The following is a 55,918-nucleotide window of genomic DNA, read 5'->3' on the forward strand; positions in this document are numbered from 1 at the left end:
CGCCCCTGGATCTTCCAGCTGCCGATCGGCAGCGGGTCATGCTTGCTGCCCATGGTCGCCGGGAATTGCGCGACGAGTTTGTCCGCCGCGTCGAAGGCGCGCAGCACGCCGTCCGACTTGTCGACCACGACCTTGGCCACCTCGGGCTGGTCCGAACCGACGTTGAGCGTCCACAGCGTCTTGCGCCAGCCGGGGTTGATGTCTTCCGGGAAGGCCTGCGCCGGAGGAATGACATTGGGCACCCGGATGACCGTGCCCGCGACCAGCTTCGTACCGGGCGAGTTGAGCGCGATCAGCGTCTGCCGGGTCGTGTGGTAGCGCTCGGCCAGCTTCTCCATGGCGTCGGAATAGCCGAGGCTTTTCATCTTCGCCTGCTGCGACACCTTCGGTGGGATTGGGCCGACGAAGGGTCCCTCCAATATCTCGGGGGTCAGCTTGACCTCGATCACGGTCGGCATCTCGCGGAACGGCTCGAAGCTCTTGACCGTGGCTTCGTCGAGTTTGCCGGTGACGGTCAGGCCCTTGGCCTGCTGCCATCCGCTTAGGGCTTTCGCCAAGCTGCTGCCGCCGGCGCCGTCGATCACGCCGGGGCCGAAGCCCAGCCGGTCGAGGAGCACCTGCGCGCCCAATATGCGCTGCTCCGGCTTCGCCGTCTGGGCGGGCAGCGCCACGGGAGCGGTCAGGGCGGCGGAGAGCAGGAGGACGGAATATAGACGCACACGCAGTTCCTTCGATCGTGACGTCGGAAGAACGTACGGTTCGGCTTTTCTTTCCGCCCACGCGGCCGCGATCAGCACGGATGTGATTGTCGCCCGATCAAGTCCGATCCGCTAGACTTGGACAGCGGACCGTCATCCTCTCCCTGCCGGTGTCAAAGGACGGGAAGCGAAGCTCCAGAAAGCCGCATCAAGGGCACCGGTGGAGAGAGATTGCGATGGCCGAGCTTCAGCCTGTGACGGACAATCGCGCATCGGCTCCGTCGGCCTATGACTGGTATGTCGTCGCAATCCTCTTCGCGACCTCGGTGCTCGGCTATGTCGACCGGGTGATCCTCAGCTTCCTCGCCGAACCGATCAAGGCCAGCCTGGCGCTCGCCGACTGGCAGGTGGGGGCGGTGACGGGGGCCGCCTTTGCCCTTCTTTACGTCTTCGGCGGCGTCTTCATCGGCAGGTTGCTCGACCGGGGCCGGCGCATCGCGATCCTGTCGCTCTGCATCCTGACCTGGTCGCTCGCGACCGCAGCGAGCGGGATCGCAACAGGATTCATCACGCTGTTCGTCGCGCGCATGTTCGTGGGCGTCGGCGAGGCCGGCCTCAACCCGGCGGCGATCGGCATCATCTCCGCGCGCTTCGCGCAGGACCGGCTGCAGAAACCGATCGGGCTGTTCACCACCGGCCTCTATGTCGGCGGCGGCCTTGCGATGATGGCGGGGGCGAAACTGCTCGCACGGTTCGCCGCAGGCGGTCCCTATCACCTCCCCATTTTGGGCGAGGCCGAGCCGTGGCGTCTCGTCTTCCTGTTGCTCGCGCTACCCGGCGTGGGGCTGGCGCTGCTGCTGTGGACGTCGGTGAAAGACGGTGCGCCTTCCGCAGCCGCGCACAAGGCGTCCGGCGGCGATGCCCTGACCTTTGCCCGCGCGAACCGGCGGCCGCTGACGCTGCTTGCGCTGAGCATCGTCGCCTGGTCGATGAACAATTACGGGCTGCTCAACTGGTATCCGGCGATGCTGATGCGGTCGCACGACATGACGCCGGCCATGGTCGCGTCGACCTACGGCCCGGCCTTCCTGTTCGCCGGCGTCGGCGGCTGCCTGGTCGCCCACCCCTGCCACCGCTTTTTGAAGCGACGCACGGGCGACAAGGCCGCCTATCATCTTTGCTTTGCGGCAATGAGCGTGCTCAGCCTGACGACGATCGTTGGACCGCTGATGCCGACCGTCAGCGGCGCTGTGGTGATGGCTTTCGTCAACCTCTTCGTCAGCGCGCTCTCCGTGACCGCCGTGTTCATCCTGCTCGTGACGATCGTACCGCCCGCGCTACGCGGCCGATATACCGGTCTCTACATGGCGCTGGTGAACCTGACCGGGGGGGCCTTCGGCTCGGTGCTGGTCGGACTACTGACCGACACGCTGTTCGGCACCGAGCGCCTCGACCTCGCCTTGTCGACGATGGCGCTGGTCTTCGGCTCGCCCGCCGCGCTGCTGATGCTTCTCGCCTCGCGGCCCGGGAACGCGGTGTTGGCGCCTAGGGCTGGGCCACTGCCAGCTTGAGTTCCTGGATCGAGCTGCGTGGCGTCGGCGCGAGCAGCAGGCTGCCTTCGATGCGGCCATGTTCGCAGGTCCATTGGAAGCGCGCTCCCATTGCGGTCTGCGGGCTGGGCGTCGCGCTGGTGTCACAGGCGCCGACCGCAGTCCGCAATCGGGCGAGGTCGGCCTTCCAATGCGCTGCGTCGCGGTCGAGAAGGAAATTCATCGCCAGACGGTCGCGCGCCGTCAGCACGTCGCCCGAAGCCCAGATCCGCCCCACGGCAGCATAGGCTTCGTTCACCCCGGCGCTGACCGGGATCGCCCGATCGACGATCGCCCCGGCAGAGTGGAGCGCGAGCGCTGCCCTGAACGCCGGCACATAGGGTGCGGCATAGGTGCGATTGGCAAAGGCGAAGATCGCGACGCCCTTGTCCGGCATCAGCATGACCACCGACCCATAGCCGGGATAGCCGCCGGTGTGTGTCACCACCCGGCCCAGGTCGCAATCGTCGATCACGCGCCAGCCCATCGCATAGGCGCCCGCCTGCCGGCAGGGCGCGCCGCCGATCGCCGCCGCCCGCATGGTGCCCGTCGCAAAGTTCGACCCTTCGACGATCGACCGCACCGTCGCCCGCGAGACGGGCCCCGCATCGGCATCGTCACGGGCCGGCCAGGCCGACAGGAGAAAGGATATCCAGCGGACATAGTCCTCCGCGCTGGTTTCCATGCCGCCCATCGCGCCGAAGGCACCGTCGGCGAGATCGGGTTCGCGCACCCAGCGATCATCCTCCCAGCGATAGCCGATCGCGCGCCGGTCGAGGGGAGACTTGGCTATGTCATACGTCGTCGATGCCATGCCGAGCGGGCGCAGCAGGGTGTCACCGATATAGTCCTGATAGCGCTTGCCCGAGACGTTGGAGACGATCCGGCCGAGCGTGGCATAGCCGAAGTTCGAATATTCCATGGCGCTACCCGGCACCCGTGAGAAGGGGACGCCCGCACGGAGCATCGCCGTGAAATCGGCCTCGGGCAATGACTGCTGCCGGTCGCCCCACGGATTGTCGTCGACGAAACCGGCGCTGTGGTTGAGCAGGTCGCGGACAGTCAGCCGGCGGGCATCCTTTGTCGGATAGGTCCATCCGCGCAGTTCCGGCACATAGGTCTCGGCGGGGCGATCGAGAGACAGCCGGCCTTCGTCGCGCAGCTTGAGGATGGCAAGCGCGGTGAACGCCTTGCTCATCGAGGCGATCCGGAACAACGTCCGCCGGTCGACCGGCGTGCTGCGGTCGAGGTCCTGGACACCCAGTCCCCCGAAATGGACCAGCCGGCCATCGGCCACCACGCCATAGGCCATGCCGGGCACATGGGCGTCGAGCGCCCAGCGGCTGAAGATGGCGTCGACCTGGGCGAGCGTTGCGGCATCGATCACGGCCGCTCGTGCGGGCATTATCGAGATGAGGAACGACAGGCACAGCGTGGTCAGCAAACGAAGCAAGGCGCGTCTCCCCGGTCGCGCCGCCCCGACAGGTCAGCCGATCAGCGCCGGTCCTTGGTAGCCGAGAAGTGCAGCGCCGGGAACTTGCCCTGGATATAGTTCAGTTCCCACGCATCCTTGGCCATGAACACCGGCGCCTCGTCGCGGTCGCTGGCCATCGCCGAGCGGTGCAGCCCCATGAACTCGTCGAGCGCCTTGGGATCGTCCGAGGTGACCCAGCGCGCGGTGTCATAGGGCGAAGGCTCGAAGCTGGCCTCGACCTTATATTCCGCCTGAAGACGCGAGATGAGCACGTCGAGCTGCAGCTGCCCGACCACGCCGACGACCAGCTGCGAACCGATCTGCGGGTGGAAGACCTGCATGATTCCCTCCTCGGCCATGTCGTTGAGCGCGTTGCGCAGCTGCTTGGTCTTGGTCGGGTCGGCGAGCTTCACGCGGCGGAGGATTTCCGGCGCGAAGTTCGGCAGGCCGGTGAAACGGATCGCCTCGCCTTCGGTCAGCGTGTCGCCGACGCGCAGCGTGCCGTGGTTGGGTATACCGATGATGTCGCCGGGAAAGGCCTCCTCGGCCAGCTCCCGGTTCTGCGCGAAGAACAGGATCGGGCTGTGCACCGCGATGACCTTGCCGGTGCCGACCTGGTTCAGCTTCATGCCGCGCCGGAACTTGCCCGAGCAAAGCCGCATGAAGGCGACGCGGTCGCGGTGCTGCGGATTCATGTTTGCCTGCACCTTGAACACGAAGCCGGCGACATTGGGCTCGCCGGGATCGACGTCGCGCGGCTCGCCCGGCTGCGGGCGCGGGCTGGGCGCGAAGTCGGCGAGCGCGTCGATCAGCTGCTCGACGCCGAAATCCTTGAGCGCGGAGCCGAAATAGACCGGGGTCAGGTCGCCATGGAGATAGGCCTCCTCATCGAACGGTGCATAGCCGGCCTGGGCCAGCTCGGCCTCTTCGCGCAGCAGCGCGACCGCTTCGGCCGACAGCAGATCGTCCAGCTGCGAGTCGCCGAGGCCCGAAACCGAGACCGAATCGCCCTCGAACGCGCCGGTGGCGTCGTCCGCAGGCCGGTGCAGCCGGTCGCGGGCCAGATCGTAGATTCCTTCGAAGGTGCCGCCCATGCCGGCAGGCCAGCTCATCGGCGCGACGTCGAGCGCCAGTGCGTCGGCCACTTCGTCGAGCAGTTCGAACGGCGGACGGCCCTCGCGGTCGACCTTGTTGATGAAGGTGATGATCGGGACCGAGCGCAGCCGGCAGACCTCGAACAGCTTGCGGGTCTGCGGCTCGATGCCCTTGGCCGCGTCGATCACCATCACCGCCGAGTCGACGGCGGTCAGCGTGCGATAAGTGTCCTCCGAGAAGTCCTCGTGGCCCGGCGTGTCGAGCAGGTTGAAGGTGATGCCGTCGCGCTCGAAGGTCATCACCGACGAGGTGACCGAAATGCCGCGCTGCTGCTCGATCTTCATCCAGTCGGACCGGGCGCGGCGGGTCTGGCCGCGCGCCTTCACCTCGCCGGCCAGGTGGATCGCGCCGCCGAAATAGAGGAGCTTTTCGGTCAGCGTGGTCTTGCCGGCGTCGGGATGCGAGATGATCGCGAAGGTGCGGCGGTCGGGGCGGTTCGGCTTGCTCATGATGGCGCGGGCCGATAGCAGCCTTCGGCGACCTACATAAGCCCCAGCGCCGCATCACGCCCTCTTGGCGGGTCGGGCCGGATCGAAAGCAGGCGATGCCAGAGCAGGATTACGACGTCATCATCATCGGCGCGGGAGCGGCGGGCATGATGTGCGCGCTGACGGCGGGGCAGCAGGGCAAGCGGGTGCTGCTGCTCGACCATCTCGACCGGGCTGGCGCCAAGATCCTGATTTCGGGCGGTGGTCGCTGCAACTTCACCAATATCGAAGCCGACCGGCACGACCGCTTCCTGTCCGCCAATCCGCATTTCGCCCGCTCGGCGCTGTCGCGCTATCGCCCCTCGGACTTCATCGCGATGGTCGATGCCCATGGCATCGCCTGGCACGAAAAGACGCTCGGCCAGCTCTTCTGCGATGGATCGGCCCGGCAGATCGTGGCGATGCTGGAGGAGGAATGCGCGCGCGGCGGCGTGGAGACACGCCTTTCCACGCTGGTGCGCTCGATCTCCCACGCCGATGGTCGCTTCGCGGTGGACACGTCGGGTGGGCTGCATCAGGCGAGCGCACTTGTGATCGCCACGGGCGGCCCCTCGATCCCGAAGATGGGCGCGACCGGCTTCGCCTATGACGTCGCGCGACAGTTCGGACTCAAGGTCGTCGAGCCGCGCCCCGCGCTGGTCCCGCTGACCCTCGGCGCGGGAGATCGCCTGTTCGAGAGCCTGTCCGGAGTCGCGGTCGACAGTGTCGCGCGATTGGGCAAGACCGCCTTCCGTGAAGCCTCGCTGTTCACCCATCGCGGCCTGTCGGGCCCCGCCATCCTCCAGATCAGCAGCTATTGGCGCCACGGCGACACGATCCGGCTCGACCTGCTGCCCGACTGCGATGCCGCGCAGTTGCTGACCGAGGGCAAGCGCGTCCGCCCCAAGGCCGAGCCGCGTACGCTGCTGCGGGAGAAGCTGCCCGACCGGCTCGCCGATGCGCTCGCCGACCGGCTCAATCTCTCAGGGCCGCTGCATGGCCAGCGTGATCAGCAGCTGGCCGAGGCCGGCCGCACGCTCAACGGCTGGCCGTTTACCCCCAATGGCTCGGAAGGTTTCGCCAAGGCCGAGGTGACGATCGGCGGTGTCTCGACCAATGGTCTCGATCAACGCACGCTGGCGGCGAAGAAAGCGCCGGGCCTTCACTTCATCGGCGAGGCAGTCGACGTGACCGGCTGGCTGGGCGGCTATAATTTTCAGTGGGCGTGGGCGAGCGGCCGCGCGGCGGGCCTGGCGGTTTGACCGCGGCCCAGCCGTCCGCCGCTCAGCAGGTCGGCGGCGGCAGGCGACAGCGTCTCGACCGCCTTGGCGAGCCCGATCGCAAAGACCAGCGCGAGCAGCGGCATGATCAGGAACAGGCCCAGCCAGCCGGGCTCGCCCATCGGTCCGGTCAGCGCACCCAGCTGCGGCACGATCAGCCACATGAACAGCAGGTGCGAACAGAACAGGAAGAAGGCATAGCGCTCGAGGCTGAGCAATTGCGCGCCGATCGGCCGCCGGGCGAGGCCGATGGCAAGCCGCCAGACGAGCAGCGCCACCGCCGCGCGCATGACCAGATCGACGGCAGCGAGCAGATGAAGGTCGAGTCCGCCGCGCCCGTCCATCGCGACCGACAGGCCGATCTTGACCGGCGCGATCAGAAGAAAGGGCAGAGCCGCCTGCCAGGGCGCGAGACGTGCCGCCGCTTCGGCCAGGCCATGGCGGCGCGTCAGCAAGCCGGCGATGAAGAAGATCAGGATCGACGGACGGAGCAACAGATAAAGCTGCCAGCCGCCGATCACCCAGATCGCCGTCGCCGCCATAAGAAGGAGCAGCGAGCGGCTGGAGAGCCTCACCAACAGAGGCGCCGCAGCCATGCACAGGAACAGATCGCGCAGGAAGGTCATCTGCACATTGATGTCGGCCGCGCCAGTCAGGCTCATCAGATTATTCGCGAAGAACAGGATATCGCCCGACATCGGCCCGATGATCCACCCGGCCCTCGACGCGCTCATCACGACGACGAGCGCGATCGCGTTCCACAGCAGCATCGGCGCCAGCACGCCCCTCGCCTTGCCCGAGAGAAACGACCCCGGCCCGCGCTTCGCAATCGACGCCGTCACCAGCCAGCCCGACACCATCGTCAGCAGCGGCACCGAGGCACGGCCAAACAATTCGACCACCGACCAGCGCACCACGCCCTGCGTCGTCTCGGCCAGCCGCGACATCTGCTCGCCGCCGATGCCGGTCCAGGCGTGGACATAAACGATGCCCAGGATGCAGATGAGGCGCGCGACGCCGATTGCCTGCGACAGCGGCGGCCCCGCCTCTCTCTGCATGACCGTGACCGGCCGCGTCATGGATGTTCGCCCTTCATGCCCCCAGCCAACGCACGTCTCCCTGAACCCTCGCTGCACGCGTCGATGAATCGACGCGTCGACGGGACGGCTCGTTTCACGAGACGTTTGCACGCAGCTTTCGGCGCTCATTCCGGCCGTCGGATGCCCTACGAAGGGCACGCGTCATGTCTTCCGTTGCGGCCCGGAGGTCACAGCCGATCGGAGCTGCGCTTTGCCGTGTTTATCCCTGCTGGCCTTGAACGGGCTGTCGGACTATAGGAGCGGCGAAGTCCCGCCGCGTACAGCAGGCGCGACCAAGACATATCGGATATACTATGCCTTTTTCGACCCTGCCGCGGCCCGTTGCCGAGGCCATTGAAGAGCGTGGCTACACCGCGCCGACTCCCGTTCAGGCCCAGGTGATCGCCGCCGAAGCCAATGACCGCGACCTTCTCGTCTCCGCCCAGACCGGCTCCGGCAAGACGGTGGCCTACGGCCTCGCCATCGCCGAAACTCTGCTGCGGGGCGAAGCCGCCCTGCCCCGGCCCGGCGAGCCCCTCGCCCTGATCATCGCGCCCACCCGCGAACTGGCGCTCCAGGTACAGCGCGAGCTCCAGTGGCTCTATGCCAAGCTCGGCGCCCGCGTCGTCAGCTGCGTCGGCGGCATGAACGTGCGCGTGGAGCAGCGCCAGCTCAGCTATGGCTGCCACATCGTCGTCGGCACGCCCGGCCGCCTGCGCGACCATCTCGAGCGCGGCGCGCTGCAGCCCGGCTCGCTCCGCGCGGTAATCCTCGACGAAGCCGACGAGATGCTCGACCTGGGCTTCCGCGAGGATCTCGAGGAAATCCTCGACATGACCCCGCCCGAGCGGCGCACGCTGCTCTTCTCCGCGACGATGCCCAAGCCGATCGCCATGATGGCAAAGCGCTACCAGCGCGACGCGCTGCGGATCGAGACGACCGGCGAGCGCGAGCGTCATGCCGACATCGATTATCGCGCCGTCGCGGTCGCCCCCGGCGACATCGAGCATGCCGTGGTCAACATCCTGCGCTTCCACGAAGCCAAGGGCGCGATGATCTTCTGCGCCACGCGCGAAAATGTCCGCCGCCTGTCGGCCGCACTGACCGAGCGCGGTTTCGCTGCCGTGACCTTGTCGGGCGAACTCAGCCAGAACGAGCGCAACCATGCGCTGCAGGCGCTGCGCGATCGGCGGGCCCGCGTCTGCGTGGCAACCGACGTGGCCGCGCGCGGCATCGACTTGCCCGGCCTCGAACTGGTGATCCACGCCGAACTGCCGATCGACGCAGAGACGCTCCAGCACCGCTCGGGCCGCACCGGCCGCGCTGGCCGCAAAGGCACCTGCGTTCTCGTCGTCCCCTATACCCGCCGGCGCCATGCCGAGCGGCTGCTGCGCGGTGCCAATGTCCAGGTGAACTGGGACAAGGTGCCGAGCGCCGAGGACATCCACGCGCGCGACGACGAACGGCTGATCGAAAGCCTGTCTGCGATCGAGATCGCCGACGAGGATCGTGAGGTCGCCCGCAAGCTGCTCGAATCGCGGTCCGCCGAGGATATCGCAGCCGCCTTCGTTCGCGCCCAGCGGCAAAGTCTGCCGGCGCCCGAGGAACTGGCCGATGCCAGCCCCGCGCCGCAAGCCGCTCGCGAGCAGGGGCCCCGCCCCGGCTTCGAGGATGTCAGCTGGTTCCGCATCAACGCCGGTCGCGACAGCAGTGCCGACCCGCGCTGGCTGCTGCCGCTGATCTGCCGCCGTGGCCACATCACCAAGCGCGACGTCGGCGCGATCCGCATCTTCCCGAACGAAACCCGCTTCGAGATTCCCCGGGCGCTCGTCTCCAAATTCATGTCGGCGGTGAAGCGCACGGCCGGCGAGGACGAGAGCGTGGTGATCGAGCCGGCGGGCGATGCTCCGCCGCCCGAACGCCGTGGGCCACCGCGCGACAATCGGCGCCCGGGCGGTCCGCCGCGTCCGCCACAGGGCCGGGGCGGTCCCCGCCGCGGACCGCCGCGCCGCTGACGCTCGAAAAATCGAACAAAAAAGGGGCGCTCCTCGGCGCCCCTTTTCATGTCTGCTGTTCCGGAGTGTCGATCAGAAAGCTTCTTCGGGAAGCTCCATCGTCGACCGCTTGCCCGCCTTGATCGCGGTGAGCAGCCCCGCGACCTGCGGCAGGATGCGTTCGTAGAAGAAGCGTACCGTCGTGATCTTGTTGGCGTAGAAGCCATCCGGGTCCTGCCCCATCATCTTCTTCATGCCCGCGATCTTGGCCGAGCGCGCGAAGAGATAGGCGATGGCGACCAGACCGAGCAGCCGCAGATAATCGGTCGCGGCGGCACCGGCTTCCTCGGGATCGGCCATCCCCTTCTGGGCGATCGTCGCCGTCGCAAGCTGGAGCGCCCCGAAGGACTTTTCCAGCGCGTCGACCATCTTCTCCATCCCCGGCACCGCCTTGTTCTTCTCGATGAACTCGGACACCGGGTGGAAGAAGGAACGCAGATAGCGGCCGGCATGGGTCGGCATCTTGCGACCGACGAGGTCGAGCGCCTGGATGCCGTTGGTGCCCTCGTAAATCATCGTGATGCGGGCATCGCGCGCATATTGCTCGACGCCATGCTCGCGGATGTAACCATGGCCGCCATAGACCTGGATCGCGATCTGCGAGGCCTCATGGCCGAGATCGGTGAGCAGAGCCTTGACCACCGGGGTCATCAGCGCGGTCATGTCCTCGGCGCGCTGGCGCAGCTCGGGATCGGGCGAATGACGCTCGGCGTCGAGCGCGCGCGCGACCCACATCTGCAGCGCGCGGCACCCTTCGGTATAGGCGCGCATCGTCATCAGCATGCGGCGCACATCGGGGTGGACGATGATCGGATCGGCCGACAGATCGGGGCGCTTGGTGCCCGACAACGAGCGACCCTGGACGCGGTCCTTCGCATAGGCGACCGCGCTCTGATAGGCCGCGGTGCCGACGCCGAGGCCCTGGGTGCCGACCGAAACGCGCTCGGTGTTCATCATGGTGAACATCGCCGCGAGGCCCTTATGCGGCTCGCCGACCAGCCAGCCCTTGGCATCGTCGAAGCTCATCTGGCAGGTGGCCGAAGCCTTCAGGCCCATCTTGTGCTCGATGCCCGTGCACTGGACGCCGTTGCGCGGACCGACGCTGCCGTCGTCCTTCGGCAGGAATTTCGGCACCAGGAACAGGCTGATTCCCTTCACGCCCTTGGGCGCGTCGGGCAGGCGGGCGAGGACGAGGTGGATCACATTTTCGGTCAGGTCATGGTCACCGGCCGATATGAAGATCTTGTTGCCGGTGATCAGATAGCTGCCATCGTCCTGCGGAACCGCCTTGGTGCGCAGCATGCCGAGGTCGGTGCCGCAATGCGGCTCGGTCAGGCACATCGTGCCGGACCACACGCCTGCGACCATGTTGGGCAGATAGCGCTGCTGCAGATCCTCCGACGCATGGCCGATGATCGCGGAAGCCGCACCATGGGTGAGGCCCGGATAAAGGCCGAACGAGATGTTTGCCGAGCTGATCATCTCCTCGACCGCCTTGTTGACCGTCTCGGGCAGGCCCTGGCCACCCCATTTCGGGTCCGAGGCGAGCGCGCACCAGCCGCCGTCGCGGAACTGGTCATAGGCTTCCTTGAAACCCTTGGGTGTCCGCACGACCCCATTTTCCCACAGGCACCCTTCCTCGTCTCCACTGGCGTTCAGCGGCAGCAGCACATCCTTCGCCAGACGCGCCGCTTCCTCGAGCACTGCATCGACGAGGTCGGGCGTGAATTCGGCATGGGCCGGCAGCGCGCCATATTCGTCCTTGCCGAACAGTTCGTGGATCAGGAAACGCATGTCGCGTAGCGGCGCTTCATAGACTTGCATCGTCTTGCTCCTCAGTGCCTCCAATTCCTCCCCGGCACGGGAAGGGGGACCATGCGCAGCATGGTGAAGGGGAAATCCCAATGTCGCGCATGCCCCTCCACCGCCTCCGGCGGCTGCCCTCCCCGTTCCGGGGAAGAATGAGGGAGATGCGCATCCTTATCAGTTCCGCAGCGGTTTGCCGGTTTCGAGCATCGTCTCGACCCGTGCCATGGTGCGGGGATCGCGCACCCGCTTCATGAACGCGTCCTTCTCGAGCGCGAGCATCTGCTCCTCGGTCACCACGTCGACGAGGTCCGCCTCGCCGCCGGTGAGCACCGTCGCCAGGGCGTCCGACACGACCATATCATAGTCGGTGGCCATGCCGCGCTTGTGGAAGCCCTCGGCGGCCATGCCGAGTGCGACGCGCCCGCTGGGTCCGGGCAGGCGGAACTCGGGCGGCTTGGGTGGCTGATAGCCGTCGACCATCGCCAGCGCGCGCGCCTTGGCGTCGGCGAGGAGACGATCGCGGTTCATCGTGATGCCGTCATCCTTGCGCAGGAACTGGAGCTCCTTCGCCTCGGCCGCCGACTTGGCCACCGTCGCGGTCGAGATCGTCTCGAATGCCTTGGCGACGGCCGGCATCGGTCCCTTGGGCAACAGCCCAGACCGCTGCCAGCGGTCGATATACTCGCCGCAGCCACCCCAGCCGGGGACGAGACCCACGCCGCATTCGACCAGGCCGATATAGCTTTCGGCATGGGCCTGGATCGCGTCGGAATGGAGCAATATCTCGCAGCCGCCGCCAAGCGCGAGGCCCGCCGGCGCCGACACCACCGGGAAGGGCGCATATTTCAGCGCCTTATAGGCCTGCTGCCCGCCGCTCACCAGTTTCTCGATCTCGCCCCAGGCGGCGATATTCACCGCGAAGAGGGCGAGGCCGAGATTGGCACCGGCGGAGAAATTGCCGCCCTCATTATAGACGACCAGCGCCTTCATGCCCTTGGCGACATGCTCGACCGCCTGGCCCAGCAGCTTGAGCGTCTCGCCATCGAGCGCGTTCATCTTCGAGGTGAATTCGAAGCAGGCAACGCCGTCACCGATATCCCAGACCGCCGCCGAACCGTTCTTCAGGATCGGCTTGCTCGCGAGTTTCACGTCCTCGAGGAGCAGGACGCCGTCCGGCCGAATGACGTCATGATAGTCGCCGTCGGTTCCGAGATATTGGCGCTTGCCACCCTCGACCCGATAGAAGCTGCGATCGCCCACAGTAGCGAGGATCGCCGGCACCGGCTTGCCTTCTTCCGCGAGCCGCTTGGCGAAAGCCGCCGCGCCCAGCTGGTCGATCAGATCGAACGGCCCGAATTTCCAGTTATAGCCGAGCTTCATCGCATCATCGATCGCGACGATGTCGTCCGCGATCTCCCCGACGAGGCTGGCGGCATAGCTCAGCACCTGGCTCAGCACGGTCCAGGCAAAGGCGCCGGTAGTGCCCGGCATCGCCACCAGCTGGGGCAGCTTGGCGCGAGGGACCTCTGCCTTGATCGCCGGACGATAGGCGCCGGTCGCGAGGTCGATCACTTCCTTGCGCTTCCCGACCTCGCGGTTGAGGCGATAGAAGCCACCCTTGCCCTTGCGACCGGTATAGCCCTCCGCGATCATCTTCTCGACCAGCGTGAGCGGCCGGACGGTCGCCAGATAGGGATCGCCCTCGGGCAGCGTCGAGGTGAAGCTCTTGAGCAGCAACGGCATCAGGTCGATGCCGACCAGATCGAGCAGCCCGAAAATGCCCGTCTTCGGCACGCCCATCGGACGGCCGCCGATCGCATCGGCTTCCTCGATCGTCAGGCCGAGATCGACGGTCGCATTATAGGCGACCTGCAGCCAGTAGCTGCCGATACGGTTGGCGATGAAGCCGGGCCGGTCGTGCGCGGGCACGACCCGCTTGCCCAGCGCGCGGTCGATGAAGTCGCTGACCCGCGCCGCCGTCGCTTCCTGCGTGCGCGGACCGGTCACCACCTCGACCAGCCGCATGTAGCGCGGCGGATTGAAGAAATGGGTAATCAGGAAGTCCGCCGCGAAGGCGTCCGAACGACCGTCGATCAGCTTTTCCAGCGGGATGGTCGAGGTATTGGACGACACCGCCGTACCGGGCTTCCGCACCTCTTCGAGCTTCGCGTAGAGCGCCTGCTTCAGGTCGAGCCGCTCGATGATCGCCTCGATCACCCAGTCGCACTCGGCGACCTTGGCGAGGTCGTCCTCGATGTTGCCGGTCTCGACCAGCTTCGCGGCCGCCTTCGACATGAAGGGTGCGGGATCGGTCTTGAGCATGCGCGCGACTGCACCCTCTGCAATCGCGTTCCGGTTGTCCCCGTCCTTCGGCAGGATGTCGAGAAGCAGCACGGGCACGCCGGCATTGGCGACCTGCGCTGCGATGCCGGCGCCCATGGTGCCCGCGCCGATCACGCAAACCTTGCGGATCGGATCCTTGCTGTCCGCGCCCATGGTCAGATCGCTTCCAGCACGGTGGCGATGCCCTGACCGCCGCCGATGCACTGGGTCGCAAGCGCATATTTGCCGCCCTCGCGCTTGAGCAGCGCCGCCGCCTTGCCGACGATGCGCGCGCCGGTCGCTCCGAGCGGGTGGCCGAGCGCGATCGCGCCACCATCGATGTTGACCGCCTCCGGCTTCACCCCAAGCTCGTTGCTGCAGGCGAGCGCCTGGCTGGCAAAGGCCTCGTTGAGCTCGACCACGTCCATGTCGGCCGCCGTCAGCGCGGCGCGTTCGAGCGCCTTGCGCGACGCCGAGACGGGGCCGATGCCCATGATCTCGGGCTCGCAGCCCGACACGGCAACGCTCTTGATGCGGGCGAGGATGGTAAGGCCATTGGCCCGGGCATAGTCCTCGCTGGTCACGAGCACGGCGGACGCACCGTCGGTCAATGGCGAGGAAGTGCCGGCGGTGACCGAGCCATTGGCGTCGAAAGCCGGCTTGAGGCCCGCCAGAGCCTCGGCGGTGGTTTCCGGACGGATAGTGCCGTCGGTGTCGACGACGCCCTTCTTCGTCTTGATCGGGACGATCTCGTCGCTCAGGCGACCGGCCTCACGGGCGGCGGCGGCCTTCTTCTGACTCTGGACCGCGAACGCCTCCTGCGCCTGACGCGAGACCTGATATTGGGTCGCGACATTTTCGGCGGTCTCGCCCATCGAGATATAGGCGCCGGGTCGCTTCTTCGCGAGCTCGGGGCTGGGCAGCGGGTTGTAGCCCATCATCGGCACGCGGCTCATGCTCTCGACGCCCGCGCAGACGAAGACGTCGCCCGCGCCGATCGCGATCTGGCCTGCAGCAATGTGGATCGAGCTCATCGACGAGCCGCAGAAGCGATTGACCGTCATTCCGCCGACCTTGAGCGGGAGATCCGCCAGCAGGCCTATCAGCCGCGCGACGTTGAGCCCCTGTTCCGCTTCGGGGAAGGCGCAGCCCAGAACGATGTCCTCGATGTCCTCGGCCTTCACACCGGTCTTCACTATCAGTCCGCGAATCACCTGGGCGGCGAGATCGTCGGGGCGGACGCGGGCAAGATCGCCCTTGTTGGCAAGGTGGAAAGGCGAGCGCGCATAGCCCGCGATGACGGCAGTCGGCATGGAACCATCTCCCTAGGCGCGGCATTTTTACAACAGCCGCGGACGATTTCTCTTAAAGGTATGAAGTCTCCCCTATACGTCAATCTTTTTTTGTGCAATCCATGCTGCACCATAGGGAACGACCTGATCGCAGCATCGGGCGTCAGGAGGATGACGAAAGCGCATGAGCATCACCTTAATGGCACTGGCGGCCGCAGCCGTCGGCAACCCCGACGTCGTGGTCGGCCGCTGGCGGACAGAAACCCGCGGCGGCATCATCGAGATCGCCCGTTGCGGCCCCTCGATCTGCGGCAAGATCGTCACGTCTGACGGTCTCGCGACCAATCCGAATCTGATGGACGTCAACAACAAGGATCCGAAGCTCCGCAATCGCCCGATCAAAGGGATGCAGATGCTGAGCGGCTTTTCCTACAAGGACGGTCTCTGGGACGGCGGCACCATCTACAATGGTGAAGACGGCAAGACCTATTCCGCCCGCATCACCCCCATCGACGCCAACACCCTGAAGCTCCGGGGCTGCATCTTCGTGCCGCTCTGCAAGAACCAGACCTGGACCCGCGTGCGCTGATCCGCGCGCCTGTATCGTTTAGAGAGGAAGTTTTCATGTCCCACAGCATCATCCGCCGCGCAGCCCTGGCAGGCGCATCGACCGCCGCCGCGCTGTTCGCAGCGGGTACCGCCAACGCCGCCGCCTTCTACCTCCAGGAGCAGTCGGTCGTCGCGGCCGGCCGCGCCTTCTCCGGCGAAGCCGCCGACCAGGGCGCGCAGAATCTCTGGTGGAATCCGGCCGCGATCGCCGGCAACGAAAAGAACACGCTCTATGGCGGCTTCAGCGCCATCCTGCCCAAGGGCGATGTGCGCAATAACAGTTCGGTAATCATCCGCCCGGGTCAGGCACCGGCCGGCATCACCGGAAATCAGGTGTCCAAGGACCCGCTCAACAAGGGTTTCCTGCCCTCGGGCGCGATCGGCTACAAGCTGAACGACAAATGGTCCGTCGGCGTTGCGCTGACCGCGCCGTACAGCTTCGCGACCAATTACGAGAATACGAGCTGGGCGCGTTATACGGCCGACAAGACCAAGCTGACGACGATCGATATTCAGCCGACGATCGCCTATGCGCCCTCGCCGATCATCGGCATCGGCGTTGGCTTGAACGTCGAATATAGCAAGGCGTCGCTGTCGAACTTCCTGCCCAACCTTTCCCCGGCCCTGCCCGACGGCCACCAGACTCTGCGCGGCGACGGCTGGGATCTCGGCTGGTCGGCCGGCGTACAGCTGCACCCCAGCCCGCTGATCGACCTCGGCTTCTCCTACAAGTCCTCGGTCAAGCATAAGCTGAAGGGCAGCATCACCACCGCCGGTCTGCTCGGCCCGCTCGCCGGACAGAATGGCCGGATCGAAGGCATCTCCGCCACGTTCCGCACTCCCTGGCAGGCGATTGCCAGCGCGCGCGTCCATGTCAGCGATGCGTTGACGCTCAACGGCCAGGTCGTCCGCGCGGGCTGGAACAAGTTCGACGCGATCGATCTGGGTGCGCCGGTCAATGCCGCGCTCGACCAGAATTACAAGAACAGCTGGAGCGTCGCGGGCGGCGTCGATTACGTCGTCAACCCGAAGTGGACGGTGCGTGGCGGCGTGCAGTGGGACCAGACCCCGACGCAGAACGGATCGCGTGACGCGCGCGTGCCGGATGCCAGCCGCATCAACTTCGCGGCCGGCACCTCCTATGCGATCAGCGACTCGATCACGCTCGACGCGGCGGCCAACTATGTCGACTTCAAGAACTCGTCGATCGATCGGCCCGGCGGCTTCTATGTCGGCACTGCCGCACAGACGATCATCCGCCCGAACGGAAGCCTGACCGGTGCCAAGGCGATCATCCTCGCCGTCGGCGGACGCATGACCTTCTGATCTGGAGCAGCATCGAGATGACTTCCCGCGACACCGCGACTGACCCCCTTCCCTCCGGTCGCGGTGCCGCACTTCCGGACGGCGGAGGCGTGCCAGCGTCTCCGCCGATTCCGCCCCGGTTGCTGACCGACCTCATCGACGGCGCCGTGCGCGATCATGGCGCGCGCCGGGCGATCGACTTCCTCGGGCGGCACTGGACCTATGCCGAGATCGGCGCGCTCGTCGACCGGGCCGCCGCCGGCCTCCAGGCGATGGGCGTCGGGCCCGACGTGCGCTTCGGCCTGTGCCTGCCCAACACGCCCTATTTCGTGATCCTCTATTTCGCGGCGCTCCGATGCGGCGCGACGGTCGTCAATTTCAACCCGCTCTATGTCGAGCATGAACTGCGCCATCAAATCCGCGATTCGGGCACTACGGTCATGGCGGTCATCGATGTCGCGTCGATCCATGCCAAGGTGGCCGCCGTCGCCGAGGAAAGCGGCCTCGAGAAGATCATCGTCTGCCCGCTCGCGGACATATTGCCGCCCTTCACCTCGCTGCTCTATCGCCTCTTCAAGCGCGCCGAGATCGCGCGCTGGCCCTCCGATGCACGGCACATCGCGTTTCGCGAGCTGACGGCGGCGAACCCCGCCGCATTCAAGCCCGTCGCGATCGATCCCGACGACGTTGCCGTGCTGCAATATACCGGCGGCACGACCGGCGTACCCAAGGGCGCGATGCTGACCCACGCCAATCTGACCGCCAACAGCCGGCAAATGACGCTGCATGTCGGCCATGGCGCGGAGGCCAATGACCGGATCATGGGCGTGCTGCCGATGTTCCACGTCTTCGCGCTGACCACCGTGCTCAATTTCAGCGTCGACACAGCCGCCGAGATGATCCTGCTGCCGCGCTTCGAGCTCAAACAGTTCCTCAAGACCGCCAAGCGGACCCGCCCGACCAAACTGCTGGCGGTGCCGACGATGCTGACCGCGCTCAACAAGGCTGCGACGACGCAGACCGTCCATTTCGACGATCTCGATTTCGTCGTCTCGGGCGGCGCCCCGCTGCCGTTCGATGTGCGTCAGGAGTTCGAGCGGGTGACCGGTGCGCGCGTGGTCGAGGGCTATGGCCTGTCGGAAACCTCGCCGATCCTGACCTGCAACCCGATTACCGGCGTGGTGAAGGACAACAGCGCAGGCCCGCCCTTCCCCGGCACCGTGCTGGAGATCCGCAGCCTCGACGATCCACACAAGATACTGCCGCAGGGCGAGCGCGGCGAGGTCTGCGCGCGCGGTCCGCAGGTGATGAAGGGCTATTGGAACAAGCCCGGGGAGACCGACAAGGTCTTCGTCGACGGGGCGATCCGCACCGGCGACGTCGGCTATCTCGACGAGGACGGATATCTGTTCCTGGTCGACCGGATCAAGGACGTCATCATTTGCGGCGGCTACAACGTCTACCCGCGTATGATCGAGGAAGCGCTCTACGAGCATCCGGCGATCCTGGAGGCGGTGGTGATCGGAGTGAAGGACGACTATCGCGGGCAGGCGCCCAAGGCCTTCGTCGTGCTGCGTCCGGACCAGACGGCGTCGACCGGCGAGATCGCCGAGTTCCTGAAGACGCGCCTATCCAAAATCGAGCTTCCCCGCGAGATCGAAATCCGCCAGAGCCTGCCCAAGACGCTGATCGGCAAGCTGTCCAAGAAGGAGCTGGTGGCCGAGGAAGCGAAGAAAGCGGCGGGCTGAAGGATATGGACCAGGGGGTGACGGCGAAGAGTGAGCGCGACGCGCTCCAGACCATCCAGGACGTCGCCGACGAACTGGGGATGACCACCCGCGCGATCCGCTTCTACGAGGACAAGGGCCTGCTCGACCCGCAGCGCGTCGGCACGATGCGCGTCTATTCCCGGCGCGAGGTCGCCCGGCTCCTGCTGATCCTGCGCGGCAAGCGGCTCGGCTTCTCGCTGCGCGAGATCAAGGAGTTCCTCGATCTCTACGACGCCGATCCGCTGCACCTCGAACAGACCAAGCGCCTGCTCGCCCGCGTCAACGAGCGCGTGGACGCATTGCAGGCGCAGCGCGAGGCGCTCGACCAGACGCTCGGCGAATTGCGCGACATCGTCGGCCAGTGCGAGGCCCGGATTCGCGCCGCACGCTGACCGGACGGCGGCAATGTCGCAATTCGCTTGCGCTGACGCTTCCCATGCCTAGCCTCGGACCCCGACGCCAACCGCATCGAGGACATGCCATGCGCCCTGCCCTGACCGCTGCCCTTCTCCTGTCCGCGCTCGCCTCACCCGCCGCCGCCCAGTCGGTCGCCCCGGTCGAGCGGATCGCCAGCCCCGGCCCCGACGGCAAGCCCGGCCTGATCCTGAAGGGCGTGATCATCCCCGGCGGTTATGAGACCTTCTACCTTTCGGGCCAGCTCGCCGACCCGATCGATCCCGCCCGCAAGGAGACAGTCGAGGATTTCGGCGACACCAGGACGCAGACCGTCAGCACGCTGCGCAAGATCAAGGCGCTGCTCGAATCGAAGGGCTATGCGATCCGCGACGTGGTGAAGATGCAGGCCTTCCTCGCCGCCGATCCCAAGCTGGGCAAGATCGACTTCGCCGGCTTCAACGCCGGCTTCCGCGAGTTTTTCGGATCGGCCGACAATCCCGACACGGTGGCGCGGTCGACCTTTCAGGTCGCCAATCTGGTCGCACCGCAATTCCTGGTCGAGCTGGAGGTGACGGCGGTCCGCCCTGCCAAGCGCTGACGCCGCCGGTCAGGCGATCTCGACAGCGTCGCCGGGCGCCAGCAGCGGCAACAGCGCGAGCAGCGCCGGCTTCTCGACCGCGACGCAGCCGGCGGTCGGGCGGCCCTCGCTGCAATGGAGGAAGATCGCGCTGCCCCTGCCCGGCACGGGCGGCGCGTCATTATGGCCCAGCACGACGATGACGTCATAGGCGCCGTCCTCGCGGATCAGCCGCTCGGCCGAGTGCGCGTGCGGGTGGCGGACGGGGCGGTTATATTCGGGGTCTTCAATTCCGTCCGACCAGCCATCGTCGGGGCCGATCCAGCGCCAGGGCAGGCGCAGACCCGGTACCGGCGCGGCGGCTCCCTTGCGGAACAGGATCGACCGGATCGGCCAGCGACCGAGCGGGGTCATGCCGTCGCCCTCGCGCTTCTCGTCGGCGGGGCAGGCGCCAGACCGGCCGATCGCGCAGGGGATGGCCACGCCGTCCGGGCCGGTCAGCGTCAGCGCCGCGACATCGACCCGGATATCGGTCACGACTGGATATCGCTCACAGGACGTGACCGGTGCGGTCGCGCTTGGTCGCCAGATAGGCGCTGTTATGCGGGTTCTCGCCCATCTTGTGGGGGACGCGCTCGGCCACCGCGATGCCCGCCGCTTCGAGCCCCGCGACCTTTTGCGGATTGTTGGTCAGCAGCCGGACCTTCACCTGCCCGAGCAGCGACAGCATCCGCGCGGCAACGCGGAAGTCACGCTCGTCGACGCCGAAGCCCAGCCGCAAATTGGCGTCGACCGTGTCGAAGCCCTGATCCTGCAGCGCATAAGCGCGCAGCTTGTTGATCAGGCCGATGCCGCGCCCTTCCTGCCGCAGATAGAGCAATATCCCCCAGCTGGCCTCGGTCATCGCCTTGAGCGCACCGTTCAACTGCGGACCGCAGTCGCATTTGAGCGATCCCAGCACGTCGCCGGTCAGGCATTCGCTGTGCAGGCGGACGAGCGGCGGCGTGCCGTCGGGCGTGCCGATGATCAGCGCGACATGCTCGGCCGCATCGGCGACATGGCGGAAGGCGACGATCTCGGCCCGCTCGCTGGCCGCGACCGGCAGCCGCGCCTGCGAGGCGATCACCAGATGCGCGGGATCCTCATATTCGTCGAGCGACGCGGCGGCGAGCTCGGCCTCGACCGGGCCATCGGCGCGCACGAACAACGCAGGCAAAAGACCCGCCAGCCGGGCGAGGCGGAGCGCCGCAGCACAGGCGGCGGGTGCGGTCACGCCCTTGGCGCGGAACGGTCCCTTCAGCGGCGTCGCCATGTCGCGCACCGGATCGGCGAGCGCGATCGCGGTCGGCAGGTCGATCCACGGCACCCGCTCGATCAGCGCCGGGCAGGCCGGGCTCGCCGCCTCGCGCTGGTTGGCGAGGTTGAGCGTCGCGGCGCGCGCGGCGGAGAGCAGCACGTCGGCTGGGCGCCCCTCGTCGAAACTGGCGAGCGAGACATCGTTGGCGGTCTCGATCGCGAGCACCACGACGCGTCCGTCCTCGGCGCTGACGCCAACCGGCCAGCCCCGCTTCAGCGCGTCGATCGCGCGCGCGGCTTCTCTTGCAGCGTTCAAAATTCGAACTCGGTCACCAGAGGGATGTGATCGGACGGGCGCAGCCAAGACCGGCAGGGTTCGCACACATAATGGTTGGTCGCCTGCTGCGCGACCGAGGGGCTGGCCCACATATGGTCGAGCCGCCGTCCGCGATCGGACGCCGCCCAATCCTGCGCGCGGTAGCTCCACCAGGTGTAGAGCCGCTCGGGCGGCGGCACGAATGTCCGGCCGAGATCGACCCAGTCGTGGCTCGCCTGCAGCCGCGCCAGCGTCTCGACCTCGATCGGTGTGTGGCTGACCACGTCGAGCAGCTGCTTGTGACTCCACACATCGCATTCGAGCGGGGCGATGTTGAAGTCGCCCACCAGCAGCGTCGGCTCACGCAGCTCTTCCGACCAACGGATCATGCGGCCGAGGAAGTCGAGCTTCTGACCGAATTTCGGGTTCACCTCGCGGTCGGGAATGTCGCCGCCGGCGGGGATATAGACATTCTCCAGCCGGATGCCGCAGTCGAGCCGCACGCCGATATGGCGCGCCTCGCCATTGTCCTGCCAGTCGTGCCGGCCATTGTCGTGCAGCGGCACCTTCGAGATGATCGCCACGCCATGGTGCATCGGCTGGCCGTTGATCTCGAAATGCGCGTAGCCGAGCTTGCGAAACATCTCGAACGGGAAGACGTCGTCGCGGACCTTGGTTTCCTGCAGGCACAAGATGTCGATCTGCTGTTCCTCCAGGAACTGGCGGACGATGTCGATGCGCGCGCGGACCGAGTTGATGTTCCAGGAAGCGATCTTGAGCTTGGCCATATCGGCGCGATGTAGCGAGCGGACGGTCCGAACGCCAGTGCCCCCTGGACATCCCACCCCTCCCTTTCAAGGGAGGGGAAGGGGGTGGGTGGCGAGCGCAGCGAGCCTCCCCGTTCGTCCCGTGGGACTCCGCCTTGCCCCTCCCTTGAAAGGGAGGGGTGGAAGGGGCTACCGCTGCTTCATGACCGAACATCCCGAACGACAATATCTCGACGCCATGGCGCGCGCCTGGGCGGAGGGCGACGAACGCACCGACCGGACGGGGGTCGGCACCCGCGCGCTGTTCGGGGTCACGATGCGCTTCGATCTGTCGGACGGCACGGTCCCGCTGATCACGACCAAGAAGATCTTCTGGAAATCGGCGATCAAGGAACTGCTGTGGTTCCTCTCCGGCGACACCAATATCCGCCCGCTGGTGCAGCAGAAGGTGCATATCTGGACCGACTGGCCGCTGGATAAATATCGCCGCGCCACCGGCGAGACGATCGACCGCGACGCGTTCGAGCAGCGCATCATCGACGACCCCGCCTTCGCCGCACAATGGGGCGACCTGGGGCCGGTCTATGGCAAGCAGTGGGTCGACTGGCCGCGCTACACCCCCGCCGGCGACGGGCTCTTCCGCCGCGAGGACCAGGGCATCAACCAGATCGCCGAACTGGTCGAGGCGCTGCGCACCAACCCCGGCTCCCGTCGGCTGATCTTCACCGGCTGGAACGTACCCGAACTGCCGGGCATGGCGCTGCCGCCCTGCCACATGACCTATCAATATCATGTCGCGAACGGACGCCTGTCGGGCATCCTCTACCAGCGCTCCTGCGACCTGGGCCTGGGCTTTCCGTTCAACATCTTCGAAGCGGCGCTGCTGGTGCGGATGCTGGCGCAGCAGGCGGATCTGGAGCCGGGCGAGATCGTGTGGATGGGGGCCGACACCCATGTCTATTCGAACCACGGCCATCTGGTCGAGGAACAGCTGTCGCGCGAGCCGCGCGCCTTCCCGACGCTCAAGCTGGCGCGCAAGCCCGCGAGCATGTTCGACTATGCGCTCGAGGACTTCGTGATCGAGGGCTATGACCCGCACCCGCACATCGCCGCGCCGGTGGCGGTTTGAGCAGGGCAGACCAGTCGGGCCGACCGGAGATCGTCTTCGTGCTGGCTCGTGCGCTGAACGGCGTGATCGGCCGCGACGGCGACCTGCCGTGGCGGCTGCCGGCCGACCTGCGCCGGTTCAAGGCGCTGACCCAGGGCGCGCCGATGCTGATGGGCCGCAGGACCTTCGAGAGCCTGCCCGGCCTGCTGCCGGGCCGACGCCATATCGTGCTGACGCGCGACCGCGCCTGGCAGGCCGAGGGTGCCGAGACGGTGCACAGCGTAGACGAGGCGATCGCCGCCGCCGGGGAGGCCCCGCGCCTCTCGGTCGTCGGCGGCGCCGAAATCTATGCGCTGACCCTCGACCGTGCCGACCGGATCGAGCTGACCGAGGTCGAGCTGGAGCCGGACGGCGATACGGTGGTCCCGCCCTTCGATCCGGTCCTCTGGACCGAGGCCGCGCGTGAGGCGCATCCCGCCGAGGACGGGCGGCCGGCATACACTTTCGTGACGTTGGTCAGGCGCTGATTGCGCGGGCGTCCACCCCTTTCTATAGGCGGCCCATGGAGCGACTGACATGCGACCGCCCCGTGCCAGCGCATCTGCGCGGGGGCGTGGTGGCCCTGGGCAATTTCGACGGCTTCCACAGGGGGCATCAGGCGGTCGTCGGCGCGGCGATCGCGCATGGCCGCGCGACCGGACGTCCGGTGCTCGTCGCCAGCTTCGATCCGCACCCCGTCCGCTTCTTCCACCCCGATGCCCCGCCCTTCCGGCTGACCACGCTCGAGCAGCGCGCCGGGCTGTTCGCCGAGGCGGGTGCCGACGCGATGCTGGTGTTCCGCTTCGACGGGGCACTCGCCAGTCTCACGCCCGAGCAGTTCGTTTCGGACCTGCTGATCGGCCGCGCGGGCGCCGCGCATGTCGTGACCGGCGAGGACTTCACCTTCGGCAAGGGCCGCTCGGGCAATGTCGCCATCCTGTCCGAGATCGGCGCGCGCCACGGCATGACCACCGCCGCGATCGGCCCGGTCAGCGACGACAAGGGCTCGATCTCGTCTAGCCGCATCCGCGCCGCGCTGACCGAGGGCGATCCGCAGGAGGCCGCGCGCCTGCTCACCCGCCCCTTCCGCATCGCCGGGACCGTCCAGCATGGCGACAAGGTCGGCCGCACGATCGGCTATCCGACCGCGAACATCGCGCTCGATCGCTATCTGCGCCCGCGCTATGGCATCTATGCGGTGCGGGGGCGCCTGCCCGACGGACGCGTGATCGACGGCGCCGCCAATGTCGGCATCCGCCCGACCTTCGACCCGCCCAAGGAACTGCTCGAGGTCTTCTTCTTCGACTTCGCCGAAAGCCTCTACGACCAGGCGATCGAGATCGAGCTGATCGCCTATATCCGGCCCGAGGCGAAGTTCGACAGCCTCGAGGCGCTGACCGAGCAGATGGATCGCGACTGCGCCGAAGCCAAGCGGATACTTGCCGCGTCCAGCCCGGTCGCGTAGGGCCTGCCCGCAAACCCCGAACCTGTCCGACGCCGCCGAGACCGTCTCGGCGCCGCGCCTGACCGGCGGCCTGTGGAACAGATCTTCGAATGACCGACGCAGCACCCGACTATCGCAACACCGTCTTCCTGCCGAAGACCGACTTCCCGATGAAGGCCGGCCTCGCCCAGAAGGAACCGGCGATCCTCGCCCGCTGGGCGGCGGAGGATTTGTACGGGACGTTGCGCAAGGCGCGCGCGGGCAGCGAACGCTTCATCCTCCACGACGGCCCGCCCTACGCCAATGGCGACATCCACATGGGCCATGCGATGAACAAGGTGCTGAAGGACATTATCGTCCGCAGCCAGTCGCTGCTCGGCAAGGACGCACCCTATGTCCCCGGCTGGGACTGCCACGGCCTGCCGATCGAGTGGAAGGTCGAGGAAGCCTATCGCGCCAAGAAGCTGAACAAGGACGAGGTCGACCCTGTCCAGTTCCGCGCCGAGTGCCGCGCCTATGCCGAGAAATGGGTGTCGGTGCAGCGCGAGCAGTTCAAGCGCCTGGGCGTCGACGGCGACTGGGACGATCCCTATCTGACGATGAAATACGACGCCGAGGCGGCGATCGTCGGCGAACTGCTCAAGTTCGCCGAGAGCGGCCAGCTCTATCGCGGCGCCAAGCCGGTGATGTGGTCCCCGGTCGAAAAGACCGCGCTGGCCGACGCCGAAGTCGAATATGAGGACATCGTCTCAACCCAGATCGACGTGGCGTTCGAGATCGTCGAGAGCCCGATCCCCGAACTGATCGGCGCGCATGCGGTGATCTGGACGACGACGCCCTGGACGATCCCGGTCAACCAGGCGCTCGCCTACGGGCCGGAGGTCAAATACGCTGTCCTAGATTTGCAGGTATGCGTTGCTGATCCGGTCGATGAGCAGCACACCACAGTTATCGACATCGATCATCCGCTGAATAGCATACGCATGCTGGTTGCATCGAATCTCGTCGAAACAGTGATTGGCCGACTGCTCAACCAGATCAAGGACACGAAGGCCGAGCGAGTTTCGTCCACACCTTCCGCCATCAAGCATACGGTGCGGCGTGAATATACTGGCTCCGATCTCGCCGGCACCATCGCCCGTCACCCGATGCACAAGCTCGGCGGCTTCTTCGCCAAGCCGCGTCCGCTGCTTCCCGGCGAGTTCGTCACGACCGATGCGGGTACCGGCCTCGTCCACATGGCGCCCGACCATGGCGAGGACGACTTCTTCCTGTGCAAGGCGCATGGCATCGAGCCGGTGTTCGCGGTCGAGGGCGACGGCAAGTACCGCGCCGACTGGGCGTGGCTGGGCGGACAGGGCTCGGTGATCAACGCCAAGTTCACCGCACCCGATGGCCCGATCTGCACCGACCTGCGCGAAACCGGCGCGCTGCTCGCCGCCAGCGCCGACTTCAAGCACAGCTACCCGCACAGCTGGCGCTCCAAGGCCAAGGTTATCTTCCGCTGCACCCCGCAATGGTTCATCCCGATGGATCGCAGCGTCGGCGCTTCCCCTCCACCGGCTTCGCCGGTCCCCCTCCCCGTTCCGGGGAGGAATGAGGATGCGACGACGACAGTTCCTCCCCGGGACGGGGAGGGGGACCATGCGCAGCATGGTGGAGGGGCAGGCGGCAACGGCGCCACGCTCCGCGAAACTGCGCTCGATGCGATCGAGCGGACGCGGTGGGTGCCCGAGAAGGCGCGCAACCGCATCCATGCGATGGTCGCCGGCCGCCCCGACTGGGTTATCAGCCGCCAGCGCGCCTGGGGCGTGCCGATCGCGCTCTATGTCGACCGCAAGAGCGGTGACTATCTGCGCGACACGGCGGTCAACGCGCGCATCGTCGAGGCGTTCAAGGCCGGCGGTGCCGATGCCTGGTTCACCGCCGATCACCAGCAGCTGCTCGGCGCCGACTATGACGCCGCCGATTATGAGCCGGTCAACGACATCCTCGACGTCTGGTTCGATTCGGGCTGCACCCACGTCTTCACGGTCGAGGCGCGCTACGGCGCCGGCACCCGCGCCAACCTCTATCTCGAAGGTTCGGACCAGCATCGCGGCTGGTTCCAGTCGTCGCTGCTCGAAAGCTCCGGCACGCGCGGTCGCGCGCCCTATGACGCGGTGCTGACCCACGGCTTCGCGCTCGACGGGCAGGGCCGCAAGATGTCGAAGAGCGTCGGCAACGTCGTCGACCCGCTCAAGATCATCAACGAGAGCGGCGCCGACATCTTGCGCCTGTGGGTCGCCTCGACCGACTATTTCGAGGATGTCCGCATCGGCAAGGAGATCCTCGCCGGCACCTCGGACGCCTATCGCAAGCTGCGCAACACCTTCCGCTATCTGCTCGGCGCGCTCGAAGGCTTCGACGAGTCCGAGCGGGTCGCCCCGGCCGACATGCCCGAGCTGGAGCGCTATGTCCTCAACCTGCTCGCGTCGCTCGACGCCGAGCTGCGCGAGGCGACCGCGGCGTTCGAGTTCAACCGCTATGCCCGCGCGCTCAGCGATTTCGCGAACAACGACCTGTCGGCCTTCTTCTTTGATATCCGCAAGGACTCGCTCTACTGCGATGCCTCGTCGGACCTGAAGCGCCGGGCCTATCGCACCGTCCTCGACATCCTGTTCCACGCGCTGGTCCGCTATGCGGCGCCGATCCTCTGCTTCACCGCCGAGGAAGTGTGGACGACGCGCTATCCCGATGCCGGGTCGGTCCATCTGCTTACCTGGCCCGAGGTCGAGGCCGGCTGGCATGACGAGGACCTGCGGGTGCGCTGGAATCGACTGCGCTTCATCCGCACGATGGTCACGGCCGAAATCGAGCCCCTGCGCCGCGACAAAGTCATTCGATCGAGCCTCGAGGCAGAGGTCGCCGGCCGTTTCGATGATCCGGCCGATGTCGAACTGCTGCGGTCGGTCGATTTCGCGGAGATCGCGATCATAGCGAAAATCGACGTCGAGGCCTCCGCCCCCTCCGGTGATGCAAGCGTGACATCCAACTGGCTTGAGCTGTCCGTCAGTAAGACCGAAAAGGAAAAATGCGGCCGCTGCTGGCGCCATTTGCCCGAGGTCACGACCGAAGGCGCGCTGTGCGACCGGTGCGAGTCGGTGGTCCATGGCTGACGCCCTCGGGCGACGCCATCGGGCCTTCGGGCTCATCGTCGCCGTCCTCATACTGCTCGCGGACCAGATCAGCAAATGGCTGATCATGGGTCCGCTCGCTCTGCCGCAGCGGGGGCTGATCCCGATCATGCCCTTCTTCGACCTGCGCTGGGTCGAGAATTACGGAATCTCGATGGGCTTCCTCGTTGCCGGATCGAATGCCGAGCGCTGGATCCTGGTCGGGCTGACCTCGGCCATCGCGGTCGGCGTGATCGTCTGGCTATGGCGTGAAACCGCCCGGGTCGACGTGGCGGCGCTGGGCCTGGTGCTCGGCGGTGCGGTGGGGAATATCGCGGATCGGACACGGCTCGGCTATGTCGCCGACTTCCTCGATCCGCATATCGGCGACTGGCATCCCTTTTTGGTCTTCAATGTCGCGGACGCCGCGATTACCATTGGTGTAGTGATCCTGGTCGCCCGCGCGCTGTTCGCGCGTGAGTCCCGGGACGGTTCGGAGAATATCGATGCGGTCTAAGTTGCTTCTGGGTTCGGCACTGGTCGCGATGACCCTGCTGGCGGCGTGCAGCCGCGGAGACCGCCCCGGCGTGATGGCCGGCCGCTCGTCCAGCCTCGACGCCTTCGCGGTGTCGAAGCGCGCGCCGCTCACCATTCCGCCCGATTTCGCGCTGGTCCCGCCGAAGCCGGGCGCCTCGCGTCCGCAGGAAGCCGATTCGAGCCAGCAGGCGCTGTCGGCGCTGTTCGGCAACACCCAGGCGCCCAAGAGCCAGACCGAGAAGGACATCATCGGCCTGACCAAGACCGTGCCCGAACCCGGCATTCGCTCCTCGGTCGGTGAGATCAGCCAGTCGACCGTCGACAAGGGCAACACCACGCGCACCATTCTCGCTGCGGCCGCGACGACTAACGACACGGCCAGCGTCACGCTCGGCAACTGACCGCCCGACCGCCTCTTCTGATCGGGGATGACCCGGCTCCGGCCGGGTCGCTCCCGTCCGGCCCGCGATCCTGATATGCTGGAGTTGATCCGGCGACGCCTGTTGACGGCATTGCCGACGCTCGCCGCCGTCATCATCCTGTCCTTCCTGCTGATGCGCCTCGCGCCCGGCGGTCCCTTCGACGGCGAACGCCCGCTCGACCCGCAGACGCGCGAAGCGCTGATGGCGGCTTATGGCCTGAACGAGCCGCTGCACGTCCAGGTCGGGACCTATGTCTGGCGCCTCCTCCATGGCGATTTCGGGCCGTCGCTCGTCTATCGCGACTTCACCGTTACCGACCTGATCGCGCGCGGACTGCCCGTATCGCTGACATTGGGCGGCCTCGCGCTGCTCCTCGCGCTGCTGATCGGCCTCTCGAGCGGGATGGCCGCCGCCGTCCGTCCCGGCAGCCGCACCGACCGCAGCCTGATGCTGATCGCCACGCTGCTCACCGCCCTTCCCTCCTTCGTCGTCGGCCCGCTGCTCGTCCTGCTGTTGGGGCTGTGGGCTGGGTGGCTGCCTGTGTCGGGCTGGGGCGACGGCGATGTCCCGCATCTCGTCCTGCCGGTGGTCGCACTGGCGCTCCCGACAGCCGGCGCCATCGCCAAGCTGGCGCGGGCCGGCCTCGCCCAGGTGCTGGCACAGGACCATGTCCGCATGGCCCGCGCGCGGGGTTTCGGCGAGCGCCATGTCCTGCTCGTCCACGCACTCCGCCCGGCATTGGTGCCGGTCGCCTCCTATCTGGGTCCGGCGGCGGCCGGGCTGCTGACGGGCGCTGTGGTGATTGAGACGGTGTTCGCCCTGCCCAGCCTGGGCCGCTATTTCGTGCAGGGCGCGCTCAATCGCGACTATCCGCTCGTGATGGGCGTCGTCACCCTCTACGCGGGCCTGATCATCCTGTTCAACCTGCTGGCCGACCTTGCTTATGGCTGGCTCGATCCCCGGACACGCGGCTGATGCGTGGGCCGCTCGCGATCGTCGCGCTGATCCTGCTCGCGGCGCTGGTCGGCCCCTGGCTGGTCGACTGGCGCTATGACGCCATCGACTGGGACGCGGTCCGCGCCGCACCGCTGTCGCCGGGCCATCTGCTCGGCACCGACAGCGTCGGCCGCGACCTGCTCGCCCGCGCGCTGATCGGCACGCGCGTCACCCTGGGCGTCGCGCTGGCGGCGGCGCTGGTGTCGCTCGTGATCGGGGTCGGCTGGGGCGCCATCGCCGGCTGGAAAGGCGGACGCACCGACGAGGCGATGATGCGGATCGTCGACGCGCTCTATGCGCTGCCCTTCATGTTCGTCGTCATCCTGCTGATGGTGCTGTTCGGGCGGTCGATCCTGCTCGTCTTCCTCGGCATCGGCGCGGTCGAGTGGCTGACCATGGCCCGCGTCGTGCGCGGACAGATGCTCGCCCTGCGCGAACGCCCTTTCGTGATAGCAGCGGAGGCGGCGGGCACCCCACCCGTCGCGATCGTCCTGCGCCACATGCTCCCCAATCTCGCCGGGGTCGCCATCGCCTATCTGCTGCTGACCATCCCGCAGGTCGTGATGATCGAGAGCTTCCTCTCCTTTCTCGGCCTCGGCGTGCAGGAGCCGATGACCTCGCTCGGCATATTGCTCAAGGACGGGGTCGACGACATGGACATCGCGCCCCATGCGATGCTGCTCCCCGCGATCGTCCTCGTCGCCCTGCTGCTCTGCCTGACGCGCATCGGCGAGCGCCTGCGCGACCGGTTCGTCGGATGAGCCTGCTCGTCGCCCGCGACCTGTCGGTTGAGATCGCCGGACGTCCGGTCGTCCATGGCCTCGACTTCACGCTGGAGGCCGGACGCAGCCTTGCGCTGGTCGGCGCATCGGGATCGGGCAAGAGCCAGACCTGCCTCGCGCCCTTCGGCCTGTCGGTGGGCAGGGCCTCGGGCTCCTTCCTGCTGGCGGGCGAGGAACTGATCGACATCCCCGAGCGCCGGCTGCGGCGGATACGCGGCGATAAGGTCGGCTTCGTCTTCCAGCAGCCGCTGACCGCGCTGACCCCGCATATGACGATCGGCGCCCAGCTTCGCGAGGCATGGACCCAGGCCGACGCCCGCCGTCCTTCGCGCGCAGCGATGGAGGCCGCGCTCGAACGCGTCGGGCTCGACCGGCCGGGCGAACGGCTCGACCAATATCCGCACCGCCTGTCGGGTGGTCAACGGCAGCGCGCGCTGATCGCGATGGCGATCGCCCACAGGCCGAAGCTGCTGGTGGCGGACGAGCCGACCACCGCGCTCGACGCGATATTGCGCGCCGAGATCATGGCGCTGCTCAGCCGCCTCTGCCGCGAGGAGGGCATGGCGCTGCTGCTCGTCAGCCATGATCTGGCGGCGGTATCCGACCATGCCGATGCGGTTGCGGTGATGGAGCATGGCCGCATCGTCGAGACCGGCCCGACCCGGTCGGTGGTCGACGCCCCGACGACCGACTATGCCCGCGCGCTCGTAGCCGCCAGCCCCCGGCTCGACCAGCCGCCGCCCGCGCTCGAGCCGATCGGCGCGCCGCTGCTCGAGGCGCGCGACGTCTCGGTCTCCTTCCGCAAGCCCGGCTGGCGGGGCGGTCGCCTGCAAGCGGTCGACGGCCTGTCGATCAGCGTCGCCGAGGGCGAGGCCGTCGCGATCGTCGGCGGCTCGGGATCGGGCAAATCGACCTTCGCGCGCGCCATCGCCCGGCTCGGGTCGATAGACGCAGGCGAGGTGCGCTGGCGCGGGGCCCTCCTCCCAGACCGCAAGGCGATGCGTCCGCGCGACCGGGCGGGGTTACAGCCGGTGTTTCAGGATCCGGTTGCCAGCCTCGATCCGCTGTGGACGGTGCGCGACATCGTCGCGGAACCGCTGCGCCGCCTGCGCCCCGATCTCGACCGGGCTGCGATCGACCAACGCGTGGAGGCGGTGCTGATCGAAGCCGGCCTGTCGCCAGACTTGGCGGACCGGCGCCCTTCCGCACTATCGGGCGGACAGGCGCAGCGGGTCGCGATCGCCCGCGCGCTCGGTCCCGATCCGGCGATGCTGCTGCTCGACGAGGCGACCTCGGCGCTCGACGTGCTCGTGGCGGGCACGATCCTCGACCTGCTCGGCACGCTCCAGCGCGAGCGCGGCCTCGCCATATTGATGATCACCCACGACCTCGCCGTCGCACGCCGCCTGTGCCACCGCATCGTCGTGATGGATCGCGGCCGGATCGTCGAGCAAGGCCCCGCCGAAGCGCTGATCGGCGCGCCCAGCCACGCCATCACGCGCCGCCTGGTCGAGGCCAGCCGATCGCAGGTGGGCACGGCCTGACGCCCGATTGCGGCTTTCCGCAAGGACCGGGGCGCCGAGAGTTGACCGGATATTAAGCATTTCTGCCCATCGTCGCCGACAGCCAGGGGTCGGAGACACATATGTTCGAGCGCGCGATACGGATCGATGCAGGGACGCCCGCGACCGCCCAGCATTGTTTCGAACTGCTCGATCGCACGCTCGGCCGCTCGACCGACATCGCCGCGCGCGAGGGCGTGTCGGGGCTGCTCTCCACCCTGACCGAAGCCTATGCCGGCGCCCATCCAGTGGCCCGGCGGCGCATCGACGCGCTGCTGCGCGAAGCCGAGTTGATTGCCGCCATGGGTCTGACCGCCGTTGCCGCTAGCGACACCCGCTCGCCGCAGGGAAGCCAGGCCGCCGTCGCCGCGCTCGACACCGCGCTGCAGGACATCGCCCGCCGCATCCGCTCCACCCTGTCGCCCGTCATCATCTGAACGGGCGCTGCCCTCAGCCTATCGCCGCCGCAAAGCGTTCGAGTCCCAGGCGCAGATCCTCGATCAGATCCCCGGGGTCTTCCAGCCCGATGTGCAGCCGCACGAGCGGCCCTTCGGCCTGCCAGGACGTTGCAGTGCGCAGCGTCTGCGGATCGACCGGCAGGGCAAGGCTCTCATAGCCGCCCCAGGAAAAGCCGATACCGAAATGGCGCAAGCCATCGATCAGTGCGGCACGGGCGGCTTCGTCGCCTCCGCGCAGCATGAAACTGAACAACCCCGAGGCGCCCGCAAAATCGCGCGCCCATAATTCATGGCCGGGGCAATCGGGCAGGGCCGGGTGCAGGACGCGCGCGACCTGCGGTTGCTCCGCCAGCCAGCGGGCCACCCGCAGCGCGCTTTCCTCATGCCGGCGCAGCCGAACCTCAAGCGTGCGCAGCCCGCGCAGGGCCAGAAAGGCGTCGTCGGCGCTGACGCTCTGCCCGAGCGCCGTCGCGGTCTGGCGGAGCCGCGGATAGAGCGCCGGGGTCGCGGTCGCCGATCCCATCATCGCATCGGAATGGCCGACCACATATTTGGTGCAGGCGAGGATCGACACATCGACGCCGTGCGACAGCGCCGGGAACAGCAGCGGGGTCGCCCAGGTGTTGTCGATCACGGTGAGCAAGCCCTTGTCGCGCGCGACCGTGACGATCGCCGGCACGTCCTGCACTTCGAAAGTCAGGCTGCCGGGGCTTTCGAGGAAAATCAGCTTGGTGTCGGGACCGATCAGCTCTGCGATGCCCGCGCCGATTCCGGGATTGTAGAAGCGCGTCCTTATGCCCATCCGCCGCAGCAGACCGCCGCACAGCGCGCGGGTCGGTTCATAGGCGCTGTCGACCATCAGCAGTTCGTCGCCCGGCACGAGCAGCGCGAGCAACGTGCCCGCGATCGCCGCCACGCCCGAGGGATAGAGCTGCGTCCCACCAGCACCCGGCTCGAGTCCGGTCAGCGCCTCCGCCAACGACCATTGGCTGGGCGTCCCGCGCCGGCCATAGAAAAGTCCGTCATCGGGCTTGCGGGTGGCGGCGCGCAGTTCGGCGACGCTGTCGAACAATATGGTGGAGGCGCGCCAGACGGGCGTGTTGACGATCGTCCGGCGCTCGCCATGCGGTCGCCCGGCCGTCGCCAGCCGGGTTCCCGTCTTCAGTCTTTCCCGGTCTTCCGCGTTCACGCAGGACCGATCGCCTTTTCCGTGTCCGGGAGCAAGCCCCACTCGCTCCACGAGCCGTCATAGAGCGCGACGTCTTCCTTGCCGAGCAGAGCAGCGGCGAACAGGAGGACCGCAGCGGTGATGCCCGAGCCGCAGGTGGTGATCATCGGCTTGTTCCAGTCGATGCCGGCGGCGTCGAATTCGGCGCGGAGCGTAGCCTTGTCCTTGAAGGTGCCATCCTCATTGAACAGCCGCTCATAAGGCAGGTTTCGCGAACCGGGGATGTGGCCCGCCGCCAGACCGCGCGGATCGACTTCCTCGCCGGTGAAGCGCTTGGCACCCCGCGCGTCGACGACCTGTTCGGCACCGCTCGCAAGATTGGCCTTCATCTGCGCCAGATCGCGCACCGGGGCGGGGTCGCGCCAGACGGTGAAGTGGCGATGGCGCAGCGCCACCTTGCCCTGCTCGACCGGGCGCCGCTCGGCGATCCACTTGGCGATACCGCCGTCGAGGATTGCGACCTGGTTGACGCCGAACATGCGGAACATGAACCAGGCGCGCGCGGCGGTACGATGCGGGCTGTTGTCGTAGAGCACGATCCGGCTGCCGTCGCCGAGGCCCAGCGACTGCATGCGGCTGGCGAACTTCTCCGCGCTCGGCAGCATCGACGGCAGGCTGGACGTGTCGTCCTTGAGATTGCCGAGGTCGAGAAACACGGCTCCGGGAAGATGGCGCGCCTCATATTCGCCCTGCGCATCCCGCCCGGCATCGAGCGCGAAATAGGTCGCATCGACGACGCGGAGATCATTCGCTCCGAGCTCGCCCGCAAGCCATTCGGTCGAAACCAGCATGTCCATCAAAACCTCCTCAAACCAACGCGACAGAGCGCCACGCCTTCACTTAACGAATCGACACGCCCGGGGAGGCGTCGCTTAGTTACGTATCGTAATAATGTATGGCAAGTATATTTGTTCCAACAGCTCATATTTGTAATTTTCATACAGATATGGCGATTCTGTCGACGCTTCGCTAAGGGCGCCCCATGTCCAAACCGCTCCATCTCGGCCAGACCAGCGCGCTTCCGGCCACGCCCGAAGACGCTATCCTCGATTATGTCCCGAACCCGCGCAAGGGGCTCTATATGGTGCGCTTCGCCGCGCCTGAGTTCACCTCGCTCTGCCCGGTGACCGGCCAGCCCGATTTCGCGCATCTGGTGATCGACTATGCGCCGGCCGAGACGATCGTCGAATCCAAGTCGCTCAAGCTGTTCCTCGGCTCCTTCCGCAACCATGCGGGCTTCCACGAGGACTGCACCGTCGGCATCGGCCAGCGGCTGTTCGACGAGATGAAGCCGCACTGGCTGCGGATCGGCGGCTACTGGTATCCGCGCGGCGGCATCCCGATCGACGTCTTCTGGCAATCGGGCCCCGCGCCCGAGGGTCTGTGGGTGCCCGACCAGGGCGTGGCGGGCTATCGCGGCCGGGGCTGATTCTGCGTCAACTCCGACCGAGAGGTTTCAGCTAACCCACAGCGCGCTTCACGCACCAAACGACTGGCTGACTCTTCTCGCCGTCGGCATCGCGTTTTGTTTCCCGAGTTGACACGACTACGGCGAGTTTGTCTGAGTTCATCAGTATGGACGGCGGACCCGCAAACCAAGCCTGTGAAGGCACCTTCATCTTAGAGGTTGCGCCACCTTGGCCGTGGCCCCCGATCGCGCGAAGATATGTGTTGCCCGACATTGCGCTGAGCCAAGATGTCGAGTTGTCCATTCAAGCAACTCCCCAAGCGACCCTGCTGATGTTCATCAAACATCGGCGCGGTCCAACATTCCAACTTGAAAGCTGCCCATTGGCTTTTGCCGGAGAAGGCTATTTCAAGATTGGCATGGGATACAGCGCGCTGGGAGCAACGATCTTTTCCGGCGGGAAGTGCATAGCCTCAAATGAGGCTCACACTACAGTAGAGCCACATGTCCAGATTATCCTAAAATCTAGTCAAGGCAGTTCAAGCTCAGCAAAGGCTCAGCCTTTTGCATCACCGATCCCCCATAGCTATGAACTATTTTCTGGTGCAAGGGCAAAACTGGCTCGAGGCAACAAACATGTTCAAGATTTCCAAGAGGCCGAGTTCTCCTTTTGGGATCGGAAACCCTATATAATTGTCAACCAAGAAAGTACGGATGGCGCGACCTACAATAGGATCGTCCGTATTCGAGAACTCATACCCGCCTATTTTTCCCTTATAATCGGCGATGCAATCCATAACTTCAGAGCAGCGTTAGATCTTCTCGCCATTGATCTGGTACGAGCCAACGGCGGAAACACAAAAAATGTGTACTTTCCCTTTAGCAAAAACAAAGATGACTTCGACGAAATATGTAAACGCAGAAATATACATCGATCTTCGGTTAAAACTATTGATCTGATTCGATCCCTTGAACCATATCATGGTGGAAATACCCTTCTACGAGGCCTTCACGATCTTGATATTCTAGATAAGCATACCTTGATTATCCCTGTTGCAGGCCTTGCGATACAACCATCGCTTGATCTTGATTTTGTGAACGAGATTTATGTCAAGCGCGCGATCAGTGACGCTGTAAAATTGGTCGAGGATGGGACTCTTTTGGATGCGAACTTACCCGTTGGCCTCGAAATCCGTCACGACAGTCTGATCTTCCAGACAGCCTTTGACGAAGGGCAGCCGTTCTCCAATCACGGCGTTCTCAAAACTCTGGAAGAAATTTCGAACATGGTGCGTGGAGTTATCGAGATGTTCGCGGAGCATCTGCTCGAAAGCGGTATTCCACATCCCTAATCCATGTACGATTGGAGCCACACGGGGACTTCGCAGATTACGGCATCACGCCCGCCGTTGGTGTGCCCTATCATCGGCCTCTTCCCACCACACAGGCTATCGCGGCCGGGGCTGACCCCTCCCCGCGGGGAGGGGCTGATCCGCATCAGCGCGCGCGGATGAACGCCTTCACGTCGGCGCTCAGCTTGCGCAGATCTTCCTGCCGCACATACATCATGTGGCCGGCGTCATAATAATGGAACTGGATCCGTGACGGGTCGAAGCCCGGCCGGTTCAGCGAATATTCGGCGCCGAAGAAGGGCGTCGCGAAGTCATAATAGCCCTGGCCGACGAACACGCGCAGCCCGCTATTCTCGCGCAGCGCACGGCCGAGATAGGGCGCGACGTTGACATAGACCTCGCCGTCGCGGCCGCCCTGGTCCGCCAGCTTCCAGTCCCAGCCTCGCACACCGCCGATCGTCACATATTGGCGGTCGGTCGTATATTTCAGGTCCCCGCGCAGATAGCTGTTCACAGCCGAAGTATAGGACGCGTCGATGCCATAGAAGCTGGGATCATTGTCCCCCTCCTCGCCCGCGCGGTCATAATCGACGCCGGTATAGCGCGAATCGAGCCGGCCAACGGTCAGGCCCCGGTCGCGGAGAAGCTCCTTGTAGAATCGGCCCGGCGTCACGCGCAGATTGGCGTTGTCGAGGAACTGCTCGGACAGGCCGGTCAGACGCGACAGTTCGGCGCGGACCGAAGCGCGCTCCTCCGCGCCCAGCTGGTTGCCCTTGAGCAGCGCCGCCGCATAAGGCCCGATCGCGAAGGCCCGCGCCTGCGCTGCCGCCTCGGCGACGGTCGCGGCCGGATTGGGCAGCTTGCGATGATACCAGGCGGTCGTCGTCATCGAGGGCAGGTTGAGGATATAGGGCATCTCATTGCCCTGCACCTCGGCCGGGGCCGCGAAGTCGAGGATGGTCGAGATCAGGATGATCCCGTTGACCGCGACGTCGTTATAGCTGCCTTCCAGCTCGTTGATCAGCGCGACCGAGCGCGTGGTGCCATAGCTTTCGCCGCCGATATATTTGGGCGACGCCCATCGGCCATTCTCGCTCAGCCATTTGCGGATGAAGTCCGAGATGGATTTGGCGTCGGAGGAGACGCCCCAATAGTCCTTGGGATCCTTGCCGCCCAGCGTGTGCGAGAAGCCGGTCCCGACCGGATCGATGAACACCATGTCGGTGACGTCGAGCAGGCTTTCCGGGTTGTCGACCAGCGGATAGGGCGGCGCGCCATCGTCCTTCGCGTCGGGCAGGACGACACGCTTCGGGCCGAAGGCGCCCATGTGCAGCCAGAGCGATCCCGAACCCGGCCCGCCATTGTAGAGGAAGGTGACCGGCCGGGTCTTCGGATCGCCCCCGTCGCGGACATAGGCGGTCGAGAAGATCGCCGCCGCGGGCTTGCCGTCCTTGTCGTCCAGATAGGTTTCGCCGGTGGTCGCCGTGTAGGCGATCGACTGGCCGCCGAAGACGCCCTTATGCTTCGTCACCGAGACAGTCGGCGGCGGCACCGGTGCGGGCGCGGCAGCCGCCTCCTCGTCCTTCTTCCTGTCGGCGGCGTGCGCCGCGAACGGCGCGAGCGCGATGGCGAGAGCGGTGAGGCTGGTGGTCAGGCGCATTTCCGGAATCCCCTTGTAGGAGAACAGGCTAACCCAGCTTCCGCCGCGAGGGAAAGCGTGAATTCTCACGCGCCTGTCGCGAAATAAATCCGCGCTATCAGATCAGCTTAATCTCGCGCAGCCGCTCGAGCAGATAATCATTCGCGGTGATCGGCTCGGGAAAGCGGTTGGGCCGCTCGGCCGTGATCGTCTGGGGCAGCGTCTCGATCAGATAGTCGGGCCGGAAATGGAGGAAGAAGGGCATCGAATAGCGCGCGAAGCCGCGCCGTTCGGGCGGCGGGTTCATCACACGGTGGCTGGTCGACGGCAGCCGGCCATTGGTCAGCCGCTGAAGCATGTCGCCGATGTTCACCACCAGTTCGCCCGGCGCGATGTCGACCGCGAGCCAGCGGCCGTCGCGATCGAGCAGTTGCAGCCCGCCCTCCTCGGCGCCGAGCAGCAGCGTGATGGTGTTGATATCCTCATGCGCGCCGGCCCGGATACCCGGCGCATCGGGGCCGATCGGCGGATAATGGAGCAGCCGCAGGATCGAATTCCCGTCGCGCACCGCATCGACAAAATAATCCGCCGGCAGGTCGAGATAGAGCGCGATCGCCGACAGGATCCGGGCACCGGTCCGCTCGAAGGCGGCGAACAGGTCGAGATAGGTCTGGCGGAAATCGGCGATCTCCTGAGGCCAGAGATTGGCCGGCATCTGATCGGCATAGGCATGGCCGGCCGGAAGCTCACGGCCGACATGCCAGAACTCCTTGAGGTCGGCCTCGGTCGAATCCTTGGCGGTCTCGACGCGGAAGGGCGTATAGCCGCGCTGACCGCCACCGCCCGCGACATGGTAGGCCCGCTTGACCTCTTCGGGCAGCGCGAAGAAGGCCTTGGCCGCCGCTTCCGCGCGCGCGATCAGTTCGGCCGGGATGCCGTGATCGGCCACCACGGCGAAGCCGAAGCGCTCGAACGAGCGCCCGATCGCCTGCGCGAAGCCATGGGCGTCTTGGTCTGCGATCGCCAGCGAGGTGCTGGGGACGCGGGTCAGGTCTGCGATGTCGGTCATCGCGCCGATATAGCGCTCGGTACCGGGATCGTCATCCCCACCGACGATGCGCTACCGGACGGCAAAGGCGAGTCATCCACAGCTTTCTGCCGCAGGCGGCTTGAACAAGGGGCCTCCGATCCGCCAGACACCCCACGTGACCGCACGAATCGACATCGGCACCAGCGGCCCGGGCCAGTCGGTCCATTTCGACGTTGAGGAGCTGCTCGCGACCCGTCTGCTCGTGCAGGGCAATTCGGGTTCGGGAAAGTCGCATCTGCTGCGCCGGCTGCTCGAAGAATCAGCCAATGTCGTCCAGCAGGTCGTGGTCGATCCCGAAGGCGATTTCGTCACGCTCGCCGATCGCTTCGGCCATGTCGTCATCCAGGCCTTCGACCATAGCGAGGCCGAGATCGTCCGCCTCGCCAATCGCATCCGAGAACATCGCGTGTCGGTCGTGCTCGCGCTCGATGAGCTCGAGATCGAGCAGCAGATGCGCTGTGCGGCGACCTTCCTGTCGGCGCTGTTCGATGCGCCCCGCGACTATTGGTATCCCGCGCTGGTCGTCGTCGACGAGGCGCAGCTGTTTGCCCCGGCCGTGGCCGGCGAAGTGTCCGACGAGGCGCGCCGCGCATCTCTCGGTGCGATGACCAATTTGATGTGCCGCGGCCGCAAGCGCGGCCTGGCCGGCGTGATCGCCACCCAGCGCCTCGCCAAGCTCGCCAAGAATGTCGCCGCCGAAGCGTCGAACTTCATGATGGGCCGCACCTTTCTCGACATCGACATGGCGCGCGCGGCCGACCTGCTCGGCATGGACCGGCGGCAGGCCGAGACGATCCGCGACCTGCCGCGCGGTCAGTTCCTCGCGCTCGGCCCGGCAGTGTCGCGTCGCCCGATCGCAGTGACGGTAGGCGCGGTGCAGACCTCGGCGCGCAGCGGCAGCCCCAAGCTGGTTCCCCTGCCCTCGGCCCCGCCCGAGGATCTGCAGGGCCTGCTCTTCGCGCCGGGCGACGACCTGCCCGTCGCGCCGCCGCCACCGCGGGCCCCCACCCCCACCAGCGACGACCTTCTCCGCGCGATCAGCCGCTCGGGCCCGGTGCTGACGCCATCGGCCGCGCCGGGTGGCCCGGCCATGCCCGACGAGGAACGCGACGCGGTGATCGACGCCGTGCTGCGCGAAATGGTCGAGGACCCCGAGGCGACCTATCGTCAGCCTGCGGTGCTGTTCCAGGATTTTGCCGTGCGCTGCCGGATGCAGCGCCTGACGAGCCCCGGCCTCGACCTCGCCGGCTTCCGCCGCCGCCTCGCCATGGCGCGCGCCGGCCTGTACGGCGAACTCGACGAAGGCTGGCTCGATGCGCTGGCGATCGGCGCCTCGCTGCCCGATGACATGCTCGCCCCCTTCCTGCTGGTCGCCCGCGCCGCGCGCGACGGGCAGGAGGCGCCGTCCGACACGGTGATGGCGCAGGTCTACGGCACCCATTCGCTCGGTCGCGTCCGCCGGTTGATCGCCTATATGGAGGAGCAGGGCATCTTCGTCCTGCGCACCGACCTGTCGGGCAAACGCTCGATCAACATCCCCCGCCTCGGCTGGACCACCGCCGCCTCGCTGCCCGAAGCCGCCGAGTAACGAGCCGATTACTCCGTATCGGAGCAATATGGGCTGGCCGCCGCCAGCCGCACGGCTATCGATGAGGCTGCTAAGGGGGCAGAAATGATCGTCGTTTCGTGGTTCGCGCGGCTGATTGCCGTATCTCTGATTCTGGCGTGTATTCCGGCCACGGCCGCCCCGCCGCTCGACGTCTATGGCAAGCTGCCGACGCTGGAGATGACCGCAATGTCGCCATCGGGCGAGCGGATCGCGGTGATCGGCATGTTCCAGGGCAAGCGCCAGTTGCTGGTGACCGACGCGAACCGAAAGCTGCTCTCATCGGTCGAGGTCGGCGAATACAAGCTGCGCTCGATCCACTGGGCAGGCAACGAAACCCTGCTGATCCACGCCACCAGCACCTATGCCCTCGGCTTCGGCTTCACGACCGACAAGACCGAACTCAGCACCATGATCGTCGTCAATCTCGGCAAGGGCGCGCCATGGACGATCTTCGAGAAGGAAGATCGTATAACCGGCGGCGTGCGCGGCTATTACGGGGCGATCGAGCGCGACGGTCGCTGGTACGGCTATTTCGGCGGAATCACGCTGGAGCGGTCCGGCTATGATTTCATGCTCAAGAGCACCAAGGCGGAACTCTACGAGGTCGACCTGGAGACGCAAAAGGCGCGCCTCGTGTCGAACCGGGCGCCATCGGATTCGACGTGGCGCGACTGGGTCGTCGCCGCTGACGGCAGCCTCGCTGCTTATCTCGACTATGAAGAAGACCGCGGCGACTGGACGCTCTACAATGGACAGCGTCAGAAGATCGCCAGCGGCCGATCCCCGCTGGGCGACGTCTCGCTGCTCAGCCTGGGGCGCTCCGCAGGCACCGTGATGTATATCGACGAAGATACCGAGGGTCGGCGAAGGGCTTTCGAAGTGCCGCTGACCGGCGGAACGCCCGTCGAGCTGCTGCCGAACGAATATGCAGGGCAGCTCATCACCGACGACCGAAGCCGGCTGACCGTCGGCTACACCCGTGAAGCAGATATCCAGGAGGATCATTTTTTCGACGAGCGGCGTGAAAAGCGCATGGCCGCCGCCCGCCGGGCCTTTCCCGACGCGACGGTGCGCCTGATCGACGCCAACACCAGTTTCGACAAGATGATCGTTCGTACCGACGGGCCGGGCGACCCTCAGAGCTACTGGGTCGTCGACATCAAGACGGGGCGCGCCGAACCGCTCGGCAGCAGCTATGCGATCAATGTGGGCGACGTGGGACCGATGCGGTTGATCCGCTACAAGGCGGGCGATGGCCTCGAGATCGGGGCTGTCCTGACCCTGCCGTCAGGGCGGAGCGAGCGGAATCTGCCGTTGATCGTTCTGCCCCATGGTGGCCCCGCCGCGCGCGACTACCCCGTGTTCGACTGGTGGGCGCAGGCCTATGCATCGCGGGGCTATGCAGTATTGCAGCCCAATTTCCGGGGGTCTGAAGGACTGGGCTCTGCCTTCCGTCTTGCCGGCCGCGGCGAATGGGGCCGCAAGATGCAGACCGACATTTCCGACGGGGTCGCCGATCTCGCGCGGCAGGGCATCATCGATCCGAAGCGCGTGTGCATCGTCGGCGCCAGCTATGGCGGCTATGCGGCGCTGGCGGGTGTCACGCTACAACAGGGGCTTTACCGCTGCGCAGTTTCGGTCGCGGGCGTCGCAGACGTAGCCCGCATGCTTTCTACCAATATCCGCGCGAGCGGGCAGAACCGCACCGTCATACGCGCCTTGCGCACCGAGGTCGGGACAGGCCGGGACATGAAGGAGGTTTCTCCGGCCAATTTCGCGGCGCGCGCAGACGCCCCCATCATGCTGATCCACGGCGTCGACGACATCGTCGTGCCCTTCGACCAGAGCCGCCAGATGGCGTCCGCCCTGTCCCGCGCGGGAAAGCCGCACGAGTTCATCAAGCTCGAAGGCGAGGATCATTGGCTATCGAAGGGGGACACGCGGCTGGCGATGCTCAAGGCCTCGGTCGCCTTCGTCGAGAAGCACAACCCGCCCGACCCGGCGCCGGCGGCAAAGCCCTGAATCAGGCGGGGAAGAGGATCGGCGCGTCGCCGGCTTTCCAGGGCGCGAGGCGCACCATGATCGCGGCGAAGAGATCGCTTTCGAGCAGGTTGGCGAGCCAGTGCCGGGTCGCCGGCAGCGGCTGCGCGTCGAACCACGGGCGGTCGACCTCGGCGAACTGCCGGACGAAGGGGAAGAGGGCGATGTCGGCCAGCCCCCGCCGATCGCCACACAGATAGGGGCGATCGGCAAGGCGCTGCTCCAGCTCATCGAGCAGCGCCAGCCCCTCGGCGCGGTGCAGCGTCGCGTCGCTGCCATGCCGCTCGGGATATTTGTAGCGGTCGAGATGATGCTTGAACGGCCCGTCATTGGCCGCGATCAGCATAGGGTCGTCGCGATCGAGCCAGGCTTCGGGATCGGCCCGGCCGAGCGCCCAGCGCATGATGTCGAGGCTCTCGTCGAGCGTTCTGCCGTCGGGCAGGCACAGCACCGGCACCGTCGCCTTGGCCGATGCCGCCGCCAGTTCGGGCGGCTTGGCGGACAGCTTCACCTCGCGGATCTCGCAGCGCTGCTCCGATACGAGCATCGCCATCCGCGCCCGCATCGCATAGGGGCAGCGTCGAAAGCTATAGAGGATCGGCAGCGCGGTCATCGGTACCGGGCAGGACGGCGCCGACATGAGCGATGCCGCGCTGGGCCGCGAGGCGCTCCTGCCGGTTGCGTTCGGCATAGCGGCGGCGCTGCTCCTCGTCGCGCTCATCATGACAGGCGGGGCAGCACACGCCCTCCACGTAGAGCGCGGATTGCCGGTCTTCGGGGCTGACGGGCCGGCGGCAGGCGAAGCACAGGCTGTGGCTGCCGGGGGCGAGGCCATGGCCAACGGCCACCCGCTGGTCGAAGACGAAGCATTCGCCTTCCCACAGGCTTTCGGCGGGATCGACCGTCTCCAGATATTTCAGGATGCCGCCCTTGAGGTGATAGACATCCTCTATCCCCTCGGCCTTCACGAAGGCGGTCGCCTTTTCGCAGCGTATGCCGCCGGTGCAGAACATGGCGATGCGCGGCGTCTTGCCCTGCCCCGCGAGCCGCTCGCGCTCGGCCCGGAACCAGGCAGGAAAATCGCGGAAGCTGGGCGTCTTCGGATCGATCGCGCCGGCAAAGCTGCCGATCGCCACCTCATAATCGTTGCGCGTGTCGATCACGACCACCTCGGGATCGGCGATCAGCGCGTTCCATTCCTTGGGCTCGACATAATGACCGACCCCTTCGAGCGGATCGATGTCGGGCTGCCCCATCGTCACGATCTCGCGCTTCGGCCGGACCTTCATCCGGTGGAAGGGCATCGCCGCCGCACGCGAATATTTGATCTCGATGTCGGCGCAGCCGGGGATCGCGCGAATATGGTCGACGATCGCGGCGATCGCGTCATCGGCTCCGGCGATGGTTCCGTTCAGCCCTTCTCGCGCGACCAGCAGCGTGCCCTTGATGCCCAGCTCCGCGCAGCGCTGGGCCAGTGGCACGCGCACCGCTTCGGGATCGTCGAAGCGCGCGAAGCGATAGAGCGCCGCGACGCAGATGGGCAGTGCCGGCGGATCGGTCATGGCGCGTGCCTATGGCAAGAGATCGCCACAAGGCAAAGCGGGATTATGCGGAGGGCCTATGGCCGGTTCAGCCCTCGGGTTGGGCAGGCTCAGGCGACAGGGCGGGTGACGAAGCCTCTTCGGCCTGTACGGGCCGGCGTTCGCCCAAACGGACAGGCCGGGATGTCACGCCGGCATCGCCCCTTGCTGCCGCTTCAGCATCGCGCTGCGCCCGTTCGGCAACGACTGCATCGACATCGAAGTCGATCGGCAGGCCCTGGGCGGACAGAGCGGACGGAAGCGCGGACAGGCCGAGCAGGAGCGGGAGCAGCTTCATGTTCTCTCCCTCGCACCGATTCGCACCATCCGCCGTGATCGACATCACAGCCGGGCGCGGCGCGACTCAGTTCAGGAAGCGCCCCAGATCGGCAACGTCGACCAGCACTTCGCGACGACCGACATGATCGGGCTGCGACACGATCCCGTCCTTTTCCAGCCGCTCGATCAGGCGGGCTGCCGAATTATAGCCGACGCGCAGCTGCCGCTGGAGCCAGCTGGTCGAGGCCTTGCGATTCTCGACCACCAGCTGGATCGAGCGGCGATAGGCCTGGGTTTCGGGATCGTCCGGGCCGGTCGGACCGCCCTCCATCGCGAAGCCGCCATCTTCGGGCTCCTCGGTGACGGCCTGGATATAGTCGGGCGTGCCCTGCGACCGCCAATGGTCGGCCACCGCGCGGACCTCGTCGTCGGACACGAACGGGCCATGGACACGGACGATCTGCTTGCCGCCGGGCATGTAGAGCATGTCGCCCTTGCCCAGCAGCTGCTCGGCGCCCTGCTCGCCCAGGATCGTGCGGCTGTCGATCTTGCTGGTAACCTGGAAGCTGATCCGCGTCGGCAGGTTCGCCTTGATCACGCCGGTGATGACGTCGACCGACGGCCGCTGCGTCGCCATGATCAGGTGGATGCCCGCCGCACGCGCCTTCTGCGCGAGCCGCTGGATCAGGAATTCGACCTCCTTGCCGGCGGTCATCATCAGGTCGGCAAGCTCGTCGACGATCACCACGATCTGCGGCAGCGGATCGAACTCCAGCTTCTCTTCCTCATAGATCGGCTGGCCGGTTTCCGCGTCATAGCCGGTCTGAATGCGGCGGCCGAGCGGCTGCCCCTTGGCCTTGGCCGCCCGCACCCGCTCGTTGAAGCTGGCGAGGCCGCGCACCCCGACCGAGGACATCATCCGGTAGCGGTCCTCCATCTGCTCGACCGCCCATTTGAGCGCGCGCACCGCCTTTTGCGGTTCGGTCACGACCGGCGACAGCAGATGGGGAATGTCGTCATAGATGCTCAGTTCGAGCATCTTCGGATCGATCATGATCATCCGGCACTGATCGGGCGTCAGCCGGTAGAGCAGCGACAGGATCATCGAGTTGATGCCGACCGACTTGCCCGAGCCGGTGGTGCCCGCGACCAGCAGATGCGGCATGGGTGCGAGATCGGCGATCACCGGATCGCCACCGATATTCTTGCCCAGCACCAGCGCCAGGCCCGAAGCGGCTTCCTCGAAGGCATCGCTCGCGATCAGTTCGGACAGCGAGACGGTCTCGCGCTTGGCATTGGGCAGTTCGATACCGATCACCGTGCGGCCGGGAATGACCGCGATGCGCGCCGACATGGCCGACATGTTGCGCGCGATATCGTCGGCCAGCGCGATCACGCGGCTCGCCTTGATGCCGGCGGCGGGCTCCAGCTCGTACATGGTGACGACGGGACCGGGGCGGATCTCGACGATCCGGCCCTTGACGTTGAAGTCGTCGAGCACGGTTTCCAGCAGGCGGGCGTTGCGCTCCAGCGCGGCCTTGTCGATCGTCTTGTTCGTCGCGGGCGGCGCCGGTGCCAGCAGCGACAGGCTGGGCAGCTTGTAGGTATCGCCGAGAGGGAGCGAACTCTGTCGGTCGCGCGCGACCGCCTTGGCGGAAGGCGCGGCCGCCTTCTTGCGGTCGGCGATGACCGGCGGCGGGGCGATCTCGGCATCCTCGTCGATCGGCGCATGCCGCGGCGGACGAACCGGCACCGGATCGCGGTCGATCGTGCTGATGTCGGTATCGTCGAACGGCGGATCCCCGTCGTCCATGTCGAAGGGTTCGGCGGGACGGCGCGCATGGGCGCCGCGCCGCAGCAGCCAGTCGCGCTCGTCCGCCTCCAGCCCGAGCCCCCATATCCAGAGCGACAGGCCGAGAATCGCCAGCAGAGCGGCGCTGCCCAGCCGGACGCCATTGGCGACCATCGGATCGGCGATCTGCTCCAGCCCGTAGCCGACCAGCGCCGCACCGCCGAGGCCGAGGCTTCCGCCATAGCCGGCCGGGAGCCCCGCGACCGAACCGCCCCGGAACAGCGCGAGACCGACCCCCATCAGCGCGATGGAACACAAGGCGATCGCGATCGAGCGGCCCCAGCGGCCGACCGGATGCGCGCGCCACATCCGCAGGCCCCAGACGAAGCCGAGAGGCAGCAGGAGCACGATGGCGGGGCCGAAGAGACTCAGCCCCAGATCGGCGATCCAGGCACCGACCGGCCCGAAGACATTTTTTGGGGGGCCGCCGGCGGCGGTGTTCAGCGACGGATCGGTGACATGATAGCTGGCAAGCACGAAGCCGAGCGCGATCGTCCCCGCGATCAACGCAAGAGCGGCGAGCAGGCTTCCGGCGCGGCGGCCCATGCCCGCGAGCGCGTTGCGCCAGCCTGTCGGCTGGGGCGTCGACGGCGTCTCGTCTTCGCCTGCGATCCTGATGCTGCGACTTGCCATGATTCCATCCGCCGGCGGGACGACCGGCGCCCGCATGAATATGCAGAGTGGAGAATCCCATAGCGCGGAGTCCCGGTCAAGCGAGCCGCGCGTCGCTTCGTCGCGCCGCCCCGTCCCAAGGGACATGACGGGAGTGGTGGCGCCCGCCCCAGCTTGGGCCTATGACGAGATCATGGAACGGCAGGACGTCATCATCCTGGGCGGAGGGCTGGTCGGCCTGACGCTCGGCATCGCTCTCTCGAAGCATGGCATCAAGGCGGCGGTCATCGACCCGGCCGACCCGCAGGCGGTGCTGGCCGCCGGCTTCGACGGCCGCGCGTCTGCGGTCGCCAGCGCGCCCTGGCGCATGCTCGACTCGATCGGCGTCGGTCCGCTGCTCGCCGGCAAGGGCTGCGCGATCGATGCGATCAGCGTGCAGGACGGGCTCAGCCCCGAGGCGCTGATGTTCGAGCCCCCGGCCGATGACGGCGCGCTGGGCCATATGTTCGAAAATCGCGATCTGCGCATCGCGCTCGACACCGCTGCGCGCGCGGCGGAAGGGCTGACGCTGCTCCGCCCGCTGCGGCCGGTCGACGTCCGCCGCGACCTGGACGGCGTTGCGGTGACGCTGTCGGACGGCCGCGTCGTCGAAGGTGCGCTGCTGATCGGCGCCGAGGGGCGGCAATCGCCGACGCGCGAGGCGGCGGGCATCACCGTGGCGCGGTGGAGCTATGGCCATGTCGCGATGATCACCGGGATCGTCCACGACAAGCCGCATGGCAATGTCGCCTATGAGATCTTCTATCCGTCAGGCCCATTCGCGATCCTGCCGCTGGTCGACGGACCTGAAGGCGAGCATCGCTCGGCCATCGTCTGGACCGTCTCGGCCAAGGATGCACCGGCGATGCTGGGCCTGCCCGATCGCGCCTGGCAGGCCGAGGCCGCGAAGCGCATGGGTGGGCTGCTGGGCGACTTCCGCCTCGCCTCCCCCCGCTCCTCCTATCCGCTCGACTTCCACCACGCCGCCCGCATCACCGACACGCGGCTGGCGCTGGTCGGCGACGCCGCGCATGGCATCCATCCGATCGCGGGCCAGGGCGTCAATCTCGGCTATCGCGACGTGGCCGCGCTGACCGAGGTGCTGGTCGAGGGCATGCGTCTCGGCCTCGATCCGGGCGACGCCCAGCTGCTCGCCCGCTATCAGCGCTGGCGCAGCCTCGACAGTTTCATGGTGGCGGCTTCGACCGACGGGCTCACCCGCCTGTTCGGCGTACCGGGACGAGCGGCCCGCACAGTTCGCCGCATCGGCCTCGGTGCCGTCCAGCGGCTCGGGCCGCTCAAAGGCCGCTTCATGGCAGAGGCGCGCGGCGAGACCGGCAAGCTGCCGAAACTGCTCCAGGGGCTGGCGATCTAAAGACCGCGCGAAAACCTATCCGTTCAGAGCGGGCGAGCGTCCTCGACGATCATGACCGGCACGCCCTCCCGGATCGGGAAGGCCAGGCCCGCCGCGTCCGAAATCAGCTCCTGCCGCGCCTCGTCATGGCGTAGCGTGGTGCGCGTCACCGGGCAGACGAGGATGGCGAGCAGTTCGGGATCGACGCTCATTGGAGCGTCGCCCCGTCATCGTCGCCCCGCCGGAAGAAGGCGAGTATCTGCGCGAGCAGGTCGGCTCGCACGTCGAGCGTATCGGCCTCGAGCAGCGCCTGCTTCGAGGCGGCATCGAACGGCGCAAGCGAACAGATCGCATTGACCAAAGTCTCGTCGTCCAGGCGGCTGACCCCGGTCCAGTCGACTGCGACACCGCGCGCATCCGCGAAGCGGCGCGCCTCGCGCTCTATCTCGGCGCGGACGATACTCGGCAGCGCGTCGGGCGATGGAATGTCGTCGAACGCCTTGAGATCCGCCTCGACCTGCCGGAACGGCGTCGCCACGTCGAGCTCGCGCAGGATACGGAAGCGCGTCAGCCCGGCAAGGATCAGGTTGAACCGCCCGTCGTCGAGCCGCTCCACCTCCTGGATATGGCCGACACAGCCTACGTCGAACAAGGGCGGCGGCTCGCCGGGTCCGCGCGGCTGGATCATCGCGATCCGCCGATCGCGGGCGAGCGAGTCGGACACCATTGCCCGATAGCGCGGCTCGAAGATGTGCAGCGGAAGATGGCCGCGCGGAAAGAGCAGCGCCCCCGCCAGCGGAAAGATGGAGAGACGCTCGCCCATGCGCCGGCCGATCAGGTGAACAGGATCGCGGAGAGCCGGCGGCGCTGGTCGCGGACCCACTGGTCCTCCAGGCCGACGACCTCGAACAGCTTGAGCAGACGCTGGCGCGCGGCGCCCTCGTTCCACTCGCGGTCGCGGGCGATGATCTCAAGCAGATTGTCGGCCGCACCGTCGCGATCGCCGCCCGCCATCAGCCCGCCAGCCAGTTCGAAGCGCGCCTCATGATCGTCGGGATTGGCTGCGACCCGCGCGCGCAGCCCGCCGAGATCGTCGACCGGCTGCGCCTCTCGGGCGAGCGCGATTGCCGCCTGGGCGCGCGCAACGGGCGCTTCCTTCATCTTGTCGGCCGGCAGCGTCGCGAGAGCCGCCTCTGCCTCTTCCAGTTCGCCTGCCTGCACCAGCGCGCGGGCCATGCCGCCCAGAACCTCGGCATCCTCGGGCGCCATTTCGGCCAGTTGCCCGAAGATCGACAGCGCTCGTTCGATATCGCCCGCCTCCAGCACCTCCTCGCCCATCGCGATCAGCGGGGCGATATCCTCGTGCATCTTCGCGGCAGCGCCCTGAATCGGCAGCTGGCGGAGGATCTGATCGAGCATCTGCTTGAGCTGGCCCTCGGTCCGCGCGGGCGTCAGATCGGCGACCAGCTGCCCCTGGAACAGCGCATAGACGGTCGGGATCGACTGCACACGGAACTGCGAGGCGATCATCTTCTGCTCGTCGACGTTGATCTTGACCAGTGCGACGCCCTTGTCGGCATAGTCGGCCGCGACCTTGTCGAGGATCGGCCCCAGCGCCTTGCAGGGCCCGCACCATTCGGCCCAGAAATCGAGGATGACGAGCGAGGTCATCGATGGCTCGACGACGTCGCGGCGGAACGCCTCCACCGCTTCCCGATCCGCCGCGCTCATTCCCAGGGTCGCCACCGATGATTCTCCCAATGCCCGTAATCTGGCCCCTTATGTGGGAGGGTGGAGGCCAATGCCAAGGGCCTGCATTTTTTTCGAGAATTGGGCTTGCGGTGTCAAAACACCCGGGCTAATAGCCGCGCCTCGACGGCAGGCATCGCCCGCCGGACAGCGCCAGAGCGGGCGTAGCTCAGGGGTAGAGCACAACCTTGCCAAGGTTGGGGTCGAGGGTTCGAATCCCTTCGCCCGCTCCAGTTTTCGGAAGAAGGCCAGGCAGTTAAGCGATCCGAAAGGGTCGCTTTTTTGCTTATATGCTTTCGGATTGGACCAGAGCAAGCGCCGGCCATCAGTAGTGGAATCGGCACTGGGCGATTTCCAGCTGCTGGTCCGGCGGGCTACCGGCGACACGATAGACCAGCCGGTCCTCGAGCGTGATGCGCCGCGACCACCAGCCCTTCAGATCCCCCTTCAAGGGCTCGGGCTTACCGGTGCCCTTGAACGGACTGCGCTGGCATTCCTTTATCAAGTCGTTGACGCGCTGCAGCGTATTGGGGGCGTTGGCCTGCCAATGAAGATAGTCGTCCCAGGCCGCATCGGCGAAGACGAGCTTCATGGCTCGATCAGATCGCGCGCCTCGCCCTTGCCGCTATCCAGCTGTTGTATTGCCGCCAGCAGACGACCGCGGTTCGCCTCCGTCGACAGCAGATGCATCGACTCCTCGATCGCGTTCCAATCGGACAGGGACACCATCACGACCGACTCCGCTTTCTGGCGCGACACGACTATGGGCGCGCGATCGGCCACGACGCGGTCCATCACCTCCTTGAGGTGGGCGCGCGTGTCGGAATAGCTGATGACGTCCATGGCAATTCTCCTGCAATCTATATGTACCAATTTCTGTACAATTGCAAGAATGTCGCCTTGGCGTGCTGACCTGACCAGAACGGTGCTGCGCCCTGCGGCAGCACCGTTCAGGACATCCCCCCTCAGCGCACCGTCTCTCCATTATCGATCACCATGTTGGTGCCGGTGATGTGGCGCGATTCCTCCGACGCGAGAAACAGGACCAGGTTGGCGACGTCGATCGGCTTGCCCATGCCGTGGTTGCGGGTCTGCTCCATGCCCGCGCTGTCGGCGTCGAGTTCGGCCACCGCCTGTGCGGTCATCGGGGTTTCGATGCCGCCCGGCGCGATCGAGTTGCAGCGGATGCGATAGCCCTGCTCCTGGCAGTGGATCGCGATCGAGCGGCTCATCGAGATGATGCCGCCCTTGGCGCCGGCATAGGCGGGGATCTGGCTGAGGCCGATCATGCCGCCGATCGAGGCCATGTTGATGATCGATCCGCCGCCGCCCTTGGTCATATGCGGGATCGCCGCCTTGCAGCCGAGGAAGGTGCCGTCGAGCATGACGTCGACCTGGATCTTGTAATCGGCGAAGCTCAGCCCCTCTATCGTGCCGAAGCGGACGAGGCCGGCATTGTTGACGAGGATGTCGAGCTTGCCGAAACGCGCGATCGTCTCGGCGATCACCTCGTCCCAGCGCGCCTCGCTGCGGACGTCCTGGTGCAGATAGACCGCACCGGGGATTTCGGCGGCGATACGCTCGCCGAGTTCGTCCTGCACGTCGGTGATGACGACCTTCGCGCCTTCGCGCGCGAGCAGCCGCGCATCCTCGGCACCGAGCCCCGACGCGCCGCCGGTAATGATCGCGACCTTGCCTTCTACCCTGCCCATGTCTCTCTCCTCATCCGGCTCAGCGCCGGCCTTCATGATGTTCGCCCATTATGGAAGGCGGTGTGATCTAGTGACAGCGAAGGATCAGCGGGGCGCGTGAATTTCGGCGAGCGAACCCGGCAGCGGCATCATCGAGAACATCGAATAGCGGCGGCACTTCCAGCCAGCGGGCGTCTCCACCGCATCGAAACGGTACTGCACCTGCACCTCGACGCTGTTGCCGTCCTTCGCGCGGCCCAGGCCGATCACATAGGCGCTCATCGACGCGGTCGCACCGTCATAGGCGTTCGGGCGGAAATTGGTGATGTAATGCGCATGGTGGCTCATGTCGGCGAAGACGCGGTCGAAAAAGGCCTTCATCTCGTCATGGCCGTTCATCACCGGCAGGCCGATCGCCGAGAAATCGAGCACGGCATCCTCGGTGAACAGGTCGAGCAGCCCGTCCACATCTTCGAGGCGGTCGACCGCATAGCAATAGGCGGTCATCAGGTCCTGAAGGGCGACACGCACCTCCATCGGCATGCCGGTCATGAGATACATCCTTTGCTGCTCGAAAAAGCGGGGCCGACCGCGAGGAGATGTGCAGCCGGCCCCTCCGCCGTCACCAGCGGACCTTGAAATCCAGACCATATTCGCGCGGGTTGCCGAGCGAGGCGAGCGTGCCGATCCCGACCAGATTGAGCTTCTGGCCGTAATATTTCTCGTTGAAGAGGTTGCGGCTCCACGCGCCGATCGTCCAGCGCTCGCCATCGGGCGACCAGGACAGCGAGGCGTTCGCCAGGTCGATCGACTGGACGAGTTCGCTCGGCCGGCCGGTGAAGGCGGTAAACTTGCTGCTGGTGTAGCTGTAATTGCCGGTCGCGGTGACGGTACCCCCGCCCAGCGGCTGCTGGATGGTGAAGCCGACATTGGTGTTCCACTTGGGGGAATTCATCAGCCGGTTGCCGGCATAGCTGACCGCCACGGTCTGGCCCGCCGCGTTCAGGACGAAAGTGTCGTACTTGGTGTAATAGGCGTCGAGATAGGCGACGGACCCGTTGAGGGTGATGCCCTCGACCGGCACGAGGGTCGCCTCCAGCTCGACGCCCTTGGTCTTGGCGCCACCGGCATTGCGGATCGACGCCGAGTTGCGGCCGTCGAGATAGGTCAGGTTCTGCGTGACCTGCATGTTCTTATAATCGTTGTAGAACAGCGCCAGGTTCAGGCGCAGGTGCCGGTCGAACAGGTCTGCCTTGGCGCCGACCTCATAGGTGTCGAGATGTTCGGGATCGAACGGGCCGATGTCCTCCGCGACCGCGATGCGGCCCGTGAAGCCGCCCGACTTGAAACCGCGCGCGTGATAGCCATAGAGCAGCACCGACGGTGCCGCCTGCCAGTCGACGCCGATCTTGTAGCCGACGTCGTCCCAAGACTTCGCGCCGCTCGCCGAGATCAGCGAGCCGGGGATCAGCGGGTCATTGAAGCTCGACAGGCCGCCCGGCGTGGTCGTGAAACTGTTCGCGGTGGTCGAGGTGGCGGTCGTCTTCTCATGGCTGACGCGGATACCGCCCTGCAGACGCACCGTATCGGTCAGCTGCACATAAAGCTGCGCGAAGCCGGAGATCGACCAGTTCTTCTGCCGCTGGGTCTGCGGCTGGCCGAGGCCGCGCAGGAAGCCGTCGAGCTTGCCGCCTTGCAGCAGCCGGTATTTCTGACTGAAGTAGAAGGCACCGGCGACCAGCTTGATGCGATCATTGATGTCGCTGTGCAGGCGCAGTTCCTGCGACAGCTGGTGCTGCTTGGTCTGGCGGCGGGTCTGCAGCAGGATGGCCGTCTGCGCGTCGTCGTCGCTGTAGAGATCATTGTCATATTCGCGATAGCTGCTGATCGCGACGAGTTCGCCGATGCCGGTTTCGATATTCTGCGTCAGCGTCACAGCATAGCTGTCGCGGTTGTTGTAATCCGGCTGGTCGAGGCTCTGGCCGCGGCGGAAATTGATGCCCTGGTCGGTCTCACCCGGAGCGTAGAAGAGCTCGCCCGGTCCGGCGATGATGACACCGGTCTGCGATCCGTTGCGGCTGCGATCATATTGGCCGATCAGCGTCGCATTATAGCCGTCGCCCGTATATTTCAGATAGGGCCGCACCGAGGTCATGTCGCGCTTGCCGAGACGGCGATTGTCACCATAGGCGCGGAAAAAGCCGTCCGAACCGGTGTGCAGCACGCTCACCTTGCCGGCGAGCGCATCGCTGATCGGGAAGTTGATCGCGGCGTTCAGGTCGATCCGGTTGTAATTGCCATAGACGATCTGCGCCTCGCCGCCGAACTCGCCGGTCGGCTGCTTGGTGATGACGTTGACGACGCCGCCGGTGGTGTTCGCACCGAACAGCGTGCCCTGCGGACCGCGCAGCACCTCGACCCGCTCGACGTCGAACAGAGACAGGAGCGCGGCGGTGTTCACGCCGACCGGCACGCCGTCGACGACCACCGACACGGTTGTGCCGACATAGGGATCGGCATCGTTCACGCCGACGCCGCGGATCGTGAACACGGCCGAATCCGGCGAATTGGAGAAGCTGTTGATCTGGACGTTGGGAATGGTGTTGGCGAGGCCCTGCACGTCGCGCACCTGGGCGCGCTCCAGCGCCAGGCCGCTGACCGAGGTCACCGCGATCGGAACCTTCTGGATATTCTCGGACCGCTTCTGCGCGGTAACCACGATCTCCTCGACACCGGTGGCGGACGCTTCGTCCGCTGCCGGCGACTGCGCCATCGCGACCGAAGACCAGCCCGCAAGAGCCGTCCCGACCAGCGCCGCGCGCGCGAAACCCTTATATCCCCTCATGCTTTCTCTCCCATAGTCCGACCATTTCGAGTGGTCTGGCTCAATCTATGGTGCACCTGCACCATTTCCGGGAAAGGCGTCAGCTGTGCAAAGAGCTAGTTTGGCAGGTCGCTCTGACGCAGGACTGCGTCGATGCCGCCGACAAGGAAATCCTCAAGATGGTCGTAGAGATCGGCGATAGCCCCGGGCGAGCGCGCGATGCGGGACCGCGCGAGCAGCGAGTCGACATTAGCGTAGACCGATAGCAGATTGGCTTCGATCAGATGATAGGCCGCCCGCGTGCGTTCGGGGAAGGCGTGCGGATAAAGCCGCGCCAGCTGTCCGATGATGCGTTCGTTGAGCGGCTGGAAGGATTGTCCGTGGCTGCGCACATAGTCCGGCTGGTCGAAGCTCATCGTGCTGAGCGCCAGCATGCGAAGATAGCGATGAAGGCCGGCATCCTCCGCCGACAGCCAGGCGCGCGAAACCGACATCACGGCGCGGATGACAAGGCGGAGGTCCGCCTGACCGGCATCGACCTGGGCCTCCATCTCCTCGACGGCCGCGACATAGTCCGCCGTGACCTGGGCCAGGCGCCGGTCGAGCACACCGACGAAGACGTCTTCCTTGGTCGGGAAATAATGCTGGAGCTGCCCCATCTGGACGCCGGCCTCGTCCATGATCTGGCGCAGCGAAACACCCTCGAAGCCGCGTTCGGAAAATTGGCGCTCGGCCGCATCGAGAATCGCCGACCGCGTCCGGAGCCCCTTCGACGTCAGTCGCTTGGGCGGTGAAGCCTGTACTTCGTCGACAGG

50 protein-coding genes and 1 tRNA gene (2 of these 51 running past the window's edge) are annotated in these 55,918 nt (G+C 66.4%); 24 read left to right on the top strand and 27 right to left on the bottom strand.

What is annotated here, in order from left to right:
- On the bottom strand, positions 1-719 hold the 5' portion of the coding sequence (locus ACNI3R_RS01240; protein ID WP_426179223.1) for a L,D-transpeptidase family protein. Its footprint begins 271 nt before the window's first position; 719 of the gene's 990 nt are visible here — the first part of the coding sequence; it begins with the start codon at positions 717-719; its stop codon lies beyond the left edge, outside the window.
- 215 nt (positions 720-934) lie between these two features.
- Here ACNI3R_RS01240 and ACNI3R_RS01245 point away from each other — a divergent pair, with 215 nt between their 5' ends.
- Entirely contained in the window at positions 935-2,269 is a 1,335-nt protein-coding gene (locus tag ACNI3R_RS01245; protein ID WP_426179224.1) for an MFS transporter, read from the top strand.
- On the opposite strand, the gene ACNI3R_RS01250 is transcribed toward ACNI3R_RS01245, so the two are convergent.
- Together ACNI3R_RS01250 and ACNI3R_RS01255 are read right to left on the bottom strand one after the other, a co-directional pair.
- Positions 2,244-3,740: a serine hydrolase domain-containing protein gene (locus tag ACNI3R_RS01250; protein ID WP_426179226.1), complete on the bottom strand. Its 1,497-nt coding sequence runs from the start codon at positions 3,738-3,740 to the stop codon at positions 2,244-2,246. The two genes, ACNI3R_RS01245 and ACNI3R_RS01250, sit on opposite strands and share 26 nt — an antisense overlap.
- 41 nt (positions 3,741-3,781) lie before the next feature.
- Entirely contained in the window at positions 3,782-5,365 is a 1,584-nt protein-coding gene (locus tag ACNI3R_RS01255; RefSeq protein WP_426179228.1) for a peptide chain release factor 3, read from the bottom strand.
- Positions 5,366-5,460: 95 nt separating this feature from the next.
- Here ACNI3R_RS01255 and ACNI3R_RS01260 point away from each other — a divergent pair, with 95 nt between their 5' ends.
- Positions 5,461-6,645: a BaiN/RdsA family NAD(P)/FAD-dependent oxidoreductase gene (locus tag ACNI3R_RS01260; RefSeq protein WP_426179229.1), complete on the top strand. Its 1,185-nt coding sequence runs from the start codon at positions 5,461-5,463 to the stop codon at positions 6,643-6,645.
- On the opposite strand, the gene ACNI3R_RS01265 is transcribed toward ACNI3R_RS01260, so the two are convergent.
- Complete coding sequence (locus ACNI3R_RS01265) at positions 6,600-7,742, bottom strand: acyltransferase family protein (RefSeq protein WP_426179231.1); 1,143 nt, start codon at positions 7,740-7,742, stop codon at positions 6,600-6,602. The two genes, ACNI3R_RS01260 and ACNI3R_RS01265, sit on opposite strands and share 46 nt — an antisense overlap.
- Before the next feature lie 314 nt (positions 7,743-8,056).
- Between ACNI3R_RS01265 and ACNI3R_RS01270 the strand changes: the two genes are divergently transcribed.
- Positions 8,057-9,757, top strand: a complete 1,701-nt coding sequence (locus ACNI3R_RS01270; protein WP_426179233.1) for a DEAD/DEAH box helicase — start codon at positions 8,057-8,059, stop codon at positions 9,755-9,757.
- A gap of 72 nt (positions 9,758-9,829) precedes the next feature.
- On the opposite strand, the gene ACNI3R_RS01275 is transcribed toward ACNI3R_RS01270, so the two are convergent.
- The 3 genes from ACNI3R_RS01275 to ACNI3R_RS01285 all read right to left on the bottom strand — a co-directional run bounded on the left by ACNI3R_RS01275 (position 9,830) and on the right by ACNI3R_RS01285 (position 15,240).
- Entirely contained in the window at positions 9,830-11,620 is a 1,791-nt protein-coding gene (locus ACNI3R_RS01275) for an acyl-CoA dehydrogenase C-terminal domain-containing protein (protein ID WP_426179235.1), read from the bottom strand.
- A 159-nt stretch (positions 11,621-11,779) separates the two neighbouring features.
- Complete coding sequence (locus ACNI3R_RS01280) at positions 11,780-14,101, bottom strand: 3-hydroxyacyl-CoA dehydrogenase/enoyl-CoA hydratase family protein (RefSeq protein ID WP_426179237.1); 2,322 nt, start codon at positions 14,099-14,101, stop codon at positions 11,780-11,782.
- A gap of 2 nt (positions 14,102-14,103) precedes the next feature.
- Positions 14,104-15,240 carry a thiolase family protein gene (locus ACNI3R_RS01285; protein WP_426179239.1) on the bottom strand — a complete coding sequence of 379 codons (1,137 nt, stop codon included), beginning with the start codon at positions 15,238-15,240 and terminating at the stop codon, positions 14,104-14,106.
- A gap of 163 nt (positions 15,241-15,403) precedes the next feature.
- Here ACNI3R_RS01285 and ACNI3R_RS01290 point away from each other — a divergent pair, with 163 nt between their 5' ends.
- The 5 genes from ACNI3R_RS01290 to ACNI3R_RS01310 all read left to right on the top strand — a co-directional run bounded on the left by ACNI3R_RS01290 (position 15,404) and on the right by ACNI3R_RS01310 (position 19,896).
- Positions 15,404-15,808: a DUF2147 domain-containing protein gene (locus ACNI3R_RS01290; RefSeq protein WP_165324134.1), complete on the top strand. Its 405-nt coding sequence runs from the start codon at positions 15,404-15,406 to the stop codon at positions 15,806-15,808.
- 35 nt (positions 15,809-15,843) lie between these two features.
- The gene (locus ACNI3R_RS01295) at positions 15,844-17,154 is read left to right on the top strand and encodes an OmpP1/FadL family transporter (protein ID WP_426179241.1); all 1,311 of its coding nucleotides are present in this window, start codon (positions 15,844-15,846) and stop codon (positions 17,152-17,154) included.
- Positions 17,155-17,171: 17 nt separating this feature from the next.
- The gene (locus ACNI3R_RS01300; protein ID WP_426179242.1) at positions 17,172-18,881 is read left to right on the top strand and encodes a long-chain-fatty-acid--CoA ligase; all 1,710 of its coding nucleotides are present in this window, start codon (positions 17,172-17,174) and stop codon (positions 18,879-18,881) included.
- 5 nt (positions 18,882-18,886) lie between these two features.
- Positions 18,887-19,294: a MerR family transcriptional regulator gene (locus ACNI3R_RS01305; protein ID WP_426179244.1), complete on the top strand. Its 408-nt coding sequence runs from the start codon at positions 18,887-18,889 to the stop codon at positions 19,292-19,294.
- Between the two features lie 89 nt (positions 19,295-19,383).
- Positions 19,384-19,896 carry a RidA family protein gene (locus tag ACNI3R_RS01310; RefSeq protein ID WP_426179245.1) on the top strand — a complete coding sequence of 171 codons (513 nt, stop codon included), beginning with the start codon at positions 19,384-19,386 and terminating at the stop codon, positions 19,894-19,896.
- A 9-nt stretch (positions 19,897-19,905) separates the two neighbouring features.
- Here the strand turns inward: ACNI3R_RS01310 and ACNI3R_RS01315 are convergent, their stop codons facing one another.
- Genes ACNI3R_RS01315 through ACNI3R_RS01325 form a run of 3 tightly spaced genes read right to left on the bottom strand, consistent with a single transcriptional unit; the run spans position 19,906 to position 22,275 of the window.
- The gene (locus ACNI3R_RS01315) at positions 19,906-20,412 is read right to left on the bottom strand and encodes a L,D-transpeptidase family protein (RefSeq protein WP_426179247.1); all 507 of its coding nucleotides are present in this window, start codon (positions 20,410-20,412) and stop codon (positions 19,906-19,908) included.
- Positions 20,413-20,425: 13 nt separating this feature from the next.
- The gene (ribA, locus tag ACNI3R_RS01320) at positions 20,426-21,487 is read right to left on the bottom strand and encodes a GTP cyclohydrolase II (RefSeq protein ID WP_426179249.1); all 1,062 of its coding nucleotides are present in this window, start codon (positions 21,485-21,487) and stop codon (positions 20,426-20,428) included.
- Positions 21,484-22,275, bottom strand: a complete 792-nt coding sequence (locus tag ACNI3R_RS01325; RefSeq protein WP_426179251.1) for an exodeoxyribonuclease III — start codon at positions 22,273-22,275, stop codon at positions 21,484-21,486. Before ACNI3R_RS01325 ends, ribA begins: the two co-directional genes overlap by 4 nt.
- A gap of 181 nt (positions 22,276-22,456) precedes the next feature.
- On the opposite strand from ACNI3R_RS01325, the gene ACNI3R_RS01330 reads away from it, so the two are divergent.
- The 10 genes from ACNI3R_RS01330 (at position 22,457) to ACNI3R_RS01375 (ending at position 32,736) form a co-directional block, all read left to right on the top strand.
- Positions 22,457-23,383 carry a thymidylate synthase gene (locus ACNI3R_RS01330; protein WP_426179252.1) on the top strand — a complete coding sequence of 309 codons (927 nt, stop codon included), beginning with the start codon at positions 22,457-22,459 and terminating at the stop codon, positions 23,381-23,383.
- Positions 23,380-23,889, top strand: coding sequence for a dihydrofolate reductase (locus ACNI3R_RS01335; protein ID WP_426179254.1), 510 nt, complete (start codon positions 23,380-23,382; stop codon positions 23,887-23,889). Before ACNI3R_RS01330 ends, ACNI3R_RS01335 begins: the two co-directional genes overlap by 4 nt.
- Before the next feature lie 35 nt (positions 23,890-23,924).
- On the top strand, positions 23,925-24,866 hold the full coding sequence (locus tag ACNI3R_RS01340; protein WP_426179256.1) for a bifunctional riboflavin kinase/FAD synthetase: 942 nt from the start codon (positions 23,925-23,927) through the stop codon (positions 24,864-24,866).
- A gap of 89 nt (positions 24,867-24,955) precedes the next feature.
- Positions 24,956-28,003: an isoleucine--tRNA ligase gene (gene ileS / locus ACNI3R_RS01345; protein WP_426179257.1), complete on the top strand. Its 3,048-nt coding sequence runs from the start codon at positions 24,956-24,958 to the stop codon at positions 28,001-28,003.
- On the top strand, positions 27,996-28,517 hold the full coding sequence (lspA, locus tag ACNI3R_RS01350; protein WP_426179260.1) for a signal peptidase II: 522 nt from the start codon (positions 27,996-27,998) through the stop codon (positions 28,515-28,517). The genes ileS and lspA overlap by 8 nt, the downstream gene beginning before the upstream one ends.
- A complete protein-coding gene (locus tag ACNI3R_RS01355) occupies positions 28,507-28,938 on the top strand; it encodes a DUF3035 domain-containing protein (RefSeq protein ID WP_426179263.1) in 432 nt (143 codons plus the stop codon). The genes lspA and ACNI3R_RS01355 overlap by 11 nt, the downstream gene beginning before the upstream one ends.
- 75 nt (positions 28,939-29,013) lie before the next feature.
- A complete protein-coding gene (locus ACNI3R_RS01360; RefSeq protein ID WP_426179264.1) occupies positions 29,014-29,934 on the top strand; it encodes an ABC transporter permease in 921 nt (306 codons plus the stop codon).
- The gene (locus tag ACNI3R_RS01365; RefSeq protein ID WP_426179266.1) at positions 29,934-30,716 is read left to right on the top strand and encodes an ABC transporter permease; all 783 of its coding nucleotides are present in this window, start codon (positions 29,934-29,936) and stop codon (positions 30,714-30,716) included. Before ACNI3R_RS01360 ends, ACNI3R_RS01365 begins: the two co-directional genes overlap by 1 nt.
- Positions 30,713-32,281, top strand: coding sequence for an ATP-binding cassette domain-containing protein (locus ACNI3R_RS01370; RefSeq protein WP_426179268.1), 1,569 nt, complete (start codon positions 30,713-30,715; stop codon positions 32,279-32,281). Before ACNI3R_RS01365 ends, ACNI3R_RS01370 begins: the two co-directional genes overlap by 4 nt.
- 101 nt (positions 32,282-32,382) lie before the next feature.
- A complete protein-coding gene (locus ACNI3R_RS01375) occupies positions 32,383-32,736 on the top strand; it encodes a hypothetical protein (protein WP_426179270.1) in 354 nt (117 codons plus the stop codon).
- Between the two features lie 13 nt (positions 32,737-32,749).
- Here ACNI3R_RS01375 and metC read toward each other — a convergent pair whose 3' ends face one another.
- Together metC and sseA are read right to left on the bottom strand one after the other, a co-directional pair.
- Positions 32,750-33,946, bottom strand: coding sequence for a cystathionine beta-lyase (gene metC, locus ACNI3R_RS01380; RefSeq protein WP_426179272.1), 1,197 nt, complete (start codon positions 33,944-33,946; stop codon positions 32,750-32,752).
- The gene (gene sseA / locus ACNI3R_RS01385) at positions 33,943-34,782 is read right to left on the bottom strand and encodes a 3-mercaptopyruvate sulfurtransferase (RefSeq protein WP_426179274.1); all 840 of its coding nucleotides are present in this window, start codon (positions 34,780-34,782) and stop codon (positions 33,943-33,945) included. The genes metC and sseA overlap by 4 nt, the downstream gene beginning before the upstream one ends.
- Positions 34,783-34,967: 185 nt before the next feature.
- Between sseA and queF the strand changes: the two genes are divergently transcribed.
- Together queF and ACNI3R_RS01395 are read left to right on the top strand one after the other, a co-directional pair.
- Positions 34,968-35,414: a preQ(1) synthase gene (gene queF / locus ACNI3R_RS01390; RefSeq protein ID WP_426179276.1), complete on the top strand. Its 447-nt coding sequence runs from the start codon at positions 34,968-34,970 to the stop codon at positions 35,412-35,414.
- Between the two features lie 146 nt (positions 35,415-35,560).
- The gene (locus ACNI3R_RS01395; RefSeq protein WP_426179278.1) at positions 35,561-36,745 is read left to right on the top strand and encodes a hypothetical protein; all 1,185 of its coding nucleotides are present in this window, start codon (positions 35,561-35,563) and stop codon (positions 36,743-36,745) included.
- Positions 36,746-36,890: 145 nt separating this feature from the next.
- Here the strand turns inward: ACNI3R_RS01395 and ACNI3R_RS01400 are convergent, their stop codons facing one another.
- Both ACNI3R_RS01400 and ACNI3R_RS01405 read right to left on the bottom strand, forming a co-directional pair.
- A complete protein-coding gene (locus ACNI3R_RS01400; RefSeq protein WP_426179280.1) occupies positions 36,891-38,405 on the bottom strand; it encodes a S10 family peptidase in 1,515 nt (504 codons plus the stop codon).
- A gap of 97 nt (positions 38,406-38,502) precedes the next feature.
- A complete protein-coding gene (locus tag ACNI3R_RS01405) occupies positions 38,503-39,453 on the bottom strand; it encodes an isopenicillin N synthase family dioxygenase (RefSeq protein WP_426179282.1) in 951 nt (316 codons plus the stop codon).
- 136 nt (positions 39,454-39,589) lie between these two features.
- Between ACNI3R_RS01405 and ACNI3R_RS01410 the strand changes: the two genes are divergently transcribed.
- Positions 39,590-41,062, top strand: a complete 1,473-nt coding sequence (locus tag ACNI3R_RS01410; RefSeq protein ID WP_426179284.1) for an ATP-binding protein — start codon at positions 39,590-39,592, stop codon at positions 41,060-41,062.
- An 84-nt stretch (positions 41,063-41,146) separates the two neighbouring features.
- Complete coding sequence (locus tag ACNI3R_RS01415; protein ID WP_426179286.1) at positions 41,147-43,105, top strand: alpha/beta hydrolase family protein; 1,959 nt, start codon at positions 41,147-41,149, stop codon at positions 43,103-43,105.
- Position 43,106: 1 nt separating this feature from the next.
- On the opposite strand, the gene ACNI3R_RS01420 is transcribed toward ACNI3R_RS01415, so the two are convergent.
- From ACNI3R_RS01420 to ACNI3R_RS01435, 4 genes are all read right to left on the bottom strand, one after another.
- On the bottom strand, positions 43,107-43,763 hold the full coding sequence (locus ACNI3R_RS01420; RefSeq protein WP_426179288.1) for a glutathione S-transferase: 657 nt from the start codon (positions 43,761-43,763) through the stop codon (positions 43,107-43,109).
- Positions 43,711-44,685 (bottom strand): oxygen-dependent tRNA uridine(34) hydroxylase TrhO, encoded by a 975-nt coding sequence (gene trhO, locus ACNI3R_RS01425; protein WP_426179290.1) that lies wholly within the window; start codon positions 44,683-44,685, stop codon positions 43,711-43,713. The genes ACNI3R_RS01420 and trhO overlap by 53 nt, the downstream gene beginning before the upstream one ends.
- Before the next feature lie 67 nt (positions 44,686-44,752).
- A complete protein-coding gene (locus ACNI3R_RS01430; RefSeq protein ID WP_426179292.1) occupies positions 44,753-45,001 on the bottom strand; it encodes a hypothetical protein in 249 nt (82 codons plus the stop codon).
- A gap of 66 nt (positions 45,002-45,067) precedes the next feature.
- The gene (locus ACNI3R_RS01435; protein WP_426179293.1) at positions 45,068-47,467 is read right to left on the bottom strand and encodes an FtsK/SpoIIIE family DNA translocase; all 2,400 of its coding nucleotides are present in this window, start codon (positions 47,465-47,467) and stop codon (positions 45,068-45,070) included.
- Between the two features lie 172 nt (positions 47,468-47,639).
- Between ACNI3R_RS01435 and ACNI3R_RS01440 the strand changes: the two genes are divergently transcribed.
- Complete coding sequence (locus ACNI3R_RS01440; protein WP_426180240.1) at positions 47,640-48,860, top strand: FAD-dependent monooxygenase; 1,221 nt, start codon at positions 47,640-47,642, stop codon at positions 48,858-48,860.
- A 23-nt stretch (positions 48,861-48,883) separates the two neighbouring features.
- Here the strand turns inward: ACNI3R_RS01440 and ACNI3R_RS01445 are convergent, their stop codons facing one another.
- The 3 genes from ACNI3R_RS01445 to ACNI3R_RS01455 are packed head-to-tail and all read right to left on the bottom strand — an operon-like array spanning position 48,884 to position 50,570.
- On the bottom strand, positions 48,884-49,051 hold the full coding sequence (locus ACNI3R_RS01445) for a Trm112 family protein (RefSeq protein ID WP_426179294.1): 168 nt from the start codon (positions 49,049-49,051) through the stop codon (positions 48,884-48,886).
- The gene (locus tag ACNI3R_RS01450) at positions 49,048-49,662 is read right to left on the bottom strand and encodes an LON peptidase substrate-binding domain-containing protein (protein WP_426179296.1); all 615 of its coding nucleotides are present in this window, start codon (positions 49,660-49,662) and stop codon (positions 49,048-49,050) included. Before ACNI3R_RS01450 ends, ACNI3R_RS01445 begins: the two co-directional genes overlap by 4 nt.
- A gap of 11 nt (positions 49,663-49,673) precedes the next feature.
- A complete protein-coding gene (locus ACNI3R_RS01455) occupies positions 49,674-50,570 on the bottom strand; it encodes a tetratricopeptide repeat protein (RefSeq protein ID WP_426180241.1) in 897 nt (298 codons plus the stop codon).
- Positions 50,571-50,746: 176 nt separating this feature from the next.
- Between ACNI3R_RS01455 and ACNI3R_RS01460 the strand changes: the two genes are divergently transcribed.
- Positions 50,747-50,821, top strand: a tRNA-Gly gene (locus ACNI3R_RS01460).
- 92 nt (positions 50,822-50,913) lie between these two features.
- Here the strand turns inward: ACNI3R_RS01460 and ACNI3R_RS01465 are convergent.
- The 6 genes from ACNI3R_RS01465 to ACNI3R_RS01490 all read right to left on the bottom strand — a co-directional run.
- Positions 50,914-51,180, bottom strand: coding sequence for a Txe/YoeB family addiction module toxin (locus ACNI3R_RS01465; RefSeq protein ID WP_426179298.1), 267 nt, complete (start codon positions 51,178-51,180; stop codon positions 50,914-50,916).
- The gene (locus ACNI3R_RS01470; RefSeq protein WP_165324103.1) at positions 51,177-51,431 is read right to left on the bottom strand and encodes a type II toxin-antitoxin system Phd/YefM family antitoxin; all 255 of its coding nucleotides are present in this window, start codon (positions 51,429-51,431) and stop codon (positions 51,177-51,179) included. Before ACNI3R_RS01470 ends, ACNI3R_RS01465 begins: the two co-directional genes overlap by 4 nt.
- 122 nt (positions 51,432-51,553) lie before the next feature.
- Positions 51,554-52,300, bottom strand: coding sequence for an SDR family oxidoreductase (locus ACNI3R_RS01475; RefSeq protein ID WP_426179299.1), 747 nt, complete (start codon positions 52,298-52,300; stop codon positions 51,554-51,556).
- 84 nt (positions 52,301-52,384) lie between these two features.
- The gene (locus ACNI3R_RS01480; protein ID WP_426179300.1) at positions 52,385-52,831 is read right to left on the bottom strand and encodes a nuclear transport factor 2 family protein; all 447 of its coding nucleotides are present in this window, start codon (positions 52,829-52,831) and stop codon (positions 52,385-52,387) included.
- A 70-nt stretch (positions 52,832-52,901) separates the two neighbouring features.
- Positions 52,902-55,124: a TonB-dependent receptor gene (locus ACNI3R_RS01485; RefSeq protein WP_426179302.1), complete on the bottom strand. Its 2,223-nt coding sequence runs from the start codon at positions 55,122-55,124 to the stop codon at positions 52,902-52,904.
- A 95-nt stretch (positions 55,125-55,219) separates the two neighbouring features.
- A protein-coding gene (locus ACNI3R_RS01490; RefSeq protein WP_426179305.1) for a TetR/AcrR family transcriptional regulator crosses the window boundary here: on the bottom strand, positions 55,220-55,918 show its 3' portion. The gene runs 21 nt beyond the window's last position; the window shows 699 of its 720 coding nt (coding positions 22-720); the start codon falls outside the window, past its right edge — the gene reads right to left on this strand; the stop codon is at positions 55,220-55,222.

Origin of the sequence: Rhizorhabdus antheiae (assembly GCF_049889055.1) — a bacterium.
Classification (GTDB): domain Bacteria; phylum Pseudomonadota; class Alphaproteobacteria; order Sphingomonadales; family Sphingomonadaceae; genus Rhizorhabdus.

Excerpts from the sequence above, each read along its gene's own strand:
- ACNI3R_RS01260 (WP_426179229.1), top strand. The coding sequence starts at position 5,461 with ATGCCAGAGCAGGATTACGACGTCATCATCATCGGCGCGGGAGCGGCG.
- ACNI3R_RS01475 (WP_426179299.1), bottom strand. The coding sequence starts at position 52,300 with ATGGGCAGGGTAGAAGGCAAGGTCGCGATCATTACCGGCGGCGCGTCG.
- lspA (WP_426179260.1), top strand. The coding sequence starts at position 27,996 with ATGGCTGACGCCCTCGGGCGACGCCATCGGGCCTTCGGGCTCATCGTC.
- ACNI3R_RS01445 (WP_426179294.1), bottom strand. The coding sequence starts at position 49,051 with ATGAGCGTCGATCCCGAACTGCTCGCCATCCTCGTCTGCCCGGTGACG.
- ACNI3R_RS01415 (WP_426179286.1), top strand. The coding sequence starts at position 41,147 with ATGATCGTCGTTTCGTGGTTCGCGCGGCTGATTGCCGTATCTCTGATT.
- ACNI3R_RS01300 (WP_426179242.1), top strand. The coding sequence starts at position 17,172 with ATGACTTCCCGCGACACCGCGACTGACCCCCTTCCCTCCGGTCGCGGT.
- ACNI3R_RS01465 (WP_426179298.1), bottom strand. The coding sequence starts at position 51,180 with ATGAAGCTCGTCTTCGCCGATGCGGCCTGGGACGACTATCTTCATTGG.
- ACNI3R_RS01305 (WP_426179244.1), top strand. The coding sequence starts at position 18,887 with ATGGACCAGGGGGTGACGGCGAAGAGTGAGCGCGACGCGCTCCAGACC.
- ACNI3R_RS01245 (WP_426179224.1), top strand. The coding sequence starts at position 935 with ATGGCCGAGCTTCAGCCTGTGACGGACAATCGCGCATCGGCTCCGTCG.
- ACNI3R_RS01310 (WP_426179245.1), top strand. The coding sequence starts at position 19,384 with ATGCGCCCTGCCCTGACCGCTGCCCTTCTCCTGTCCGCGCTCGCCTCA.
- ACNI3R_RS01325 (WP_426179251.1), bottom strand. The coding sequence starts at position 22,275 with ATGGCCAAGCTCAAGATCGCTTCCTGGAACATCAACTCGGTCCGCGCG.
- ACNI3R_RS01440 (WP_426180240.1), top strand. The coding sequence starts at position 47,640 with ATGGAACGGCAGGACGTCATCATCCTGGGCGGAGGGCTGGTCGGCCTG.
- ACNI3R_RS01255 (WP_426179228.1), bottom strand. The coding sequence starts at position 5,365 with ATGAGCAAGCCGAACCGCCCCGACCGCCGCACCTTCGCGATCATCTCG.
- ACNI3R_RS01470 (WP_165324103.1), bottom strand. The coding sequence starts at position 51,431 with ATGGACGTCATCAGCTATTCCGACACGCGCGCCCACCTCAAGGAGGTG.
- ACNI3R_RS01280 (WP_426179237.1), bottom strand. The coding sequence starts at position 14,101 with ATGGGCGCGGACAGCAAGGATCCGATCCGCAAGGTTTGCGTGATCGGC.
- ACNI3R_RS01400 (WP_426179280.1), bottom strand. The coding sequence starts at position 38,405 with ATGCGCCTGACCACCAGCCTCACCGCTCTCGCCATCGCGCTCGCGCCG.
- ACNI3R_RS01375 (WP_426179270.1), top strand. The coding sequence starts at position 32,383 with ATGTTCGAGCGCGCGATACGGATCGATGCAGGGACGCCCGCGACCGCC.
- trhO (WP_426179290.1), bottom strand. The coding sequence starts at position 44,685 with ATGACCGATCCGCCGGCACTGCCCATCTGCGTCGCGGCGCTCTATCGC.
- ACNI3R_RS01435 (WP_426179293.1), bottom strand. The coding sequence starts at position 47,467 with ATGGCAAGTCGCAGCATCAGGATCGCAGGCGAAGACGAGACGCCGTCG.
- ACNI3R_RS01370 (WP_426179268.1), top strand. The coding sequence starts at position 30,713 with ATGAGCCTGCTCGTCGCCCGCGACCTGTCGGTTGAGATCGCCGGACGT.
- ACNI3R_RS01265 (WP_426179231.1), bottom strand. The coding sequence starts at position 7,742 with ATGACGCGGCCGGTCACGGTCATGCAGAGAGAGGCGGGGCCGCCGCTG.
- ACNI3R_RS01450 (WP_426179296.1), bottom strand. The coding sequence starts at position 49,662 with ATGGGCGAGCGTCTCTCCATCTTTCCGCTGGCGGGGGCGCTGCTCTTT.
- ACNI3R_RS01275 (WP_426179235.1), bottom strand. The coding sequence starts at position 11,620 with ATGCAAGTCTATGAAGCGCCGCTACGCGACATGCGTTTCCTGATCCAC.
- sseA (WP_426179274.1), bottom strand. The coding sequence starts at position 34,782 with ATGGACATGCTGGTTTCGACCGAATGGCTTGCGGGCGAGCTCGGAGCG.
- ACNI3R_RS01290 (WP_165324134.1), top strand. The coding sequence starts at position 15,404 with ATGAGCATCACCTTAATGGCACTGGCGGCCGCAGCCGTCGGCAACCCC.
- ACNI3R_RS01340 (WP_426179256.1), top strand. The coding sequence starts at position 23,925 with ATGGAGCGACTGACATGCGACCGCCCCGTGCCAGCGCATCTGCGCGGG.
- ACNI3R_RS01405 (WP_426179282.1), bottom strand. The coding sequence starts at position 39,453 with ATGACCGACATCGCAGACCTGACCCGCGTCCCCAGCACCTCGCTGGCG.
- queF (WP_426179276.1), top strand. The coding sequence starts at position 34,968 with ATGTCCAAACCGCTCCATCTCGGCCAGACCAGCGCGCTTCCGGCCACG.
- ACNI3R_RS01330 (WP_426179252.1), top strand. The coding sequence starts at position 22,457 with ATGACCGAACATCCCGAACGACAATATCTCGACGCCATGGCGCGCGCC.
- ACNI3R_RS01420 (WP_426179288.1), bottom strand. The coding sequence starts at position 43,763 with ATGTCGGCGCCGTCCTGCCCGGTACCGATGACCGCGCTGCCGATCCTC.
- ACNI3R_RS01485 (WP_426179302.1), bottom strand. The coding sequence starts at position 55,124 with ATGAGGGGATATAAGGGTTTCGCGCGCGCGGCGCTGGTCGGGACGGCT.
- ACNI3R_RS01395 (WP_426179278.1), top strand. The coding sequence starts at position 35,561 with ATGGACGGCGGACCCGCAAACCAAGCCTGTGAAGGCACCTTCATCTTA.
- ACNI3R_RS01430 (WP_426179292.1), bottom strand. The coding sequence starts at position 45,001 with ATGAAGCTGCTCCCGCTCCTGCTCGGCCTGTCCGCGCTTCCGTCCGCT.
- ACNI3R_RS01285 (WP_426179239.1), bottom strand. The coding sequence starts at position 15,240 with ATGCCGACTGCCGTCATCGCGGGCTATGCGCGCTCGCCTTTCCACCTT.
- ACNI3R_RS01270 (WP_426179233.1), top strand. The coding sequence starts at position 8,057 with ATGCCTTTTTCGACCCTGCCGCGGCCCGTTGCCGAGGCCATTGAAGAG.
- ACNI3R_RS01295 (WP_426179241.1), top strand. The coding sequence starts at position 15,844 with ATGTCCCACAGCATCATCCGCCGCGCAGCCCTGGCAGGCGCATCGACC.
- ACNI3R_RS01360 (WP_426179264.1), top strand. The coding sequence starts at position 29,014 with ATGCTGGAGTTGATCCGGCGACGCCTGTTGACGGCATTGCCGACGCTC.
- ACNI3R_RS01480 (WP_426179300.1), bottom strand. The coding sequence starts at position 52,831 with ATGACCGGCATGCCGATGGAGGTGCGTGTCGCCCTTCAGGACCTGATG.
- ACNI3R_RS01355 (WP_426179263.1), top strand. The coding sequence starts at position 28,507 with ATGCGGTCTAAGTTGCTTCTGGGTTCGGCACTGGTCGCGATGACCCTG.
- ACNI3R_RS01455 (WP_426180241.1), bottom strand. The coding sequence starts at position 50,570 with ATGAGCGCGGCGGATCGGGAAGCGGTGGAGGCGTTCCGCCGCGACGTC.
- ileS (WP_426179257.1), top strand. The coding sequence starts at position 24,956 with ATGACCGACGCAGCACCCGACTATCGCAACACCGTCTTCCTGCCGAAG.
- ACNI3R_RS01365 (WP_426179266.1), top strand. The coding sequence starts at position 29,934 with ATGCGTGGGCCGCTCGCGATCGTCGCGCTGATCCTGCTCGCGGCGCTG.